Annotated in this window: 43 protein-coding genes (2 of these 43 running past the window's edge); 23 read left to right on the top strand and 20 right to left on the bottom strand. The window is 60.2% G+C overall.

Going from position 1 to position 57671, the window contains the following annotated elements:
* Positions 1-2340: the 5' portion of a type VI secretion system Vgr family protein gene (locus MKD49_RS23305; RefSeq protein WP_252697500.1), read on the bottom strand. Its footprint begins 396 nt before the window's first position; 2340 of the gene's 2736 nt are visible here — the first part of the coding sequence; the start codon lies at positions 2338-2340; its stop codon lies off the left edge, out of view.
* Between the two features lie 335 nt (positions 2341-2675).
* Here MKD49_RS23305 and MKD49_RS23300 point away from each other — a divergent pair, with 335 nt between their 5' ends.
* Positions 2676-4304, top strand: a complete 1629-nt coding sequence (locus tag MKD49_RS23300; protein WP_371925510.1) for an acyl-CoA synthetase — start codon at positions 2676-2678, stop codon at positions 4302-4304.
* A 6-nt stretch (positions 4305-4310) separates the two neighbouring features.
* On the opposite strand, the gene MKD49_RS23295 is transcribed toward MKD49_RS23300, so the two are convergent.
* Positions 4311-5588, bottom strand: coding sequence for a DUF445 domain-containing protein (locus MKD49_RS23295; protein ID WP_252697498.1), 1278 nt, complete (start codon positions 5586-5588; stop codon positions 4311-4313).
* Positions 5589-5846: 258 nt separating this feature from the next.
* Between MKD49_RS23295 and MKD49_RS23290 the strand changes: the two genes are divergently transcribed.
* A complete protein-coding gene (locus MKD49_RS23290; protein WP_121037375.1) occupies positions 5847-6107 on the top strand; it encodes a helix-turn-helix domain-containing protein in 261 nt (86 codons plus the stop codon).
* A gap of 194 nt (positions 6108-6301) precedes the next feature.
* On the opposite strand, the gene MKD49_RS23285 is transcribed toward MKD49_RS23290, so the two are convergent.
* Both MKD49_RS23285 and MKD49_RS23280 read right to left on the bottom strand, forming a co-directional pair.
* Positions 6302-7717 (bottom strand): heavy metal sensor histidine kinase, encoded by a 1416-nt coding sequence (locus MKD49_RS23285; RefSeq protein ID WP_252697497.1) that lies wholly within the window; start codon positions 7715-7717, stop codon positions 6302-6304.
* Positions 7714-8385 carry a heavy metal response regulator transcription factor gene (locus MKD49_RS23280; RefSeq protein WP_034331353.1) on the bottom strand — a complete coding sequence of 224 codons (672 nt, stop codon included), beginning with the start codon at positions 8383-8385 and terminating at the stop codon, positions 7714-7716. The genes MKD49_RS23285 and MKD49_RS23280 overlap by 4 nt, the downstream gene beginning before the upstream one ends.
* A gap of 218 nt (positions 8386-8603) precedes the next feature.
* Between MKD49_RS23280 and MKD49_RS23275 the strand changes: the two genes are divergently transcribed.
* On the top strand, positions 8604-8894 hold the full coding sequence (locus tag MKD49_RS23275; RefSeq protein ID WP_039784135.1) for a DUF4148 domain-containing protein: 291 nt from the start codon (positions 8604-8606) through the stop codon (positions 8892-8894).
* A gap of 22 nt (positions 8895-8916) precedes the next feature.
* On the opposite strand, the gene MKD49_RS23270 is transcribed toward MKD49_RS23275, so the two are convergent.
* The gene (locus tag MKD49_RS23270; RefSeq protein WP_252697496.1) at positions 8917-11250 is read right to left on the bottom strand and encodes a bifunctional diguanylate cyclase/phosphodiesterase; all 2334 of its coding nucleotides are present in this window, start codon (positions 11248-11250) and stop codon (positions 8917-8919) included.
* A 44-nt stretch (positions 11251-11294) separates the two neighbouring features.
* Entirely contained in the window at positions 11295-12155 is an 861-nt protein-coding gene (locus tag MKD49_RS23265; protein WP_252697495.1) for a hypothetical protein, read from the bottom strand.
* A 403-nt stretch (positions 12156-12558) separates the two neighbouring features.
* Between MKD49_RS23265 and MKD49_RS23260 the strand changes: the two genes are divergently transcribed.
* On the top strand, positions 12559-13281 hold the full coding sequence (locus MKD49_RS23260; protein ID WP_252697494.1) for a hypothetical protein: 723 nt from the start codon (positions 12559-12561) through the stop codon (positions 13279-13281).
* A 137-nt stretch (positions 13282-13418) separates the two neighbouring features.
* On the opposite strand, the gene rhuM is transcribed toward MKD49_RS23260, so the two are convergent.
* The 9 genes from rhuM to MKD49_RS23215 all read right to left on the bottom strand — a co-directional run bounded on the left by rhuM (position 13419) and on the right by MKD49_RS23215 (position 26754).
* The gene (rhuM, locus tag MKD49_RS23255; protein ID WP_252697553.1) at positions 13419-13628 is read right to left on the bottom strand and encodes a RhuM family protein; all 210 of its coding nucleotides are present in this window, start codon (positions 13626-13628) and stop codon (positions 13419-13421) included.
* A gap of 295 nt (positions 13629-13923) precedes the next feature.
* On the bottom strand, positions 13924-17895 hold the full coding sequence (locus tag MKD49_RS23250; protein WP_252697493.1) for a DUF4365 domain-containing protein: 3972 nt from the start codon (positions 17893-17895) through the stop codon (positions 13924-13926).
* 457 nt (positions 17896-18352) lie between these two features.
* Complete coding sequence (gene gyrB / locus MKD49_RS23245; RefSeq protein WP_121037393.1) at positions 18353-20851, bottom strand: DNA topoisomerase (ATP-hydrolyzing) subunit B; 2499 nt, start codon at positions 20849-20851, stop codon at positions 18353-18355.
* Between the two features lie 136 nt (positions 20852-20987).
* On the bottom strand, positions 20988-22094 hold the full coding sequence (gene dnaN / locus MKD49_RS23240) for a DNA polymerase III subunit beta (RefSeq protein ID WP_039782907.1): 1107 nt from the start codon (positions 22092-22094) through the stop codon (positions 20988-20990).
* Between the two features lie 137 nt (positions 22095-22231).
* On the bottom strand, positions 22232-22729 hold the full coding sequence (locus tag MKD49_RS23235; protein WP_252697492.1) for a hypothetical protein: 498 nt from the start codon (positions 22727-22729) through the stop codon (positions 22232-22234).
* A gap of 47 nt (positions 22730-22776) precedes the next feature.
* Positions 22777-24177, bottom strand: a complete 1401-nt coding sequence (gene dnaA / locus MKD49_RS23230) for a chromosomal replication initiator protein DnaA (protein WP_039782909.1) — start codon at positions 24175-24177, stop codon at positions 22777-22779.
* Positions 24178-24574: 397 nt separating this feature from the next.
* A complete protein-coding gene (locus MKD49_RS23225; RefSeq protein WP_039782910.1) occupies positions 24575-25342 on the bottom strand; it encodes a class II glutamine amidotransferase in 768 nt (255 codons plus the stop codon).
* A 220-nt stretch (positions 25343-25562) separates the two neighbouring features.
* Positions 25563-25880, bottom strand: a complete 318-nt coding sequence (locus MKD49_RS23220; RefSeq protein ID WP_252697491.1) for a hypothetical protein — start codon at positions 25878-25880, stop codon at positions 25563-25565.
* 640 nt (positions 25881-26520) lie between these two features.
* Positions 26521-26754 carry a hypothetical protein gene (locus MKD49_RS23215; RefSeq protein ID WP_034330420.1) on the bottom strand — a complete coding sequence of 78 codons (234 nt, stop codon included), beginning with the start codon at positions 26752-26754 and terminating at the stop codon, positions 26521-26523.
* Between the two features lie 168 nt (positions 26755-26922).
* On the opposite strand from MKD49_RS23215, the gene MKD49_RS23210 reads away from it, so the two are divergent.
* Complete coding sequence (locus MKD49_RS23210) at positions 26923-27882, top strand: LysR family transcriptional regulator (RefSeq protein WP_034330421.1); 960 nt, start codon at positions 26923-26925, stop codon at positions 27880-27882.
* A 129-nt stretch (positions 27883-28011) separates the two neighbouring features.
* Positions 28012-30048, top strand: a complete 2037-nt coding sequence (locus tag MKD49_RS23205; protein WP_252697490.1) for an AsmA family protein — start codon at positions 28012-28014, stop codon at positions 30046-30048.
* 829 nt (positions 30049-30877) lie between these two features.
* On the opposite strand, the gene MKD49_RS23200 is transcribed toward MKD49_RS23205, so the two are convergent.
* Positions 30878-31180, bottom strand: coding sequence for a 2Fe-2S iron-sulfur cluster-binding protein (locus tag MKD49_RS23200; RefSeq protein ID WP_252697489.1), 303 nt, complete (start codon positions 31178-31180; stop codon positions 30878-30880).
* Positions 31181-31628: 448 nt separating this feature from the next.
* Entirely contained in the window at positions 31629-32513 is an 885-nt protein-coding gene (locus tag MKD49_RS23195) for a LysR family transcriptional regulator (RefSeq protein ID WP_252697488.1), read from the bottom strand.
* Between the two features lie 293 nt (positions 32514-32806).
* Here MKD49_RS23195 and MKD49_RS23190 point away from each other — a divergent pair, with 293 nt between their 5' ends.
* The 14 genes from MKD49_RS23190 to MKD49_RS23125 all read left to right on the top strand — a co-directional run bounded on the left by MKD49_RS23190 (position 32807) and on the right by MKD49_RS23125 (position 48256).
* Positions 32807-34318 carry a CoA-acylating methylmalonate-semialdehyde dehydrogenase gene (locus tag MKD49_RS23190; RefSeq protein ID WP_252697487.1) on the top strand — a complete coding sequence of 504 codons (1512 nt, stop codon included), beginning with the start codon at positions 32807-32809 and terminating at the stop codon, positions 34316-34318.
* A gap of 80 nt (positions 34319-34398) precedes the next feature.
* Positions 34399-36018 (top strand): GMC family oxidoreductase, encoded by a 1620-nt coding sequence (locus MKD49_RS23185; RefSeq protein ID WP_252697486.1) that lies wholly within the window; start codon positions 34399-34401, stop codon positions 36016-36018.
* Between the two features lie 211 nt (positions 36019-36229).
* Positions 36230-37000: an ABC transporter ATP-binding protein gene (locus tag MKD49_RS23180; RefSeq protein WP_034335283.1), complete on the top strand. Its 771-nt coding sequence runs from the start codon at positions 36230-36232 to the stop codon at positions 36998-37000.
* Positions 37000-37758, top strand: coding sequence for an ABC transporter ATP-binding protein (locus MKD49_RS23175; RefSeq protein WP_371925508.1), 759 nt, complete (start codon positions 37000-37002; stop codon positions 37756-37758). The genes MKD49_RS23180 and MKD49_RS23175 overlap by 1 nt, the downstream gene beginning before the upstream one ends.
* Before the next feature lie 184 nt (positions 37759-37942).
* Complete coding sequence (locus MKD49_RS23170; protein ID WP_121037405.1) at positions 37943-39151, top strand: ABC transporter substrate-binding protein; 1209 nt, start codon at positions 37943-37945, stop codon at positions 39149-39151.
* A gap of 140 nt (positions 39152-39291) precedes the next feature.
* Positions 39292-40176, top strand: coding sequence for a branched-chain amino acid ABC transporter permease (locus tag MKD49_RS23165; RefSeq protein WP_034335261.1), 885 nt, complete (start codon positions 39292-39294; stop codon positions 40174-40176).
* Between the two features lie 12 nt (positions 40177-40188).
* On the top strand, positions 40189-41169 hold the full coding sequence (locus tag MKD49_RS23160; RefSeq protein WP_252697485.1) for a branched-chain amino acid ABC transporter permease: 981 nt from the start codon (positions 40189-40191) through the stop codon (positions 41167-41169).
* Between the two features lie 295 nt (positions 41170-41464).
* Entirely contained in the window at positions 41465-42226 is a 762-nt protein-coding gene (locus MKD49_RS23155; protein WP_039782929.1) for a TSUP family transporter, read from the top strand.
* Positions 42227-42532: 306 nt separating this feature from the next.
* Positions 42533-44461 (top strand): tRNA uridine-5-carboxymethylaminomethyl(34) synthesis enzyme MnmG, encoded by a 1929-nt coding sequence (gene mnmG, locus MKD49_RS23150; protein WP_121037409.1) that lies wholly within the window; start codon positions 42533-42535, stop codon positions 44459-44461.
* 52 nt (positions 44462-44513) lie between these two features.
* A complete protein-coding gene (gene rsmG, locus MKD49_RS23145) occupies positions 44514-45176 on the top strand; it encodes a 16S rRNA (guanine(527)-N(7))-methyltransferase RsmG (protein ID WP_121037413.1) in 663 nt (220 codons plus the stop codon).
* Positions 45176-45727, top strand: a complete 552-nt coding sequence (locus MKD49_RS23140) for a lipocalin family protein (protein ID WP_121037416.1) — start codon at positions 45176-45178, stop codon at positions 45725-45727. The genes rsmG and MKD49_RS23140 overlap by 1 nt, the downstream gene beginning before the upstream one ends.
* A gap of 69 nt (positions 45728-45796) precedes the next feature.
* On the top strand, positions 45797-46429 hold the full coding sequence (leuE, locus tag MKD49_RS23135; RefSeq protein WP_039789187.1) for a leucine efflux protein LeuE: 633 nt from the start codon (positions 45797-45799) through the stop codon (positions 46427-46429).
* 20 nt (positions 46430-46449) lie between these two features.
* The gene (locus MKD49_RS23130; RefSeq protein ID WP_039789186.1) at positions 46450-47220 is read left to right on the top strand and encodes a ParA family protein; all 771 of its coding nucleotides are present in this window, start codon (positions 46450-46452) and stop codon (positions 47218-47220) included.
* A gap of 124 nt (positions 47221-47344) precedes the next feature.
* Positions 47345-48256, top strand: coding sequence for a ParB/RepB/Spo0J family partition protein (locus MKD49_RS23125; RefSeq protein ID WP_252697484.1), 912 nt, complete (start codon positions 47345-47347; stop codon positions 48254-48256).
* An 88-nt stretch (positions 48257-48344) separates the two neighbouring features.
* Here MKD49_RS23125 and MKD49_RS23120 read toward each other — a convergent pair whose 3' ends face one another.
* Positions 48345-49901, bottom strand: coding sequence for a glucan biosynthesis protein G (locus MKD49_RS23120; RefSeq protein WP_134137740.1), 1557 nt, complete (start codon positions 49899-49901; stop codon positions 48345-48347).
* Positions 49902-50160: 259 nt separating this feature from the next.
* Here MKD49_RS23120 and bglX point away from each other — a divergent pair, with 259 nt between their 5' ends.
* Positions 50161-52515, top strand: coding sequence for a beta-glucosidase BglX (gene bglX / locus MKD49_RS23115; RefSeq protein WP_252697483.1), 2355 nt, complete (start codon positions 50161-50163; stop codon positions 52513-52515).
* Positions 52516-52626: 111 nt separating this feature from the next.
* Here the strand turns inward: bglX and MKD49_RS23110 are convergent, their stop codons facing one another.
* Positions 52627-54483: an ABC transporter ATP-binding protein gene (locus MKD49_RS23110; protein WP_121037421.1), complete on the bottom strand. Its 1857-nt coding sequence runs from the start codon at positions 54481-54483 to the stop codon at positions 52627-52629.
* Between the two features lie 371 nt (positions 54484-54854).
* On the opposite strand from MKD49_RS23110, the gene MKD49_RS23105 reads away from it, so the two are divergent.
* Positions 54855-55511, top strand: a complete 657-nt coding sequence (locus tag MKD49_RS23105) for an HD domain-containing protein (protein WP_252697482.1) — start codon at positions 54855-54857, stop codon at positions 55509-55511.
* Between the two features lie 71 nt (positions 55512-55582).
* Here MKD49_RS23105 and MKD49_RS23100 read toward each other — a convergent pair whose 3' ends face one another.
* Entirely contained in the window at positions 55583-57280 is a 1698-nt protein-coding gene (locus MKD49_RS23100) for a methyl-accepting chemotaxis protein (protein WP_252697481.1), read from the bottom strand.
* Between the two features lie 273 nt (positions 57281-57553).
* Here MKD49_RS23100 and MKD49_RS23095 point away from each other — a divergent pair, with 273 nt between their 5' ends.
* Positions 57554-57671, top strand: partial view of an ABC transporter ATP-binding protein/permease gene (locus MKD49_RS23095; protein ID WP_252697480.1) — the start only. Its footprint extends 1658 nt past the window's final position; only the first 118 of its 1776 coding nucleotides appear in the window; its start codon is at positions 57554-57556; its stop codon lies off the right edge, out of view.

Below are 57671 nucleotides of genomic sequence, written 5' to 3'. Positions count from 1 at the left end.
GGTGGCTTCGATGTCATCGCCGTGCGTCTGCAATTGCAGCTTGCCGCTGGCCGCGACCAGCCGCATCCCCAAGCGCTGCGCAAACACGCTGATACTCTCCGCCACCCGCACCAACAGCTTCTTGCCCGCAGAGAGCTGCGTATTGCCCACGCTGACCAGGTCGATTTCCTTCTGCGCACCAAGGACCACGCCCTCGTCACTGGTGATGGCCACACCGGCCGGTGCTGTCACGGCCACCACCGGCTCGCCGCCACCGCTGCCTTCGGCCTGCGTGTTGCTGCCGGTCTCCCAGGCATCGAGCCGCGTGCGCAACTCGCTCAAGGACTGCACTGCCGTCGGCCCGGCATGATGGGTCTCGGCCAGTTCCGCCAGTTCCTGCTGGACGTTCTGCAGCACGCGCAGCAGCCCCAGCATCTCGGTCCGATCCAGTTGCGCGCCGCTGGCCTGGCTGCGCCGGCTCGCGCTGATCAGCACACCCTGTCCTCCGCGCAGCGCCAGCGCCTGGTCCGTCCGCAACTCGGCCCCTTCGCCGCGCGCATCGCTGCGCCCCTCGGTGCGGGGATGCGTGAGCCAGCCCAGGTTCAGCTCGCTCTGTCCGTGTTGCGAAGCAAGCTGGGCGCTGATCTGGCGCGGGGTGTCGTCGAGCCGCAGCTGGTTGTAGCGCTGGCCCTGAATCTCCTTGCTGCGCACGCCCGCCAGGAAGCGGTTGCCGGGCAGGCTGCCGACGCCGCTGAAGGCAGGCGGCAGCGACAGGCCGTTGTACAACCGGCCGATCACGACAGGCTTGTCAGGATCGCCCCCGAGGAAATCGACGAGCACCTCGTCGCCCACGCGCGGCAGATTGATCGCGCCCCATTGCCGTCCGGCCCAATGACTGGCCACGCGTACCCAGGCGGAATCTCGTTCGCTGTCGCTGGCGCCGCCGGCGTGCTGGTGATCCTGCATGCGGGTCCCGTGAAAGCGCAGCTTGATGCGGCCCAGCGCGTCACAGTACAGTTCTTCGCCCGCCGGGCCGACTACGTGGGCATTCTGCAGACGCGGCCGGGGCAGATCCACGCGGGGATCAAAGGCCGGTACCAGCGGGATGCCACGCCGCACGCATGCGAAATGGTTCAGATAGCGCAGGCCTTGTTCGCGGCAACGGCGCTGCAGGCCGTCCAGTCCGGCGAATCCGCTTTCACGATGCGGCGCTGCGCGCTGCAGGCGCTCCTCCAGCGAGGCCGGCAGGTTGTTCTCGGCATGGAACTCCAGCCGGGTCACGACGAATTCGCGCTCATGCGGAGGATGACGTTCCAGCTCGGGATGCCCCGTGATATCAATCCACTCGCCCACACGCAGCGCACGCACCGTGGAATCGGCACCGAATTCCTTGCTCTCCAGCGCCAGCCGCTGCATGCGCGCCCTGGCAATCTGGTCAAGATCTTCACCATCGTCGGCAATGTGCGGGGCCTCGACCAGATAGTCATCCAGCAGCAGGGCAAAGCGGTCGCCCAGTTCGCCCTGCGCTGCCGGATTGTTCATATGCCGTTGTAGCGGCCCATCCTGCGCGTGATCCCAGGTATGGCGGCTGACACTGCCGGCCCGCAGGCGGCGCGTGGCCTGCCAGCGCAGGAGGCCGTCCTGCCTGCCCGGCGCATGATCGCGCTGCCAGGGAACGCTGCCCGCCGCGTTGCGCGGCAGCTGCATGGGATCGTCAAACAGTACCAGCACATGGCGCGGACAAGCAGCCTGGCCCGGCAGTGGCGGCTCGCCCGGACGGATGCACCAGCCGATGCCGCGCCGCTTCCACAGGCGGCGCAGGAAATCGGCATCGGATTCGTTGTGCTGCATGATGAATTCGCGTGCCGGGTAGCGTTCTCCGAGCAGCGACCAATCCACCTCCATGCTGCTGGCCAGCAAGGGGCTGCGTTGCCGCCATTCGCTGATGAGGATCTGCGTTACATCGGCCTCGCTGGCGTGCAGGAAGACGCGGGTGTTGATGCGCTGGCCCATCAGGCTCAGGGCATCGCGCAACAGCAGGCGATAGCTGCTCAGTTCGCCATCGATCTGCCCCGCATGGACCTCGGCGATGAAGCCGCAGATGGTGCGCAACAGACCCTGGTCCGTCACCAGCTGGATTTCTGCCGGCACCGCCATGAATTCCTTGAGCGGCAAGTCCTCGCGCGGCGAGAGACACAGCACCTCCACGTCGGTCGCGCCACACAGGGTCTCGCGGCCCGTCACCTGCTGTATCAGCAGCGCGTCCTGCAAGGCCGCGTGCGATTGCGGCAAGCGCAGCCGGAGGGCGCGGGCCTGTTGGGACCAAGGTTGGAGTAGCGCGAAAAACGTGCGGTCGGGCATGCGGACATCCTTGCTGGAAATGCCATCCGCGCGGCATCCCGGAACCAGGGCGATGCCAGCATCAAACGGCAGAAGGCGAGAGGAGAGCCATGCTAGAGGAGGGCTGCGCGCGCTTGGAGGAAGTGGCCGAGGTTGTCAGGCAAACTCGTCAGAGTTCGACCAGCCGCATTGCGCGGCTGCCATTTTGTTGTGCCATGCTGATCCGCCCCGGGGGCGCTATGATAGGCGGCGTGCCGGCATGACCGGCCATCCGGAGCCCGGCCCGATGCAGGCCTGGCCCACAGCCACCCGACAGGAGACAAGACGTGCCCCCAGACATCGCGCCACGCCCCGTGATCACCCCGGCCCACTACCGTGCCGATACCACCGCTGCCTACGACTGGCAGATCCCCGAGGTCTTCAACATCGCCCACGCCGCCTGCGACCGCTGGGCAGATGGCAGCGGTCGTCCCGCCATCATTGCCGAGGACGGCGATGGCAAAGTCACCACCTGGAGTTTCGACCAGCTCAAGATCCTGAGCGACCAGTTCGCCAATGTACTGAGCGAGGCCGGCATCCGGCGCGGCGACCGCATCGGGATCTACCTCTCGCAGCGCATCGAAACTGTCATCACTCACATCGCCGCCTACAAGCTGGGCGCAGTGACGGTGCCGCTGTTCTACCTGTTCGGCCCGGAAGCGATCGCCTATCGTCTCGACAACAGCGAAGCCGCCGCCCTGGTCACCGACGCATCGGGCATGGACAAGGTCCATCTCGCCGGAGAACTGCCGGCACTGAAAGTGGTGTTCTGCGTGGAGCAGTCCGACATCGTGCTGCCGCAGACTACCGATTTCTGGGACCGCCTGCATGCGGCCTCGCCCACGTTCGAACCGGTCACGACGCTGGCCGATGATCCGGCCATGATCATCTATACCTCCGGCACCACCGGCAAGGCCAAGGGTGCACTGCATGCACAGCGCGTCCTGCTGGGCCATCTGCCGGGCGTGGAAGTCTCGCACGACAGCTTCCCGCAGCCCGGTGACCGCTTCTGGACGCCCGCCGACTGGGCCTGGATCGGCGGCCTGCTGGATGTCCTGCTGCCGTCGCTGTATCACGGCGTGGCGGTGGTAGCGCGCCGTCTGGAAAAATTCGATGCGTCCACCGTCTTCGGATTGCTGGCGCGGCATGGCATCCGCAACGTGTTTTTCCCGCCGACCGCGTTGAAGATGCTGCGCGGCACGCCGGATCCACGTGCGCAATGGGATTTTGCGCTGCGCAGCGTGGCCAGCGGTGGTGAGACGCTGGGCGATGACCTGATCGCCTGGGGCCGCAGCGCGCTGGGCGTGACCATCAACGAGTTCTACGGCCAGACCGAATGCAACCTCGTCGTATCATCCTCGTCGCGGCTCTACCCCAGTGCCTCGGGCAGCATGGGACGCGCGGTGCCAGGGCACGATGTGCAGATCGTCGATGAAGAGGGTGCCGTCCTGCCGCGCGGCGAAGTCGGCAATATCGCCATCCGTGCGCCGGATCCGGTGATGTTCCTGCGCTACTGGCGCAATGATGAAGCGACGCGCGAAAAATTCGCCGGCGATTTCCTGCTCACAGGAGACCTGGGCAACATGGACGAAGCCGGCTACATCCGCTACCTGGGCCGCAATGATGACGTCATCACCAGTGCCGGCTATCGCATCGGCCCCGCTCCGATCGAGGAATGCCTGATGCGCCATCCGGCAGTGCGGATCGCGGCCGTGGTCGGCGTGAAAGATGCCCTGCGTACGGAGGTAGTGAAGGCTTTTGTCGTGCTGCAGGAAGGACATGCCCTGGACGCTGCACTGGTGGCGGCCCTGCAGCAGCATGTCCGTTCACAGCTGGCGGCGCATGAATATCCGCGCGAAATTGCCTTTGTCGATGCGCTGCCGACCACGGCCACCGGGAAGATCATGCGCAAGGCCTTGAAGGAGCGTGCCGAGCAATCCTCCTGAGGCCGCTCAAACCCCGTGCACCAGCCACTGCATCAGCCACGACAAGCCGAACAGCAGCGCGCCGATCAGTCCCCCGACCAGCGTGCCGTTGATGCGGATGTACTGCAGGTCGCGGCCGATATTGAGTTCGATCTGGCGTGACAGCTCGGCCGTGTCCCACTGCTTGATGGTGTCGCTGATGTGGCGCGTGAGCAGCTGGGCCACGTCGGGACTGAGGCTGGCGATGGCCTGTTCCAGATGGGCGTTGAGCGAGGCGCGCAGTTCGGCATCTTCCTGCAGGGCGCGCCGGATCCACTGCGTGGCTGCGCCGGCCTGGGCGTGCAGGGCCGAATCGGGACGCGCCAGGTCTTGCCGCAGCCACTGGCGCAGGCTGTCCCACAGGCTACCCACATAGGCGTTGACGGCCTCGCCCTGCAAGATCTCGCGCTTGATCTCCTCCGCCCGCTCGCGCAGGGCCGGGTCTTCCTTCAGGCGCGTCACGAAGCCGGCCAGCTGGCGATCAAAGGCCTGGCGCAGCGAGTGCTGCGGATCCTCGGCGATGCCGGTGAGCAGCTTGTCCAGAATGTCGGCCAGGGTATCGGCGGACTTCTCGCCAATCCAGTTCGAGGGCAGCAATTTTTCAATTTTGGGATATTCGCGCTGCAGCCATTCCACCATGCGTTCGGCGATGAACGCACGCGTCTGTTCGCGGTTGAGCAGCTCGGCCAGAGCCACGATGGCGCGGTCCAGCAGCTGCTGGTGACGGCCATCCAGCGTCAGCGTATCCAGAATGCTGGCCAGCGAGCGTGACAGGTCCAGCTTGCCCAGCGCGGTCTGCAGAGCTTCTCGTACAAAGGCCTGGATGCGGCGGTCATCGGTGAGCGTGAGCACGCCACCGACCGCCTGCGCCATGTAGCCGCCCAGGCGCGCGGCATTCTCGGGCGCAGCCATCCAGGCCGAGAGTCGCTGCGCCGGATCATGGCGGCGCACCAGTCCGGCCAGCGACTGCGGACTCAGGAATTTCTCTTCCACGAAGACGGCGAGGTTGTCGGCGATGCGCTCCTTGTTGCGCGGGATGATGGCCGTATGGCGCGCCAGGAAGGGCAGGGGAACGCGGCGAAACAGGGCCGTGACCGCAAACCAGTCGGCCAGTGCGCCCACCATGGCGGCCTCGGCCATGGCACGCAGCAACGCGCTCCAGGTGGAGGGCGCTGCCAGCGAGGCGGCTACGAACAGCGCTGCCGAGCCCAGCAGACAACCCAGGGCTAGACGCTTGGTACGGCGCAAGGCTTGTTGTTTATCCATGGCAGAGAGTGAGAAATTTCCGGCGGCATGCTCGCAGCATGAGACGAGGAGTCAAAACAAGGCGGGAAGTTCTGAAAAATTTCGAATCGCCACTAGAACAATTTCGAAAAATACGCGCTGAAACTAGGATCGGAATCTCGATAAATTTCGATTATTCACCAAGACATTCGAGGGTATAAGTGATTGTCACCGATAGTTTGTGCGTTTGTAATTGTAGCTAATCGACCGTCACCCCTAGCCGCATTGATCCTTGCGCTCATGAAAAAATCAGAGACTCCACAGAGCGCCCGCGTCATCTTCGGACAGAACGTCCGCAGGGTGCGCCGGCTTAAAGAGATGTCACAAGAAGAGCTGGCCTTCCGCGCTGACATCAGTCGCACCTACCTGAGCGAAGTCGAGCGCGGGGAAAGGAATATTTCCGTCGACAACATGGAGGCCCTGGCCCTCGCGCTGGAGATGGAATTGCCCGATCTCATGCGGACCAGCCTGATTTCGCTGCCCAGTGAGGATTCGCGCTGAACCCCCGGCATCCCGGCTTGAAGCTGCATGGCGCGTGCGCGCCATGTTTGCTTTCTGCTGCGCTTTTCGACTCTTGTTGACCGTCTTCTTGCAAGGTTTGTTGTTCGTTTTGTTGTTCGTTTTTCTGCACGTTCATCTGTACATCGCTCTGCACGTTTCCCGGTACAGTGCTCGCGCGCTGTTCGCCACCTGTGTCACGCTTTGTCCGGCACGTTTACCGCAGCTTCGGGGAAGCGCAAAGTGAACACGGTACGTCGTCCCGGTTCGCTGCTTGCGCTGGCTTGTCCGCCGTGCAGCGCCATGATGGTCCGCACGATGGCCAGGCCCAAGCCACTGGAACCGCTGGCGCTGCTGCGCGAAGGGTCGGCACGGTAGAAACGGTCGAAGATGCGTTCGATCTGATCCGGCGGGATCCCCGGCCCGGGGTTGGCCACCCCGATCAGGGTCGCGCCCGCCACCACGGTGGCCTCCAGGCTGATGATGCCCTGCGGCGGTGTATAGCGGATGGCATTGGCGACCAGGTTGCCCACTGCACGACGCAGCAGGGTGGCATCGGCGTGCAGGATGCCGCTGCCGGCCACCGCGATGCGTACCTGCGCCTCTTCGGCGATGCCCTCGAAATAGTCGGCGATGCGGTTGAGTTCCTCGGCCACGTCCAGCGGCTGGATCTGCAACACCACATGGGCGTTGTCGGCGCGGGCCAGGAACAGCATGCTCTCCATCATGCGCGAGAGGCGTTCGTATTCCTCGATGTTGGAACTGAGCAGGGCCTGGTATTCATCCAGGCTGCGCGGCTTGCCCAGCGCCACCTGGGTCTGCACCATCAGGTTGTTGAGCGGGGTGCGCACGTCATGCGCAAGATCGGCGGAGAACTGGCTCAGCTGCTGGAAGCTGCGATGCAGACGGTCCAGCATGTCGTTGAACGATTGTACGATCTCGTGCAGTTCACGCGGCGCGGCCTGCAGATCGAGCCGGGTATCGAGCTTGTTGGCCGAGATGGCGCGCGTCTGTGCCGCCATCATGCGCAGCGGACGCAAGCCGCTGCGCACGAGGAAGTAACTCAAGAGCGTTGCGAGCACGGTGCCGATGGCCGCCGCCCACCACACATCGGCGCGATAGTCCGCCAGCAGCAGCATGCGATCCGAGGCCGTACGCACCACCAGCACGATGGCCTTTTCGCCCGAGCGAGTGACCGGCATGCTGGCAATGTAGCGCGCGCGCAGGTCGCCCATGCGCAAGGCCTCGATGTGGTCCCAGCTGCGGATCTTGACGGTGGACAGGTCCACATCCGGCGAGGTGCGCGTGGGGTCATGGCTTTCCAGCAGGGTGCTGCCATCGGCGCGGGCGATGCGCACCAGCAGCTGGTCATGACCGGAGAGGGTGTCCAGCACCAGGTGGCGGCGAGCGAGGATGTCCTCCAGTGACGCCGCATGCTCGACCAGGTGATTGATGGAGCGGCACTTGCCGGCCAGCTCTTCATCGTCGCGCGCCTCCAGCTGCATGTGCAGCGAGTGCGACAGATAGCTGCCGACGGCCGTGAACAGCACCAGTGCCAGCAATCCGAACAGCACCACCAGCCGCAGGCTCATCGACGCGGTAGCTCGTCTCACCGCCGCACCTCGAACACGTAACCCATGCCCCACACGGTGTGCAGCAACTTCTGGTCAAATCCTTCATCCAGTTTGGCGCGGAGGCGGCGCACGGCCACATCCACCACGTTGGTATCGCTGTCGAAATTCATATCCCATACTTGCGAGGCAATCTGCGGACGCGACAGCACCTCGCCCGGACGGCGGATCAGCATGTGCAGCAGGGCAAACTCCTTGGCGGTGAGATCGATGCGCTGTCCGGCGCGCGTGACCTTGCGGCGGATCACATCCACCACCACATCCTCGTACTCGATCAGATCGGCCTCGCGGCTCGGCCCCCGCCGCAGCAGGGTGCGCACGCGCGCCAGCAGTTCGGTGAAGGCGAAGGGCTTGACCAGATAATCGTCGGCACCCAGCTCCAGGCCTTTGACGCGGTCTTCGACTTCGTCGCGGGCGGTGAGGAAGAGCACCGGCGTGTCATGCGTGCGGCGCAGTTCGCGCAGGATATCCCAGCCGTTCATGCCGGGCAGCATCACGTCCAGGATGATCAGCTTGTAGTCCAGCGTGCGCGCATTGTGCAGGCCGTCCACACCGGTCTGCACCCAGTCCACCACGAAGCCGGACTCGGTCAGGCCGCGACGCAGGTACTCGCCCGATTTGGGCTCGTCCTCTACCAACAAGATGTGCATGATCGGAATTCCTGACGGACAAGTCCGTATTGTGACGCAGCCGGATGCGGCATTCATTACAAATGTGTAATGACTGGGCAATGTTTCTGTACGGACCCCCTCCCTAGAATCCATCCCAACGACTCGCCAGCCAAGCACGGCGATCGCGCCATCCCTGGCGGCGCACATCCTGTGCAACACCAGGGATCTTGTGAAAACGCACTCAAAGGAATCTGATCATGAAAACCTCGCACCTCGTCCTCGGCGCACTGGCCACCGCCTTTTCCCTGTCGGCCTTCGCTCAATCGACCGTGACCACGGAAGCCGCACGCGATCAGGCCAACCTGAACGCCCGGAGCAACTATCCGGTGGTGCAATTCCAGGGCAGCAAGACGCGCGCCGATGTCGTCGCCGAGCTGCAAGCCGCACGCCTGGGCGAACCGATGCAGAACACCGGCACCAAGCCTTCGGTCTCCGACAGCAGCACCCAGGGCCAGGCGCTCGACACCTCGCTCTACAGCGGCGCGTGATTGCACCTGCCCGGGCCTCTGCTCAGGACGCGCGCTGCCGGCCCTCCAGCAGCGCCGTGAACTGTTCTCCCGGCATGGGCCGGCCGTACCAATAGCCTTGATACAGCGTGCAGCCCTGCGCATGCAGCAGGTCACGCTGTTCCATCGTCTCCACCCCTTCGGCGATGATGGACAGCCCCAGGCTCTGGCCCAGCATGATGATGCTGCGGATGATGCTGGCCGTGGCTGCATCGTCCTGCATCCTGCGCACGAAGCTCTGGTCGATCTTGAGCTGGTCGATGGGGAAGCGTCCCAGGTAGGACAGGGACGAATACCCGGTCCCGAAATCATCCAGCGAAATCGAGACCTCATGCAACTTGAGGTCATTCATTTTTTCGATGACCTCATCGATTTTGTCGATCATCATGCTTTCGGTCAGTTCCACCTTCACCGCCTTGGAGCTGATGCGGTGCTGGCGAATGGTTTCGTGGAAGCGCGCCACGAAGTGGTCCACCTTGAATTCCTGCGCCGACACATTGACCGCCACCACCAGCTCCCTGGCCAGTCCTTCGCGCTGCCAGGATTCGAGATCGCGGCAGATGGCTTCCAGCACCTGGTGGCCGATCTCTTCCATCAATCCCAATTCTTCGGCCACCGGAATGAACAGCGCCGGCGGCACCATGCCCTTGAGCGGATGCTTCCAGCGCACCAGCGCCTCAGCCCCGACCACCTTGCCCTCAAAGGTAACCTGCGGCTGGTAATGCACCACGAACTGATGCTGCGCCACCGCCGTGCGCAATTCCACTTCCAGTGCGCTGCGCTGGCTGGCCAGGGCCTGCATGGCCGGATCGAAGAAGCGGAACACATTGCGGCCTGCGGCCAGTGACTGCACCATGGCCAACTTGGCCTGCATCACCGCTTCCTCGGCCGATTGCACGTCACCGCGCAGGATGTTGATGCCGATGTTGAGAGAGTAAGGGAAGCTCACGGTGGTGCCGTGCGGTTCGGCCAGCGCGGCGATGAGGCGGTGTGCGAGCGTTTCGCAGAAGCGGATGCCTTCGGCCAGTTCGCTCACCGGCAGATCGCATCCCAGCGCAAATCGTTCGCCATCGAGCCGCGCCAGCGTCTGGTCGGCGGCGACACAGGCCCCCAGACGTCGCGCACATTCCTTGAAGAGCCGGTCTGCATCATCGGCCTTGACCAGGCCGTGCGAGAGGTCGGCGCGATGCATTTCCATGTAGAACACCACCAGCGGCAGGCCGTGTGCCTGCTGCCGTCCCAGGCCACGGCGCAGGCGATCGAGGAACAGCTTCTTGTTGGGCAGATCGGTGACAGGATCATAGAAGGCCAGGCGGTCGATGCGGCTCTCGGCTTCCAACCGTTCGGAGACATCGATGATGACCCAGATCTGGTCGTTCTGACCCGTGCCATCGATGAGCGAGGTATGCAGTTCGGCCGGGAAGCTGCGGCCATCGGCACGCTTGAGCAATACGATCTCGCCGGTCGCGCCATGCGGGCGCAGCAGGGTCTGGTTGATGTAGAGGCTTTGCTGCTGCGCATCCTCGAAGATCTGCGCACTGGCCAGCGTGGTGAGTCCCGCGCCATTGAGCGCAAGCATGGACTGCGCAGCATCATTGGCGAAGGCGATCCGTCCATCGCGCACGAACAGCACGCCCGCCGGGATATTGCCCAGGATCGCCGCCTGCTCATCGAAGAGGGTTTTGAGACTGGTCTGCATGGCTTCCATGCGGTGAGCGAGGAGGCCGATCTCATCCTTTTGCGTGAGTGCGATACGGGTATCGAAGTGCCCGCGTTCGATGCGGCCGGCCGCGACGGTCAGCTTGCGGATGGGCGCCAGGATACGGCGATAGACCAGGAGGCCGATGATGAGCAGCGCCACCACTGCCTGCGCCAGCAGCACGCGCGTCTGGAAGCGCTTGTCTGCGGCGAGCTTGCGCTGCAGCTGGGCATCGGACACCACCACCTGCACGCTGCCCAGCGTGACCATGCGGTCCGGCTGCTGCATGGTCAGCGGCAGGGTACGCGTGAGCAGGCTGCCTGCGCGGCGCAGCGGTTCTTCCTTGCGCACGAGGACACGCTCCTCGGGGTCGCGCACTTCCACAGAGACCACCTGGGTATCGAGCATGCTTCCTTGCAGCAGAGCCATCATGTCGTTCTGGTCGAGGCTCCAGACCGGCAGCACCAGGCTGTGGGCGAGGGTCTGGCTTTTCTCATCGACCAGGGTGGTCATTTCCTGGCTGATCTGCTGCTCGCGCGTGCCGTTGAGGATGGTCAGCGCCACCACGACCGGCAGGCTCATGGCCACCAGCATGGCACAGGCGATGTAGAGGCCGAGGCTGGTGGTCTTCTTGATCATGGCGGGCCGTGCGGGTCAGAAGGTGGATGGAAGGGCGGCGTGGACTATTTGAACCAGTCCATTTTGTAAGTCTCGATGGCCTGGCGTTCGATGGGGGTGAGCCTGTCGTTGTACAACTCGATCACGCGCGGATGCGTGCCGCGCATGGACTGGCGCACTTGCCGGGTGGAACTGTGTTTCTGGATCAGGTCCAGCAGGGCGCCATTGCGATGGATTTTTTTCAGGCCCTCCAGCAAGGCATCGCGGATATCGTCGCGCCCCGGGGAGGTGTAGAAGAAGAGGTCGGTCGGGTAGTACAGCACCAGGTCGGGAACGATGGCGAGCTGGTGCGCGGAGTCGTAAGCTTCCAGTTCGCTGGTGGCTTCGAAGATGGAGCGGTTGTAGAAGTCGAAGCGGCCGGCCTTGAGCATCTCGAACAGGTTCAGGTAGTTGCTTTGCGCCACCTTGAGCTGGTTGGCCTGCATGATGCTGGTATCGACCCAGCCGATGCCGGAGCCGATGGTGAACGCGCGCAGGTCGTCCAGGGTACGGATGGACCGGGCGCGTTCGAAGCTTTCGCGGTTGGCCAGCAACACACGATAGCCGCCGCCGCCGAGATAAATGGGGAAGGGGATGGGTTCTAGGGTGCGGGTCATGCCGCTGCCGGCGGAGGTCGTGACGAGATTGCAATACTGCCCGGCCTGGATCAGCTGCACGTAGCGCTGGTCGGAGGTGGCGACATTGGCGACTTGGCAGCCCTTGATGGAGAAGGGGCGGCCGCTGGCACGCATGGCCAGTTCGAGGACGGCCTTGCGGTAGTTGATCAGGGGGTTGTCCTCATGGAGATCGGCGAGCTTGATCTCGATGACTTGCGCATTGGCGGCAGGCGATTGGGCGCGGGCGGAGGCGGCGCAGAGCAGACTCATCGCCAGGACGAGCAAGACCGCGACTACGCTTCGGGCGCTCGACTTGTCTCTACTCATGGCGGTGGGGAGCTCGAATTGTTCAGATGATGTTATGCAAGCGGGGAGGGAATCGCAAGGATTTGTGTGCAAGGGTATGGGGTTTTGTGGTGTGCTTGCACAGAAGTTGGAAAATGGGCGGGGAAGCAGGGTGGGTGCGGGTTTGAAGCGTGAGGATGTGGGATTTTTGGGGAGCGTAATAAGGGGGGGTTGAACGTCATTTGATGCGGCGCTTTCTGAGCTGAGGTGGATGTATTGGTATTTCCATGTAATGCGCAGCGGCTTCTTGAGCATTACAATCTCACTCGATACACCGGCTCGACCAAGGGGGGTTGAGCGAGCATTTCCCCATCTCACAAAAACGATAATGAATAAAATTCTGATATTTTTGGTAACGCTCCTGCTCAACACTTCGGTCTTCGCCGCGACATCTCCCATCGTGGAGCAACTCAATCTGGAAGAAGCGAAATGGCATAAGGGCTTTGTTTTCTCCACTGCGGGCGATGCCAAAACGCCAGCAGAACTGATTGACGTGCTGAACTGGCTCAGGAGTCGTGCAGAGAGCCCCGATATGCCGGATGCGCGTTACGCGGTGTTTTATTCTTTCATGCTGCGCCGGACGAATGATCCCGGTGCGATTGACGCCATCAACCTGTTCGCCATCATCGGTTATTTCTCTTTGCAGATCGACAGCGCACGCTGCGCCAATCGCAATGAATCCATCATGATCGCGCGTCAATGGTATGACGCAGTACGTCCGCAATTGCAGGGATTGAAAAATGTTTCCCTTCAGATGCGCCAACGCTATCTGATGCTGGCACACGGCTACCTGCTGACCTACATGGCGAGAACCGAACCCAAGCTAGTGCAGTCGTCCGCCTGGATGTGTTACCACCTGCCCAGCTATCTGAACAAGATTCGGAACTTGCCCGATACCGTGATGGACACCACGCAAGTCAACAATAACAAGCTCATTGTATATATGAGCAATCCTACGATCATGCCGGAACTGGCTGATCCAACCCTGTTTAATACTCGTTCGGAAAGCATCATGAAAGATCTGGAAAAGATGGTGATGAAGGACTCCTGAAGTAACAGCAAGGAGCGCAGGCAGGACGACAGTGTCCAAGTCATGCTGGCGACAGGAGGGGGATCAAACTCTTCCACATAGATCGGAGCTCATCGACACGCGCCGTGTCGGTCGTAGCAGATGGTTCTTGGCCAAGGTCACATCGCCCTTGCGGACTCTTCCGCTCTTCCAGGACGTGAGTGCCAAGTTGAGTGGGTCAGCACGGACGCGTTCAACCATCTCGTCAAAGAAACTTCAGCGCTCACTCCCTTCAGGCGCTCGTCATCCATGACGAAGCCCTTGATCAGATTTTGCTTGAGGTGGGTGGTGGCCCACTTGCGGAACTGGGTGCCGCCTGGCTGGTTCACCCGGTAGCCAATGGCCACGATCAAGTCGAGGTGTAGAGCTTGACCGTTCGGCGGACCTGGCTGCTGCTCTCGGCTTGAACTATTAAGTCATCTTTAACAGTTCGAACTTCCGGCCCCCCGTCATCCAGCCGGTTTTTGATATGGATTTTGATGTTCGGGGTGGAGGCCTGAAAGAGCTCAACCAGTTCGACCTGGCTCAGCCAGACTGTGCCATCCTCAGTGCCCAGGAAGAACTGCGCCGAACCGTCGTCCGTGGCCTAGCAGTCAAACTTAACGTCTTTTGGGCTCGTTACTCTCAACTCATCCTGAGGTTTTGTTTAACGGTCGAGCTATATGCATCAAGGAAAACCTGATGATAGTGAGTCCCAGGTGTCATTCCTTTCAAGAATTTTGTCTTCAGAGTTTGTTCATCTTCCAGCCGGAGAAAGTGGTCTGATTTAGCTGATGCGCTTGCGAGTTCCCTCAAGGCATCATCCTCTAATTTTTCATCCATCTTCTCTCCGTATCCGAAGGCAATCGCTTCCAAAAATGCGTCAACCAAGACTTTCATTTGAATCGGCATGTTCTCGCTCGTCGCATCACCGAGGTAAATGGCAGTCTGTGATACCGCTTGAATTAATGATCCAGTTCTATTCAATTTCGAGTCCGTTCTTAATATGGTCTTAGTCGTCCAGGAAATTAGATACGCCGCTAGCTGATACGACTTGAATCCGTATTGATTCACAAGCATTGCTGCTATTGAGGCCATATGCTGTAAGAGCCCCTTATAGGGCAGAGAGAGATCCCAAAGGGCATCCGAAATACGACGAAAATCTGAATCGCCGGACAGCATTGCGATAGACGATCGTACGTCTTTCATTACATGAAATTGATTCGGTAATGCAGCTATAAAATACCTTGCCTGCACCACCAGATGTACTTTCCATTTGCATAGCAACGCGATTTTCTGAGCTGCCTCCTTTTCGGTCATTAAGCCTTTTTCTTCCATAATTGAAAGAAAATCCAAGGTACAAATTGATGGCTGATACTGCACCGGAATTTCGCAATATATTCGTTGCAGGCAATCGTCAGAGAAAAGAAGATATTTTCCGGATTTGGTCAGAGCCTTTATTTCGTACGTATCCGGATTACGCTCGGCATATGGCTCTTCATCATCTATCAATGATGACGGCTGTTCAATTGATTCGAAATTGTCTCTTATGAAGTCACGGAGCTGCTCAATACGTTTTCGAAATACTGTTCCTGTCATTGGACGGACGAGTTCCGCGATTAGAGCAATTGTCTCTTGAGATATGGCGACTTTTTGGAAAAGTTGGACGAGCTTTCTTAGTAAGTCCAGATCCTGAAGGACTAGCAGCGACGTTAGATCAAGCAGTGGAATGCGCCCTTTAATTGCATCCCATTTCGTCGGAATGAAATCATTAGTTACCATCGACAAATGATATTGTTTCTCCGTCGTACGTGACCGCTTCGCTGTTTCCCAGAGGAACGGGATATCTGGAATATTTTGAAGAACCTGCCTCGGCCTCCATGCGTATGGCACAGGAATCTCGCCCGTACGCATCTGGTTTTCCATTTTGCGGAAGAAGTTCTTTTGCTCGGCTGTTACGCCGATTAGCTTTTCGATGGAGGATAAGATCGCATGTGGGTCTCCGCCGTCTGGAATTTCTCCCCGTCTAAAAATCTTCGAACTTGGAAAGTCCGCGAAGAATCTCTCAAAGCGCGTATGTATCTCCGACCGCTGTTCCTCTGTGAGGAGATCCGTGACAGCAGGCATCACTAGGAACCACTTCAGCAGAAATGATCCTTCTTCACTCTCTTCCCTCTGGTTCACTTTTTGTCCAAACGCCCATAGAACTTCTAACACGCGCGGCTGCAACGGATCTTGATAATAGAGAAGATTGAATAAGAGCTGGAGACACTGGAGATGCCTTGATCTCTCGGTGTCGCGCGTAAGTATTTTCTCGACTAGAACAATTGCTTGATCAATAAATCCGCTACGTCCGACAATGTTGAGATATGCATTTAGTGCGTATGGATCCTCTTCTCCCTCTTCAATTAACTGTTGAAGTAGATCTCTTGCTTCAACTGTCTTTCCAAGGCGATCAAGCGCAAATGCCTTAATTCCTTTGAAGCGGCTGTGGCTCTCATTCTGCTCAAGCGCCCTTGTCGCAATCTGCAAAACCGTCTCCCAAGCACCTAGCGTGGAGTAGGCCTGAGCAAGCTGCAAGCGACAATCGATAGGAAGACGTTTCTCAGTCTCGATCTTCGCTGCAATCTCGCAGATTTCTGCTGCATCATTTTTGTCAGTTGAATCTAATTCTTGCATGAGATGCATACCCAGAAAGGCGGGCTGCGCTAATCGCTGATAGTCCTCTCGTAGCCGATTAATCGCGCTCGGCTTTGATGATGGATGTTTTGTTACCGAATAATCGAACTGATATGCAGCGTAGTCCTCGGCCAGTTCTGGTGTAGTAGAAAGAATGTTTATCCATTCTTTTGCCACTTCAACCTTAAGAATTTTTTCCGCTGCGGAAGCCCCCATTATCATTGCAGGTCCAAATAGCGGATGTGATTTTTCAAGCAAATCCAGCTTTGCAGAGAGAAGATCAATGTAGTCGGAATACTTATTCGCGCTGTACAGGAGTAGTAATCTCCTCAGTATCTGCGTACTGCTTTCTGGCAAGCGTCCATTTGCCGATAGTGCGGTTTGGTAATCATGAGCGAGCCCGGCGACGATCTCCAACGCAGAATTCAGGTCGACAGAATTTCTTGCTTTCGCCGCCTCTTTCAATAAGGGAAGTGCCTCACGCTGCTTTCCAAGGAAGCAGCTGATCGAACACCATAAATCAGAAATGAAGTCTGTATTGGGCGGCCAATTCTCTTGACGATATCGCTCTATAAGCAAGAGCGTATCGCCCCAAGCTGATTTAAGAACGGAAATATCTGTGTCTAGAGTTCCCATGACTGGATAGACGTCATCGGGATTTGCCCAACCTTTGTAGTTTGTTCCGATATAAAACCGTGCGCGGGCACGAAGCAGCAGGAGGATATATCTGTCTCGATCTTTCAAAGGTGACTGTCCAAGTCCTTCATTGCTTATAGCAAGAGCCTCTTCAAAATCGGAACGCATCAGGTTCACTGTTGCAGCTGCCGCGTGACGTCCCTCAGTCATCGTTTCTGCAACAGCCAGTGCATCGTCGTATTTTTTCTCCGCGGCGAGCAGCCGAACCTTCACCGCAAGGATGCATGGTGAATTTCCGGTCAGCATGGCCAATATGGACGAGAAATCATGGGCATCATTTGGGCTTTCGCTTAGCCGGAGCTGCATTTCCGCCCAAGCAGCCAGATATTTAGCCGCCCGTGGTGCTAATTCATGCGCTTTCCAATAGTGCTTGGCTGCTTCTTCATGATGATCTCTAAAAGAGAGAATTTTCCCATGAAGGAACAATAACTCGGCTTCGTCTAGCGTACTCAGTTGATCTGTATGCCTGTTGGCGCGAGCCAATAGATCAGCGGCTTCTACTAGACGACCGGCACGCACTGCAACTTCTGCTTCAGAAAGAAACCATGATCTAGTTCCGACTTTTGGCTCCGGCCAAACAGTGTCTGACGGCTCAACAAGACTATCCAGGAAATCAACCGAACGCCGCTGCAAGGCAAATGGAATTTGCTCCGTTAGCGCGCGCTGTGCTGCTTGATCCAGTTCTGGATGTTTCTTTTCGACGATCTCGTTGAGCGCTTTTCCAAGTAAAGTAATTCGATTCTTTGCTGAGATTTCGGAAATAAGATTCGTCTCATTCTCGAGTATTTGGTGGACCGGGATTCGAATCGTAACGGTTGCTTGATCTGGTATTTCACCGCTATTTTCATCTCTCACACGTCTGATTTCATCTTCAATCCAGACGTAATAAAGCGGGCAGTCCTTTGGGCGGGGAGCAACCCCTACATCAGCTAGGACGAGGAGTATTGGCTCTGACGTGTTGGCGTAGAGGCGCAATGTAGTAGCCTTGAGCTGGAAAGAGATGAATTCGCCGGTCGTATTTCGCGCGGGAGATGTTGTACCTTTTAACTGCCCTTTAATGGTCCATTTGACCTCGGCGTTCTCTGGAATTTGAATCGTAAAGTCGTAACCGAAGTCAGTGTCGCCATCCATCGACACAAGTAACCATTCGGTTGGTCGATTGGCCTGAAAACACTGATTTGCCATTTGGCCGATTTTTTGACTATCGCTCACCTTTGGGTACTGTTGCTCATGACCAGCCACGTCTGCTCCCCTCGATTGTCGTGTCACCACGGTCTGTTAATGCAGTTTTAACTACAGCATACCGTTTTGAGAACATTTTTTTCCAGCGCAGTGCAAGGCGACGCCGATAAAAGGATAGACAGCCCTTAACGCACCATTGCCAATTTGCTTTCTAAGCGACCATATTGTTTCACCGGCCCCCAAATGCAAAAGCCAACCCGAAGGTTGGCTTTTGCATTTATCGTGGCACAGGTTTTCACTCATCCGACGATTTAGCAACCACTTAAGATGGCTGCTACCATCGGTCATTCAATCCATCGTCTGAAAGTATCAATCTGCTTTAGAATGGGTCGAATCTAAGTAAACAGCCAAGCGATTGAGGTTGGTTTTTTAAGCAGGATGTTTTCATTAAGTCTGAAAATAATTTTTCACTTTTGTGAGAAATTCTTCTGCTTCTATGAAAACCTACAACAGCGAATCAAACGTCAATATTCCCCGCCTGCAACGCATTCGATTCAATAAACGCCCGACGCGGCTCCACATCATCGCCCATCAAGGTCATGAAGATCTGATCCGCAGCAATCGCATCCTCGATCTGCACCTTCAGCAAACGGCGCACGGTCGGATCCATGGTGGTTTCCCACAGCTGCTCAGGATTCATCTCGCCCAGGCCTTTGTAACGCTGCTTGTTCACGCCGCGCTCGGCCTCATCACGCAGCCACGACATGGCCTGGCGGAATTCAGTGATGACCGATTCCTTGCGCTTCTCGCCCTGGCCGCGTGCCACGATGGCACCCTTGCCGATGAGTCCCTTGAAGGTCTCGGCCGCCGTCGACAGCTGCTGGTAATCCGGGCCGCTCACGAAGTCCGCATCGATCACGGTCGCCTTGATGTTGCCATGCTGGCGACGATGGATATGCAGCGCCACCTTCTCGCTATGCTCATCCACGCGCGCCTGCACGTCGATGTTGATGTCGTTGATGGCCTTCTTCAGTTCTTCCGCGGTAGCGGTGGCCTGCTCGATGTTGTCCATCTTCAGGGCCACGCCGCCGGTCATGATGGCGTTCAGCGCCGATTCATCGATGGCGCGCGACAGGCGCATGATGATCGCGTTGGCCGTGTTGTACTGGCGTGCCAGTTCCACCAGCGCCTCGCCGCTGATCGGCGCAGCACCTTCAGAAGGCTTGATCTCGGCATCGTTCAGGGCGATCTGCATCATGTACTGCGCTTCCTCGAAGTCGTCCTTCAGGTAGCGCTCGTCCTTGCCCGCCTTGACCTTGTACAGCGGCGGCTGGGCGATGTAGATGTGGCCGCGTTCGACCAGCGCCGGCATCTGACGATAGAAGAGCGTCAGCAGCAGCGTGCGGATGTGGGCGCCGTCGACGTCCGCATCGGTCATGATGATGATGCGGTGGTAACGCAGCTTGTCCGGATTGAATTCGTCAGCACCGATGCTGGTGCCCAGGGTGGCGATGAGCGTCGTGATCTGCTCGGAAGAAAGCATCTTCTCGAAGCGCGCCTTCTCCACGTTCAGCACCTTGCCGCGCAGCGGCAGGATGGCCTGGAACTTGCGATCACGCCCTTGCTTGGCCGAGCCGCCTGCGGAGTCACCCTCGACGATGTACAGCTCGCACAGCGCCGGGTCGCGTTCCTGGCAATCAGCCAGCTTGGAAGACAAACCCAAACCATCCATCACACCCTTGCGGCGCGTCAGTTCGCGCGCCTTGCGCGCAGCCTCCCGGGCGCGCGCGGCTTCGACGATCTTGCCGCAGATGATCTTGGCATCGTTCGGCTTCTCGGCCAGGAAGTCGGTCAGGGTCTTGGCGACGATTTCTTCCACCGGGCCGCGCACTTCGCTGGAGACCAGCTTGTCCTTGGTCTGCGAGCTGAACTTCGGTTCCGGTACCTTCACCGACAGCACGCAGGTCAGGCCTTCGCGCATGTCGTCGCCGGAGATCTCGACCTTGGCCTTCTTGGCGAGATCGTTTTCTTCGATGTACTTGTTGATGACGCGGGTCATGGCCGCACGCAGGCCGGTCAGGTGGGTGCCGCCATCACGCTGCGGGATGTTGTTGGTGAAGCAGAGCACCTGCTCGTTGAAGGCATCGTTCCATTGCATCGACACGTCCACCGACACCAGCGTACCCTGGTCGGATTGCTTCTCGCCGGTGGCCTGGAAAATGGTCGGGTTCAGGATGCTCTTGTTCTTGTTGATGTATTCCACGAAGCCGCGCGTGCCGCCTTCGAAGGCGAAGTCCTCTTCCTTGCCGGTACGCTGGTCGGTCAGCTTGATATGAACGCCATTGTTCAGGAAGGACAATTCGCGGATACGCTTGGCCAGGATCTCGTAGTGGAATTCGACGTGGGTGAAGATTTCTTCGTCGGCCCAGAAGTGGACTTCGGTGCCGCGCTTGTCGGATTCACCCACGACCTTGATCGGCGACACCTGCACGCCATCCACCATCTCCAGTTCGCGGTTCTGCACGATGCCCTTGGCGAATTCCATCGCGTGGACCTTGCCGTCGCGGCGGATGGTCAGCTTCAGCTTCTTCGACAGGGCATTCACGCAGGACACGCCCACGCCGTGCAGGCCGCCGGAGACCTTGTAAGAGTTCTGGTCGAACTTGCCGCCGGCGTGCAGTTCGGTCATCACGATCTCGGCCGCCGAACGCTTGGGTTCGTGCTTGTCGTCCATCTTGAGGCCGGTGGGGATGCCGCGGCCGTTGTCGGTGATCGAGATGGAGTTGTCGGCGTGGATGGTGACGTGGATCTCGCTGCAGTAGCCGGCCAGAGCTTCGTCGATCGAGTTGTCCAGCACTTCGAACACCAGGTGGTGCAGGCCGGTGCCGTCAGAGGTGTCGCCAATGTACATGCCGGGACGCTTGCGCACCGCCTCCAGGCCTTCCAGGATCTGGATGGAAGAAGCGCCATAGCTTTGTTGCGCGGAATTGGTGTTGTCTGCGGGGCTGGAGGACATGGTTACCTTCTGAAAATGCTAGCCAAACGACTAGGGAGCTGCAAAAAACGGAATTCTGGGGATGAATCTTTGGAATTCTTAAAAGCAACCGAGGGGCCGTCTGGGACGGCCCCTCGTGCGCGTGGAGCGGGTTTGCTCAGATCCGCATCGGCATGACGACGTACTTGAAGTCGGCGTTGTCAGGGATGGTGATCAGGGCCGACGAGTTGGCATCGCCCAGGGCGATGTTGACGTAGTCGTTCTTGAGGTTGTTGAGCACGTCCAGCAGATAGCTGACGTTGAAACCGATGTCGACGGTGTCGCCGCCGTAGTCGATTTCCAGTTCTTCGACCGCTTCTTCCTGGTCGGCATTGGTGGAGCTGATCTTCAGGCTGCCAGGGGCGATCACCCAGCGCACGCCCTTGAACTTGTCGCTGGTCATGATGGCCGCGCGTTGCAGCGAGCGCAGCAGCTGGTCACGGCTGATGGTGAAGCTGTTCTTGTAGCCCTTGGGCACCACGCGGGTGTAGTCGGGGAACTTGCCTTCGACCAGCTTGGAAATCAGCTCGATGTCGGCAAAGGTCAGCTTGACCTGGTTGTTGGCGATCTGCAGCTGCACTTCATCATCGCTGTCGTCGAGCAGGCGTTGCAGCTCGATGATGGTCTTGCGCGGGATGATGACTTCCTGGCGCGGGAAGTCCTGCTCGGTCTCGACCTGGCAGAAGGCCAGGCGGTGGCCGTCGGTGGCGACCGCAATGACGTTCTTGCCTTCCACTACCAGCAACAGGCCGTTCAGGTAGTAGCGGATGTCCTGCTGGGCCATGGCGAAGTGAACCATGTTGAACAGGTGCTTCAGGGTCTTCTGCGGCAGGTTGACCTGGGCGTTGTAGTGCTCGGCCTGGGCCACCGTCGGGAATTCTTCGGCGGCCAGCGTCTGCAGGGCAAAGCGGGACTTGCCGGATTGCACGGTCAGACGCTTGTTGGAGAGGGAGACCGACACTTCGCCGGAATCCGGCAGAGCGCGCAGGATGTCGAGCAGCTTGCGGGCCGCGACCGTGGTGGCCGTGGACTCGCTACCCGAACCGACGTCGGCGTGCGTGGTGATCTGCACTTCGATGTCGGTGGACAGGAAAGACACCTTCTCGCCGTCCTTGCGAATGAGAATATTGGCCAGAATCGGCAATGTGTGCCGACGCTCGACAATACCACTCACGATCTGCAGAGGACGCAGGAGCGTGTCTCGTTGGGTTTTAACCAATTGCATAGTCAGTTTGTCCTTGCTAATAGTGGTTTAAAGGGCGCCGTTGGCCGGCGTTCAGTCATGCCCATGTCGCGCGTGTTCCTCCTCTGGTGAAAAACAGCTGCTGCCTGCAGTGCAACCTGCCTCACGCACTGCTGAACTCACTTCCTGAAATACGCAACGCTCCTGCTTGTGCATGACCGGCCGCTGCCGGTCCGATACCCGTTCCCGAAGAGCTGGTGATACAGCGACCCGGCATTGTCCATCTGCGCCTGACAAACCCGGGCAGCCAGAACCACTTGGCTATACGTTTGGAACATTTGAATACTTTTACCGGAACTTGCCGGGGTTTTATTCGATGTTTCCGTGATACTTCGCGGATTTCCTGCTCCAAGGCCGGCCCTTGCGTCCGCCTGCGAAATAACGCCTTCCATTGTACCAATCATCCCCTCTTCAGAGTAGTGCGGCAGGGGGCAGGCGAGGGCGTTGGAAGGGAAAAAAGGATGGGCAACAGGCCGTGTTGTCTTTTCTTTCATATGCCGCCGAAGGCGGCTTTTTTCAATTATCCACAGGGGATTTTGGCGAAATACACCTGCGCTCTTCCGCCATGCCCTGTGGAAAAGAAATGCCGCCCGGTTCACGCTGGAAGCGGGCGGCATGTCGATTTATCCACAGGTGTTTTGGCGCCTGTGGCGTGTTGAGCGGATCAACCCTTCAGGGTCTGTTCCAGCACGTGCAGCTCGTGGTTGCATTCCGGGCTCTTGGCGCGGTCGGCGGCGATCTTGCGCACCGCGTGCAGCACGGTGGTGTGGTCGCGCCCGCCAAAGAGGTCGCCGATTTCCGGCAGGCTCTTCTGGGTCAGCTCCTTGGCCAGGTACATGGCGATCTGGCGCGGACGGGCGATGTTGGCCGGGCGCTTCTTGGAATACATGTCCGCGACCTTGATGTTGAAGAAATCGGCCACGGTCTTCTGGATGTTTTCCACCGAGATCTGGCGGTTCTGCACCGAGAGCAGGTCTTTCAGGGCTTCCTTGACCACGTCGATGGTGATGTCCTTGCCGTGGAAACGGGAGTAGGCCAGGATCTTGCGCAGCGCGCCTTCGAGCTCGCGCACGTTGGAGCGCAGGTGCTTGGCCACGAAGAAGGCGACATCGTCGGACAGCACCACGTCTTCGGCGGAAGCTTTCTTCATCAAAATCGCCACCCGCATCTCCAGCTCGGGCGGCTCGATGGCCACCGTCAGGCCGGAGTCGAAGCGGGAGATCAGGCGGTCATCCATGCCGCTGATTTCCTTGGGATAGGTATCACTGGTGATGATGATCTGCTTCTTGGCCGCAATCAGGGCTTCGAAGGCGTAGAAGAATTCTTCCTGGGTGCGGCTCTTGCCACCGAAGAATTGAATATCGTCGATCAGCAGCAGGTCCAGCGAGTGGTAGTAGCGCTTGAAATCGTCAAAGCCCTTGCGCTGGTAGGCCGTCACCACGTCGCGCACGTATTGCTCGGCGTGGATGTAGCGGATCTTGGCGCCGGGGTTATCCACAAGCACCTGGTTGCCGATGGCGTGGATGATGTGGGTTTTACCCAGACCCACGCCGCCGTACAGGAACAGCGGGTTGTAGGACGTGCCGGGGTTGTTGGCCACCTGGGTGGCCGCTGCGCGCGCCAGCTGGTTGGCCTTACCGGTCACCAGGTTGTCGAAGGTCAGCACCGGGTTGATGCGCGACTGTTCCTGACGCGGGGCGACCGCGCGCACCGGCTGGGCCGGTTCCGGATCCAGGTGCAGCTGCTCGTGGTTGGGCAAACCCAGGCCGCTGGCGCCACCGCCATTGGCTTGCGCATTGGCGGCCGGGCGGCGGCCCTGGTTGCCGCGCGGGTCCAGCACGAACTGCACTTCGGTGGGCGCGTCCCAGAACTCGCAGGCCAGCGCCGTGATGCGGTTGGCGAACTGCGTCTTGACCCAGTCCAGCTTGAAGCGGTTGGGCGCGGCGATGCGAAGCAGCCCGTCCTCGAAGTCGAGCGGGACCAGCGGCTTGATCCAGGCGCTGTATTGCTGAGGCGTCAGCTCCTGCTCAAGTTTGTGGGAGCAGGCCTGCCAGAAGTTTTCCATGAAGCTTTCTTGTCGGATGATTGCGGCGCCCGACTGCCGCGTCCAAAGGACGGGCCTGTGGACGAAGTCGTCCGGGCGCGAAACGAGGGACGCATTTTACTCCGGTAAACTTAAGTTATCCACAGGCGAACCGGCAAAAAACCCTGAAAAACTTCATCTATCCACAGGCTGCGCAGCAGCCGTCTTCATGGCATTCACGCAAAGGCGCTTGAGGGGCGGGTGATAGGGGGACAGAGTAACGCGCTTGTGGACAAGACAAGCTCATCTTTGGGGACGAGGTTTTTTGTAACAGCCTGTGCAAAACCGGAAATCGGGACGAATTCTGTCCCCGATTTCCCCTGTGGGCAACATGAACTGAAGGAAAAAACCGGCTGTGGATAAAACAAAAAGGCCGGCCTCAGTCGACCACGGCACCATCGACAAAGACCTTCATTTCACCAGTCTGATATTGGGTCCAGACTTCATTGTCGGTCAGCGGCTGGGTGACGATCACGGCCACCCGGTCATTGGTGGTGGTGACTTCGGAAAAGTCGACCGAGAGGTCCTCGTCGGACAGCTTGGCCTTGGCAAAGGGATGCTGGCGGACGATGTAATAGAGATTCGTGGAGCAGTGGGTATAAAGCGCCGAGCCATCCGAGAGCAGCATGTTGAAGGTGCCATGGCTGGCGATGCCGTCGACGATCTCGCGCAGCGCCACGCGCAGGTCGGCCAGCAAGGGCAGGGTGTCGCCGAAGCGCTTGCGCATCTCCTGCAGGATGAAGCAGAAGGCCAGTTCACTATCGGTGGTACCGACCGGCCGGAAAGGGCCGTCCAGCGTGGGGGTGAAGTTTTTCAGGTCACCATTGTGGGCAAATACCCAATAGCGGCCCCACAGCTCGCGCACGAAGGGATGGCAGTTGGCCAGCGTGACGCGGCCTTGCGTGGCCTTGCGGATATGAGCGATGACATGCTGCGACTTGATCGGATAGCGCTTGATCAGCTCGGCCACCGGCGACTCCACGGCGGCCTGGTGATCCACGAAGGTGCGCACCCCGGAGCCCTCGAAGAAGGCGATCCCCCAGCCATCGCGATGATGATCGGTCAGCCCGCCACGGGTGGCAAAGCCGGTGAAGCTGAAGACGATATCGGTGGGGGTGTTGCAGTTCATTCCGAGAAGCTGGCACATGATGTCTTGCGGTGAGGCTGTGATGATAGTCAGATGAACAAGTTATCACGATTGCCGCCGGCCATGACGCGGGCTGTGGACAAAAAAAAGCCCCGCGAGCTTGCGCTGGCGGGGCTAATCCTTCCTAAAGAGGGAGGAGGAGACACAGTACGACCTACAAAACTTCTACTACACGACCAGAAGCCGGTGGGCCTCGAACTACGGTCAGGCGGGGACTGGATCAGTCACGCGCGGCCATGTTGCGCAGTTCGGCGGCAAAACTCGGTTGGGACAGGCTGTATTCATTGGCCATGCGGTTCAGCATCATCTTGCCGCTGAACTTGTGCGCCAGGATGCGTTGCTCCAGCGACTTGCGCGGCTTGACCAGCAGCACCGCGGCTTGCGCCAGTCCCAGGATCAGCGGCTTGAACACCATCGCCAGGGTCACCAGTGCCCCCAGACCCAGCGCCGGACGGACATAAGCCGCGATCAAACCAAAGAAGGACTGCGCGAAGGGCAGGGCTGCTTCTGCGGGAAAGGCCAGGTTCAGGAAGGACATGATATTTCTACCTCTGATAATCAGGCCGCGACACGATTGCGCGGCATTCAAGTTCACTGTTGTTGCGTCGCAGTATGATGGTTGGGCCCCTGTATGACTACTTTAGAGTTCTCATATCAGTTATAGCGTTTGTGAATAAAGCGGTTCCAGCGCCCCCAATGCTTCATATCGTCCTGGAACCCGCTTCAAGCGGGAGACAAGCCGGTCATGGGCCGCCGATGCAGTCGCTTCGGCACACCTTTCTTGACGGAACCGATGCGGATTTACAACGCCGTTTGACGCCAAGCCCGTACGCGCTGAATATCTGGCATGGGGAAATCGGGCTAAACGCTCACATCCGGCCATCCGGAAATGAAGCCTGCAAAGGCAGGAAGCCCGCCGGAGGGGCTCGTAGCCGACCCACGAAAAAAAACCCCACAGGCTGAGCCTGCGGGGTTAATCCTTCCTAAAGAGGGAGGAGGAGACAACGGATCGGTGTCCTGACGCGTTGATCGAATCAGCGTCAACATAAGCGCCGTACGCGCCGGGAACTACCGAAATCCTTCACTACCGGCATCGGCCGCTCGGGGCTGATGCCAAGGTCACGCAGAAGTCATGCGCGACCGGTAAAACTTGAATCTGGTGAAGCAGAAACCTTCGATTAACCGCGCGAAGCGATGAAGCGCAGTTCAGCAGCCAGGTTCGGCTGGGTGGCTTCGAACTTGTCGGCCATGCGGTTCAGCTGGCGGGCACCGGTAGCGCGATCCTGTTCGGCGGCGACCAGAGCAACGGCTTGCAGCTCGTGGGCCTTGACGAAGTGGATGAAGATGTTGCGCATGACGGCGGCGAACTTGCTCTTGAAGGTGCTGTTGGTGCTTTGTGCGATGGTTGCCATGATTCGATCCTTGACGTTGTGTGTTATGTTGCATTGCAGTGTAGTGAACTCACATTTGTTTGCCCACTTTCCGTTTCGGATATCAGTTATATAATCTGTGAATAATCTTTCTGCCGGCGATCACCGGCGTCCATACTGCCTCTCCTTACCGCCGCAAAGGCCCGCCCTATGAGCTTTCTCACCCTGGACCTGAACCTGTTGCGCGTATTCGACGCCGTCATGACCGAGCAGAACCTCACGCGCGCCGCCAATTTGCTGGCCATGACGCAGCCGGCTGTCTCCAATGCGCTACGCCGCCTGCGCGACACCCTCAACGATGACCTGGTGATCCGCACCGCCCACGGCGTCAAGCCCACGCCGCGCGCTGAAGAACTGTGGCCGACCGTGCGCCGGGCGCTGTCCGAGCTGGAAGCGGTGATTGCGCCGGAAAGCTTCGACATCTCGCGTGCCCAGAACACCTTCCGCATGGCCATGGTGGATGCCACGGCCGCGCTGTGGCTGCCTTCGCTGGTGCGCACCATCATGCGCGACGCCCCGCGCATCAAGATCCGCATGATGCCGCTGACCACCCGCGACCCGCGCGCCATGCTGCTGCGCGGGGACATCGACCTGGCCGTCGGCTTCTTCCCCGGCGTGACCGCGCAGCTGGCCGATGGCCAAGGCATGGCCAAGAGCCAGATCAGCCATGCGCGGCTCTACACCGGGCAGTACGTCTGCGTGATGCACAAGAACCACCCGCTGGCCGGGCAGCCGCTGACGCTGGATAGCTACTGCAGCGCCGATCACCTGCTGGTGAGCCTGTCCGGCAAACCCCATGCCGTCATCGATGACGTGCTGGCGGGCATGAACCGCGAGCGCAAGATCCTGTTGACGGTGAACCAGTTCTTCACGGCCGGGCGCATCGTGGCCAGCTCCGAGCTCATCACCGTGCTGCCGCGTCACCTGGTAGCGGCCACCGGCATGGCCGAGGCGCTGGTGGTGAAGGAATTGCCCTTCCAGACCCCGGAAGAGCACGTGGACATGCTCTGGCATGAACGGGACGCCCGCAATCCCGCCCACAAGTGGCTGCGTGCGCACTTGTCTGCAACAACCCATGACGAATTCGGTCGTATCAACATGAAGCGCTGATGCAGCGCGTGCGGACAACGGCTTTCCCGATCTGACTCATCCACAGGCATCCAGGAGACAGGCGCCCGGAAAGCCCCCGTCCGCGTGCATCGGTGCCTGTTGATAACCCCAACCAGGGAAGCCGACCCGATGCCGCGCCTGACCAGAATCCTCCTTTGGCTGCTTGCCAGCCTCGTCCTCGTGATCGCCGCCGCGGTCATTTTCATTCTTACCTTCGACTGGAACCGGGCCAAGCCCTGGATCAATACCCGCGTCTCGGCCGCCACCGGGCGCGAATTCTCCATCGACGGCAATCTCTCCCTGCACTGGCAACGGCCTGAGCCGACCACGCCGCCGGCCGGCTTCTGGGCGCGCTGGGTGCCGTGGCCGCGCTTGCAGGCGGAGAATCTGCGCCTGGGCAATCCGGCAGCGTTCGCGTCCTCAGGCCAGATGGCGACAGTGCGACAAGTCACTTTCACGCTCAATCCCTTGCCGCTGCTTGTGCACAAGATTTCCCTGCCGTCGCTGGAAGTGCAGGATCCTTCAGTTTCTCTGCTGCGCAACCGCGAGGCTGTGAACAACTGGACCTTCAAGACCGATAGCAGCACTCCATCGGCCTGGCAGCTGCAGCTGGGCCGCATCAGCCTCCGCCAGGGCAAGCTGGCCCTCAACGACGCTGTGCAAAAGATCAACATCAAGGCCGACATCGACACCCTCGATCCCGACAAGGAAAAGGTCTATGGCTTGGGCTGGAAGCTGACCGGCAGTTTCAACGGCGCGCCGGTTGCAGGTGAAGGCAAGGCCGGCGGCGTGCTGTCATTGCAGGACCAGCAGCAACCGTATCCGCTGCAAGCCCAGGTGAAGGTCGGCAAGACCGCCATCGGCGTGCGCGGCACCCTGACCAAGCCGGCCGAACTGGCCGCGCTGGACCTGCGGCTGTCGATTGCCGGGGCCAGCATGGGCAATCTCTATCCCCTGACCGGCGTGCTGCTGCCGGAAACGCCGCCCTTCGCCACCGAGGGCCGCCTGATCGGCAAGATCTCCCCGGATCGCAGCGAGTGGCATTACCAGGACTTCAGCGGCAAGGTCGGCGACAGCGATCTCAACGGCAGCCTGGACTACCTGACCGGGGGCGCACGCCCGCAACTGACCGGAGCGCTGACCTCCAACGTGCTGCGCTTTGATGATCTGGCGCCACTGATCGGTGCCGACTCCAATGCGGAGAAAGCCCAGCGCGGTGCCGAGGAGCGCCAGCCCGGCGACAAGGTGTTGCCGGTCAAGACCTTCAGTACCGATGCCTGGGGCGCACTGGATGCGGATGTGCGCTTCACCGGCAAAAGCATCACGCGCCAGCAGGGACTGCCCATCAGCGACCTGCAGGCGCATCTGATCCTCAAGGACAAGGTGCTGACGCTCGATCCCCTCAATTTCGGCGTGGCCGGCGGTAACCTGACCTCCACCATCCGGCTGGATGGGCAGGCGGCACGCATGAAGTCCGAGATGAAGCTTTCTGCACGCAAGCTGAAGATTCAGAAACTCTATCCCCAGCTCGATGCCTCGCGCACCAGCTTTGGCGAGATCAACGGCGATGCGAGGCTCAGCGCGACGGGCAATTCGGTCGCCGCCATGCTGGGCTCGGCCAATGGCGAAGTGAAGACTTTGGTCAACCAAGGGGCGATCAGCAAATTCCTGCTGGAAGCGGCGGGCCTGAACGTGGGCAACGTGGTCATCAGCAAGCTGTTTGGCGACAAGGAGGTCAGGCTCAATTGCCTGGCCGGCGACTTGCCGGTGCGCGATGGCGTCATGAATGTGAAGACCCTGCTGCTGGACACCGAAGACGCCCTGATCGTGGTCGATGGCAGCATCGACATGAAGCACGAACAGCTGGACCTGAACGTCCATCCACGCAGCAAGGGCTTGCGCATCATCTCGCTGCGCTCGCCGCTGTACGTGAAGGGCAGCTTCAAGAATCCGGATGTCGGCGTGAACAAGGGTGTGCTGGCACTGCGTGCTGGCGGTGCGGTGGCGCTCGGCCTGCTGGCACCGGTAACGGCCATTCTGCCCCTCATCAATATCGATGGTGATCAGAAGGCCGAATGTGGCCAGCTGCTGGAGGAAGTGAAGAAGGCGCCGCAGGCCCCGCCACCGGGAAAATCCCTGCCGTTGAAGTCGACGCCTAAAAAATAGGCAGCCTCAAAACACCATGAAAAAAGCCGGCGGGCCAGGGGATAACTTTCCTGGCCCGCTGGCTTTTTGTGTAATTTCGGATGAGTCGCGATGCGCCTTGGCTGCTGTTGGCTTTTTTCACCTGTGGGCAAATTTCCCGAAATCCCCCTTCCTGCCCCCTGTTTCCCCCATGCCAAGGACTTAAATCGGGGTCGAATTGCCTGAAATCGGTGACATCCCGAAATTCCCTGCCTTCACGACGCGAATCCATCAATTTCCGCTCAGCCTGTGGATAAAGTTCTGAATAACTTTTTCATCGTTTGGGGAAAAGTCAAAAAGTTATCCAAAGGCGGATTTTTATCCAAGATCGGTTATGACTTCATACAGACCTTGCCCAAGGCGTTGTCCTTTTCGTAAACAGCTGATTTTTCACACGTAAACAAGGTTATCCACAACGCAAGACTGACGTTAACCATCACTACTAATTTTATAAACAGCTTAGATTTAAAGCCTAAGCGCGCGAGCTTTCGCACGCGACGCGGCTTGGTTTGCAGGCCATCAGGACCGCTACCGGCTGTGGGTAAAACAAAAGTGTTCGTGGATCAAGGCGCTTGTCGACCAGGAAAAGCTTGCTGTGCGGGTGTTTTTACAGCTGATCGTCGGCAACGGCATTGAATGGCGTCCTGGGCGACGCCGTCAGAGAGAACGCAGGGTGCAGAGCGCTGTGGAAAAGAAATCCTGCCAGCGGCCTTCGCGCCGCCTTGGGCGGCTTTTTTTATCCACAGGGAGAGGTGATCGGGGTTTGTCGGCTAAAAATCGACCGGTTCCGGGGACCGCTGTGGATAAAACATCAAGCCTTCAGGTCGACGGCGGCTGGAACGTCGAGCACCAGGTCACTTCGGGCCTCGGCCACGCAAGGCAGGATCCAGCCTTCGGCCTTTTCTTCTCGCGTCAGGCCGGGCCATTCGATCTGATAAGCGATCTCGCCTGTGAACAATTTGCACATGCAAGTCCGGCAAGTGCCATTCCGGCAGGAATTCGGCAGCCGGATGCCGGCGCGCAAGCCTGATTGCAACACCGAGAGTCCGGCAACTTGTTCAAATTGCAAACCCGAAGGCTGAATTGCGATCAGGAAAGGTTTTTTGGAGTCCATGCCGTAATTTTGCGGGGTTTGGGGGTGCCTGTGGATAAGTCTCTGCATATCCACTGGGCGTTTTGGGTATATCTCGCCGATTTATCCACGGCCGAATTTTTGTCCAGAATCTGTGCCTCGATAATGCAGAAGCTTACCAAGCGTTTATCAGAAAGCTAAAGTCTTGATTTTTTTCGTGTAAACCGAGTTATCCACAGTTTTTGGCGACGTTAACTACTACTACTACTTATATATATCCACATCTGAATTAAAGAACCGAAAGCGCGTGCGCAGTGGACGTCTTTCCAAAAAATCGGCTTTCAACCCCAAAAACCGCACCAAAAGGCCTTGGCAAGCTCCTGATACGGATGAAAAGTCCTTTAGGTTCGGCAGGAAGAAGGAGATTTCTGAAAGATATTGCTTTAATGCAAGCAATTGAGATGTCAATGCGGCAACTTTCTAGTCGCGCTCAGTTCTGCCAGACTTGTTGCAGCAGTTGGAAAACCGCCTTGATCGCTGCTTCATGTTGTCGTTTTTCCAATGCAATGAAGCTGAGTTCAGTCGACAGTTCGACCGCATCTGCAATGACCAAGCCATGCGCGTGAGCCTGGTTGAGCGCGATCGATTCGCGCGCCAAGGACAATCCCACCCCCGATTTCACCAGATCCAGCATCGATGATTCCTGGTCAACCAAGGCTACAGTCTGTGGTTTTATCTGATGTTGAGCGAAGATCTTGCTTAATAGACGATGATGTGCGGATTCTGGCGGCGTCCAGATCCACGGCAACCGCGCCAGTTCCTTCCATCCCTTGCCCGAGACGCGGTTCTTCCAGCCCGCGGGCGCGATGACGTTGTAGCTGAACGAGGTCAGCGTCATCGCATGAAAACCTTTGCCGGGGTCACCCAGGAAGAATCCCACGTCCAGATGGCCAGCCCGGACTTCATTGAGGACCGATCCCGACATGTGATGCGCCAGCTGAGTCGACAATTGCGGATGGCGCTCGACCAGCAACTTCAGGAAAGCGCCTAGCCGGATGAACTCCGGATCCAGGATCGTGCCGATGGCCAATGTCCCGGACACGATATTTTCACTCGATCGCAAGTCGGTCGCGTGCCGCCGTAAAGCCTGGACATCGGACAGGACGCGCTCGGCCAGCGGCAACAAAGTGTTGCCCTCGGCGGTGAGGACCATGCCGGATGCACTCCGATTGAACAATGCGATGCCAAGACTTTCCTGCAAGGCCTTGATCTGCAAACTCACTGCGGGTTGGGTGAGATACAGTTTTTCAGCGGCCCGGGTCAGGTTACCCTCATGGGCGACTGCGATAAATGCGCGTAACTGGGTCAGATCCATCGTCTTCTCCCGCAATTGATCCTTCTTCTTCACGATCCTGGATGTGGATAAACCCGTGGATATCCCTGTGACCAGGCTGTGAGGATCTTGTGGGTAGCGTGTGTACAAGAAAGTCCAGATTATAAGCAATCTTTATATTGCTCTTGATAATTCCTCATTGGATGTCCGGCGGGTGGGCGACTATTCTTGCTCATCCATGCCATGGGTCCGTCGGGGTGACGGACTGGCCAGATTGCAGGAGGGAGCAGGAGACAGCGCCTTCCACCTTCATTGAAAACACCAAAGGAAACCTTATGAGCCTCCCGCACATCGATCACTTCATCAATGGCCAGATTTCCCGCTCCGAGAGCGGCCGCAGCCAGGATGTCTTCAATCCGGCCACCGGTGCTGCCACCGCCAAGGTGTCGCTGGCCTCGGTGCAGGAAGTCAATGCGGCCGTGGCAGCCGCCAGTGCGGCTGCGCCGGCCTGGGCCGAGACGGCTCCCTTGAAGCGGGCGCGGGTGCTGTTCAAGTTCAAGGAGCTGATCGAGCAGAACCACGATGCGCTGGCCAAGGCCATCACCCTGGAGCACGGCAAGGTGTTTTCGGATGCGAAAGGGGAGGTCACGCGTGGCCTGGAGATCGTCGAATTCGCCACCGGCATCCCGCAATTGCTCAAGACCCAGTTCACCGACAACATCGGCGGCGGCATCGACAATTGGAACCTGCGCCAGCCGCTGGGCGTGACGGCCGGTATCACGCCGTTCAACTTCCCGGTGATGGTGCCGCTGTGGATGGCGCCGATCGCCATTGCGACCGGCAACAGCTTCGTGCTCAAGCCCTCCGAGCGCGATCCTTCCCCTTCGCTGATGCTGGCTGAACTGTTCAAGCGCGCCGGCCTGCCGGATGGCGTCTTCAACGTGGTCCAGGGCGACAAGGTGGCCGTGGATGCGCTGCTGGAGCATCCGGACGTGCAGGCAGTGTCCTTCGTCGGTTCCACCCCGATTGCCGAATACATCTACCGCAAGGCCACCGAGCGTGCGGGCACCTTCCCGCTGCGTGCACAGGCCCTGGGCGGTGCCAAAAACCACCTGGTGGTGATGCCCGACGCCAACCTGGAACAAGCCGTCGATGCCCTGATCGGTGCGGCCTATGGGTCGGCCGGCGAGCGCTGCATGGCGATCTCGGTGGCGGTGGCCGTGGGCAGCGTGGCCGACAAGCTGGTGGACGCGCTGATCCCGCGCGTGAAAGCGCTCAAGGTCAAGAACGGCATGGAAGACGACGCCGAGATGGGCCCGCTGGTCACCGCCGCCCACAAGGCCAAGGTGGAGGGTTACATCCAGAGCGGCGTGGATGCCGGTGCCAAGCTGCTGGTCGATGGCCGCGGCCTGAAGGTGACGGGCCATGAGGAAGGATTCTTCATCGGCGGCACGCTCTTCGACAATGTCACGACCGAGATGAAGATCTACCAGGAAGAAATCTTCGGTCCGGTACTGTGCGTGGTGCGCGTTCCGGACTTCGCGTCGGCTGTGCAACTGATCAACGCGCATGAGTACGGCAATGGCGTCTCGCTCTTTACGGCCGACGGCAATACCGCGCATGAATTCTCGCGCCGCATCCAGGTCGGCATGGTGGGCATCAACGTGCCCATCCCGGTGCCGATGGCCTGGCATTCCTTCGGCGGCTGGAAGCGCTCGCTCTTCGGCGATACCCATGCCTATGGCGAAGAGGGCATTCGCTTCTATACGCGCTACAAGTCCATCATGCAGCGCTGGTCGGCCACCATCGGCAAGGGGGCTGAGTTCACCATGCCGGTGGCGAAGTAAGCAGGGCGCCGGCCGCCTCTTGCCGTGGCAGGGGGCGGCGGCAGACGACAAGATCACAAGAACAAGCCAGCGGAGACACCATGCAATCGGCAGGGCAATACGACTACATCATCATTGGTGCCGGCACCGCCGGCTGCGTCATGGCCAACCGGCTTTCGCGCCAGACTGGCAAGAAGGTACTGCTGCTGGAAGCGGGGGCCAAGGACGACTACATCTGGATTCACATCCCGGTCGGCTATCTCTACTGCATCAACAATCCACGCACTGACTGGATGTTCCGCACCGAGGCCGATCCGGGCCTCAACGGCCGCAGTCTGATCTACCCGCGCGGCAAGGTGCTGGGCGGCTGCTCTTCCATCAACGGCATGATCTACATGCGTGGCCAGGCGCGTGATTACGATCACTGGGCCGAAGTCACGGGGGACGACAGCTGGCGCTGGCAGAACGTCCTTCCGCTGTTCAAGAAGAGCGAGGACTATCACCTCGGTGCCAGCCAGTTCCACGGTGCCGGCGGTGAATGGCGCGTGGAGAAACAGCGTTTGCGCTGGGACATCCTGGATGCGTTCCGCGATGCGGCCGCCGAGAATGGCATCCCCAAGGTCGAGGACTTCAACTGCGGCGATAACGAGGGCTCTGGCTACTTCGACGTCAACCAGAAGCGCGGCGTGCGCTGGAACGCTTCCAAGGCCTTCCTGCGGCCTGCCATGAAGGATGGCAACCTCACCATCATGACCGGCTCCCACGTGAGCCGCCTGCGCATGGAGCAGGGCGAGCAGGGGCCGGTGTGTACCGGTGTCGAATTCACCGGCGGGGGCAGTGCCTGGTTTGCCGAAGCGAAGGAGACCATCCTCTGTGCCGGTGCCATCGGTTCGCCGCACATTCTGCAGATGTCGGGCATCGCTGATCCGGTCCTGTTGCAGCAGCACCAGATCCCCGTGGTGCACGCGCTGCCGGGCGTGGGCGAGAACCTGCAGGATCACCTGCAGATGCGCATGGTCTTCAAGGTCGATGGTGCCAGGACCCTCAACGCCATGGCGTCCACGCTGGTCGGCAAGATGAAGATCGGACTGGAATACCTGCTCATGCAAAGCGGCCCGATGTCGATGGCCCCCTCGCAGCTGGGTGCCTTTGCCAAGTCCGATGCGCAGCAGGCCAGCGCCAACTTGCAGTATCACGTGCAACCGCTGTCGCTGGAAAAATTCGGCGACCCGCTGCACGCCTTCCCGGCCTTCACCGCCAGCGTGTGCAACCTGCGTCCGACCTCGCGCGGCCATGTACGCCTGGGCTCGACCGATCACGCACTGGCCCCGCGCATCACCACCAACTATCTCTCCACCGAAGAAGACCTCAAGGTCGCCGCCAACGCCCTGCGCCTGACCCGCCGCATCGCGGCCTCACCCGCACTCTCGCGTTATCGCCCGGAGGAATACAAGCCCGGCACACAGTATGAAAGTGAAGCCGATTTGTATCGCGCCGCCGGTGAAGTGGGCACCACCATCTTCCATCCGGTCGGTACCTGCCGCATGGGGCGCAGCGATGATGCCATGGCCGTGGTCGATGCCCAATGCCGGGTGCGTGGCGTGTCAGGATTGAGTGTGGCCGATGCCTCCGTGATGCCCTCCATCACCTCCGGCAACACCAATTCCCCGACTGTCATGATCGCCGAGAAAGTCGCGTCCAGCCTGCTTTCCCGGGCATAAGACGGCAATTCTCAGGCGCTGGACCATACGGTACTTATACGTATTGTATGAATGGTACGAACCGGCTACTATGCGCCAAATATTAAAACTAGCTTCTCGATTCGCCAGGTAAACAAAGCGGTTCCTGAATCCAAAAGATTCAGTGTTCTGCAGCAGGCAGGCCTTGACGACCGGATCCACCGGCGCGGGCATCAAAGGGAAAGAAGAGACCATGACAGACGTCATTCTGGAGACACGAAACCTGACGAAGGAATTCAAGGGTTTCACGGCAGTAAGCGCGGTCAACCTGCAAATTGAGCGCGGTCACATTCATGCCTTGATCGGCCCCAACGGTGCCGGCAAGACGACTTGCTTCAACCTCTTGACCAAGTTCCTGGTCCCGACCTCGGGCCAGATCCTGTTCAACGGCAAAGACATCACCATGGATGCGCCTGCGCAGATCGCGCGCCAGGGCATCATTCGTTCCTTCCAGATTTCTGCTGTTTTCCCGCACATGAGCGTGCTGGAAAACGTGCGCATCGGCTTGCAGCGCAAGCTCGGTACGTCCTTCCATTTCTGGAAGAACGGCGAGAGCCTGAAGCAGCTCGATGAACGCGCCATGCAGCTGCTGGAAGAAGTGGACCTGACCAGTTTTGCCCGCACCACCACGGTGGACCTCCCGTACGGCCGCAAGCGCGCCCTGGAGATCGCCACCACCCTGGCCATGGAGCCGGAACTGATGCTGCTGGACGAACCGACCCAGGGCATGGGCCACGAAGACGTGGATCGCGTCACCGCCCTGATCAAGAAGGTCTCGGCCGGCCGCACCATCCTGATGGTGGAGCACAACATGAGCGTGATCTCCGGCATCTGCGACCGCATCAGCGTGCTGCAACGCGGCGCGCTGCTGGCCGAAGGCAGCTATGAAGAAGTCTCGCGCAATCCGCAGGTGATGGAAGCCTACATGGGCAGCACCTCGGCCGAACTGCAAGGGGCTCACTGATGAGTACCGCCACCATGAATGCTGCTGCCATGACGACGTCTTCTTCTTCCGCGCCGCTGGTGCTGCAGATCAGTGATCTGCAATCCTGGTACGGCGAATCGCACATCCTGCACAACGTCAACCTCAACGTCCACCAGGGCGAAGTGGTGACGCTGCTGGGCCGCAACGGCGCCGGCCGCACCACGACGCTGCGTTCCATCATGGGTCTGGTCGGTACCCGCAAGGGCTCGATCAAGATCAACGGCCAGGAAACCATCAACCTGGCCACCCACAAGATCGCCCACTACGGCGTGGGGTACTGCCCGGAAGAGCGGGGCATCTTCTCCTCGCTCTCGGCCGAAGAAAACCTGATGCTGCCGCCCTTCGTCTCCAAGACCGACAAGGGCATGTCCATCGACGAGATCTACGAGATGTTCCCCAACCTGAAGGAACGTCGCAACAGCCAGGGCACGCGCCTGTCCGGTGGTGAACAGCAGATGCTGGCCGTGGCCCGCATCCTGCGCACCGGTGCCCGCCTGCTGCTGCTCGACGAGATCTCCGAAGGCCTGGCGCCGGTCATCGTGCAGGCCCTGGCCCGCATGATCACCACGCTCAAGGCCAAGGGCTACACCATCGTCATGGTCGAGCAGAACTTCCGCTTCGCCGCGCCGCTGGCGGATCGCTTCTATGTGATGGAACACGGCCAGATCGTCGAATCCTTCGCTTCCTCCCAGCTGGAAGCGAAGATGCAGACCCTGAACGAACTGCTCGGCGTTTAAGCATCGCGTCCCGGCAATGCACTGCGCTGCCGGGACCGGCTTCCAGATTTTTCCGGTATCACCAGCTTCACGACTAGAAGTACTGCCAACAAGTACGTCCGCGGGGTGAGCGATCCTCTCCCCGTTCCACCAAGTTGTCTCGCATCGAAATCATCAAGCGGGCTTCATAACAGAGGAGATGAAAATGAAACTCAAGGCAATGGCACTGGCCGTTACCGCAGCAGCTGCGGCATTCGCGACCGCGCCGGCTTCGGCACAGATCTCGGGGGATGTGATCAAGATCGGTTTCATTACCGATATCTCGGGCGTGTATTCGGACATCGACGGCCAGGGTGGCGCGGAAGCCATCAAGATGGCCATCGCCGACATGGGCGGTTCCATCAACGGCAAGAAGATCGAACTGGTCGTGGCCGACCACCAGAACAAGGCCGACGTGGCCGCCAGCAAGGCCCGTGAATGGTTCGACCAGCAGGGCGTGGATGTGCTGATCGGTGGCACCAACTCCGGCACCGCCCTGGCCAGCGCCAAGGTCGCAGCCGAAAAGAAGAAGGTGTATTTCTCGGTCGGTGCCGGCACGGCCCGTCTGACCAATGAAGAGTGCTCGCCCTACACCGTGCACTACGCCTACGACACCGTGGCCCTGGCCAAGGGCACTGGTTCGGCGGTGGTGAAGCAGGGCGGCAAGAGCTGGTTCTTCCTGACTGCTGACTATGCCTTCGGCCACTCGCTGGAATCCGATACCGCCAACGTCGTGAAGGCCTCCGGCGGCACCGTGGTGGGCTCGGTCAAGCACCCGCTGGGCGCTTCCGACTTCTCCTCCTTCCTGCTGCAGGCACAGAGCTCCAAGGCCCAGATCATCGGCCTGGCCAACGCCGGTGGCGACTTCATCAACTCGGTGAAGGCCGCCAACGAGTTTGGCATCACCAAGACGGCCAAGCTGGCGGGTCTGCTGGTGTTCATCAACGACGTGCACTCGCTGACCCTGAAGAACACCGAAGGCCTGTACCTGACCGACAGCTGGTACTGGGATGCCAACGAGGAAACCCGTGCCTTCGCCAAGCGCTACTTCGCCGTGCGCAAGAAAATGCCGTCTTCCCTGCAGGCCGGCGATTACTCGGCCGCGCTGCAGTACCTGAAGATCGTCAAGGAAATCGGTACCGATGATTCCGACAAGGTCATGGCTGCGCTGCGCAAGGCCAAGTTCAACGACCTGTACCAGAAGAACGGCTACCTGCGCGCCGACGGCCGCGTGGTGCACGACATGTACCTGTATCAGGTGAAGGCCCAGGCGGATTCGAAGTATCCGTGGGACTACTACAAGCTGGTGCAGACCATTCCGGCAGAGCAGGCATGGACCACCAAGGCCGAATCCAAGTGCGCGGCCTGGAAGTGATCCTTTCGCATCGAGCTGCACGCATCAAGCAGTAAGGCCATCGCACAGCCAGCAAAATCTGTCATTTCTGTTCACGCGGGGATGGCAGATTTTTGCTGTAAGCGGTGGCGTTCTTCACCCATCTGGATGAACGGGTTTTTATGGAACTATTCGGCATACCCCTGCAAGCCTTGTTGAGCCAGCTGCTGCTGGGCCTGGTCAACGGCTCCTTCTACGCCATGCTCTCGCTGGGCCTGGCGGTGATCTTCGGCTTGCTCAACGTGATCAACTTCGCGCACGGCACGCTCTACATGCTGGGCGCTTTCCTGGCCTGGATGGGCCTGACCTATCTGGGACTCAATTACTGGGTCATGCTCATCGTGGCACCGATCCTGGTGGGCCTGTTCGGCATCGTGATCGAGAAGACCATGCTGCGCTGGCTCTACAAGCTGGACCACCTCTACGGGCTGCTGCTGACCTTCGGCATCACGCTCATGATCGAGGGCATCTTCCGCTCCATCTATGGCGTCTCGGGCCAGCCGTATTCGGTGCCTGACCTGCTGCAGGGTGCGACCAACCTCGGCTTCATGGTGTTGCCCAACTATCGTGCCTGGGTCGTGGTGGCCTCGCTGGTGATCTGCTTTGCCACCTGGTTCGTGATCGAGAAGACGCGCCTGGGTGCCTACCTGCGCGCCGGTACCGAGAACCCCAAGCTGGTGGAAGCCTTCGGTATCAACGTGCCCCTGATGGTGACCCTGACCTACGGCTTCGGCGTGGCCCTGGCGGCCTTCGCCGGCGTGCTGGCCGCGCCCGTGATCCAGGTCTCGCCGCTGATGGGTTCCAACCTGATCATTACCGTCTTCGCGGTGGTGGTCATCGGCGGCATGGGCTCCATCCTCGGTTCGATCATCACCGGCCTGGTGCTGGGCCTGATCGAGGGCCTGACCCGGGTGTTCTACCCGGAGCTGTCGGCCACCGTGGTCTTCATCATCATGGCCATCGTCCTGATGGTCCGTCCGGCCGGCCTGTTCGGCAAAGAGAAATAATCGGAGACCGGCATGAACAAGAAAATCGGAATTGCTGTTTTACTAATATTGTTGTTGGCGGCACCGTTCGGCATCTACCCTGTGTTCCTGATGAAGATGCTGTGCTTTGCGCTGTTCGCCTGCGCCTTCAACCTGCTGATCGGCTACACCGGCCTGTTGTCCTTCGGCCATGCGGCTTTCCTCGGCTGGGCCGGCTACATGTGCGGCCAGTCGCTGAAGGTGTGGGGTTTGCCGACTGAACTGGGACTGATCATCGGTACCCTGACCGGTGCTCTGATCGGCCTGGTGATGGGGTTGCTGGCGATTCGCCGCCAGGGCATCTACTTCACCATGATCACCCTGGCGCTGGCGCAGATGCTGTTCTTCGTGGCCTTGCAGGCACCGTTCACCGGTGGCGAGGATGGTTTGCAGGGCGTGCCGCGCGGCAAGCTGCTGGGCGTGATCGACCTGGGCAGCGACATGACCCTTTACTACGTCGTGCTGGCGATCGCGGTGGCAGGCTTTGCGCTGATCGTGCGGACCATCCATTCCCCGTTTGGCCAGGTGCTCAAGGCCATCAAGGAGAACGAACCGCGTGCCATCTCGCTGGGCTATGACGTGGCGCGCTACAAGCTGCTGGCCTTCGTGCTGTCGGCCGGCTTGTCGGGTCTGGCGGGTGCCACCAAGACGCTGGTGCTGGGCTTCGAGACGCTGACTGACGTGCACTGGAGCATGTCCGGCCTGGTGGTCTTGATGACCCTTGTCGGTGGCCTGGGCACCATCGTCGGTCCCATCGTCGGTGCGATCATCATCATCATGCTGGAGAACAAGCTGGGGGATATCGGTGCCTGGCTGGCCAACGTGACCAGCATCGACTGGTTCAATACCCTGGGAGATTCGGTGACGATTGTGACCGGCTTCATCTTCATCGTCTGCGTGCTGGCTTTCCGAAAAGGCATCGTGGGCGAGATCCTGGCCTTGGCCGGGAAGGGACAGGCCAAGGGAACACACTAGCTATTCGACGAAGCTTAAAACTTCATCTGCCGCCGGCAAGTCACCTGAGGGTGATTTCCCGGCGGTAATTTTTTGCTTCATGACGGGCCAGCCAGAACAGCAGGGATGTGTTCCGCAACAGTGCCCAAAGCGTCATCTCTGTGGCTGATGCCAGCCGGGGCAGGGCGGTAGAATGTGGCCCGCCTGATCCATTCTTCATTTCACCGTTTATCCATCCCCCTCATCCCATGTTCAGCCCTGTTTCATCCTCCGATTTTGCAGTTCATTTCTTCACGTCGACCGGGGAGGGCAAGTGATGCTGGATTATGTAGTGTTGTGTGGCGCGGCCTTCGTTGCCGGCTTGATCGATGCCGTGGTGGGAGGAGGCGGACTGGTGTTGGTGCCGACGCTGTTCTCAGTCTTTCCCAATACTGCTCCGGCGACTTTGCTGGGGACGAACAAGGTGGCCGGCGTGATGGGCACGAGTGCTGCTGCCATCAACTTCGCGCGCAAGGTCGCGGTCCGGTGGAGCACCGTGACACCAGCCGCGATGGCAGCCTTTGCTTTTTCCTTCTTTGGGGCCTATGTCGTCACCCATATCCCGACCGACCTGATTCGCAAGGCCTTGCCCTTCGTCCTGATCGCCGTTGCACTCTACACGTTGAAGAAGAAGGACTTCGGCACTACCCATGCGCCCACGCTGAGCGGCACCCGGGAAATCATCTACGCCGCGCTGATCGGTGGGGCAGTGGGCTTTTATGACGGCGTGTTCGGTCCAGGTACGGGCAGCTTCCTGGTATTCCTGTTCGTGCGCGTTTTCAGCTATGACTTCCTGTCAGCCTCGGCCGTCTCCAAGTTCGTCAATATTGCGACCAACCTGGCGGCCTTGTGCTGGTTCGGGTACAGCGGCCACGTCATCTGGCAATTGGGTTTGCTGATGGCCGTGTTCAACATCGGTGGCTCGTTGGTGGGCACACGACTGGCGATGAAGCATGGCAGCGTCTTTGTCCGCAAGTTATTCCTGGTCGTTGTGGGGGCATTGATCCTGAAGTCGGGTTACGACGCCTTCCTCAAATAGAGCAAAAAACTTCACCGGGTGTTTCACGTGAAACATCCGACCCCCGACCCAAAAGACGGAGCGCGATGCTCCGTTTTTTTATTCATATTCCTGCTTCAGCCACAAAATCCAGCGCGCTGTTTCACGTGAAACAATCCCCATCGATGTTTCATTGATCAGCCAAGACTATCGAATCGGTCGGCCGATAGTGTCTGGCAGGGCAGGGAAGTGCGGTAAACCAACAGCTACCGACCCCACCTCGGACCCCGCCAGATAAAAGGTCTTATAATCTCGCCTCTGTTCTCACCTCTACGCGAGGCCCGCATCATGCTATTCCCCACACAATTTGACGTCATCGTCGTTGGCGGCGGTCACGCCGGCACCGAAGCTGCACTGGCCGCAGCACGCATGGGCCAGAAAACCCTGCTCCTGACGCACAACATCGAAACCCTGGGCCAGATGTCCTGCAATCCCTCCATCGGCGGGATCGGCAAGGGCCATCTGGTCAAGGAAGTCGATGCCATGGGTGGGGCGATGGCGATTGCCACCGACGAGGCGGGCATCCAGTTCCGCATCCTGAATTCCTCCAAGGGCCCGGCCGTGCGTGCCACCCGCGCCCAGGCCGACCGTATCCTGTACAAGGCGGCGATCCGCTCGCGCCTCGAAAACCAGCCCAACCTGTGGCTGTTCCAGCAGGCCGTGGATGACCTGATGCTGGAAGGCGACCGCGTCGTCGGTGCCATTACCCAGGCCGGTATCCGCTTTGCCGGCCACGCCGTGGTGCTGACCGCCGGTACTTTCCTGGACGGGAAGATCCACGTTGGCCTGAACAATTATTCCGGTGGCCGTGCCGGTGATCCGCCTGCGGTCTCGCTGTCGGCGCGCCTGAAGGAATTGAAGCTGCCGCAGGGCCGCTTGAAGACCGGTACCCCGCCGCGCATCGATGGCCGCAGCATCAACCTGGCGATCCTGGAAGAGCAGCCTGGTGATCTCGATCCGGTACCGGTGTTCTCCGTCATGGGCAATGCCGCCATGCACCCGCGCCAGATGCCGTGCTGGATCACCCATACCAACAGCCGCACCCACGACATCATCCGTGGCGGGCTGGATCGCAGCCCGATGTACACCGGCGTCATCGAAGGTGTGGGCCCGCGTTACTGCCCCTCCATCGAAGACAAGATCCATCGCTTCGCCAGCAAGGATTCGCACCAGATCTACCTGGAACCCGAGGGCCTGACCACCCACGAGTTCTACCCCAATGGCATCTCCACCAGCCTGCCATTCGACGTGCAGCTGGAACTGGTGCGCTCGATGAAGGGCATGGAAAACGCCCACATCCTGCGTCCCGGCTATGCCATCGAATATGACTATTACGATCCGCGCGGCCTGAAGTCTTCGCTGGAAACCCGCCAGGTCCAGGGCCTGTTCTTCGCCGGCCAGATCAACGGCACCACCGGATATGAAGAAGCGGCCGCCCAGGGCATGCTGGCCGGCATCAACGCCGCCCTGCAGACCCAGGGCCGTGAAGCCTGGACCCCGCGCCGCGATGAAGCCTACCTCGGCGTGCTGGTCGACGACCTGGTCACCCAAGGCGTGCAGGAGCCGTACCGCATGTTCACCAGCCGCGCCGAATACCGCCTTTCGCTGCGCGAAGACAATGCCGACCTGCGCCTGACCGAAATCGGCCGCGAACTCGGCTGCGTCGGCGATGCGCAATGGGAAGCCTTCGAGCGCAAGCGCGAAGCCGTTTCACGTGAAATGGAACGCCTGAAGTCGACCTGGGTGAACCCGCGCATCCTGGCCGCAGCGGAAGCCGAGCGCGTGCTGGGCAAGGCCATCGAGCGCGAATACAACCTGCTGGACCTGCTGCGCCGTCCCAACGTGACTTATGACAGCCTCATGGGCCTGACCGGCACCGAAGGCCAGGCGCTGGCCGGCCCCGGCATCGAAGAGGGCCCGGTGCGTGAACAGGTCGAGATCCAGGTCAAGTACGCCGGTTACATCGCGCGCCAGGCCAACGAGATCAGCCGTCAGGATCACAATGAAAACCTGAAGCTGCCGGCCGACCTCGACTACATGGACGTCAAGGCACTCTCCATCGAAGTGCGCCAGAAGCTCAACAAGCATCGCCCGGAAACCCTGGGCCAGGCTTCCCGCATTTCCGGCGTGACCCCGGCGGCGCTGTCACTGCTGCTGGTGCACCTGAAGAAGGGTGGCCTGAAACAGGCTACTGGCGCTGACAACCAGGCGGCGTGAAGAAAAATACCGGACACCCGTCCCGAACCAGATCAATACCAAGGCATCACGGATGAGCAACACTGCAGACCTGAACAATCTGACCCGCACCCTGAAGGAAGGCGCCCAGGCCATGGGCCTGGCGCTCTCCGCTGCCCAGATCGACAAGCTGATGGCATACCAGGCTCTGCTGGCCAAGTGGAACAAGGTCTACAACCTGACGGCCTTGCGCGATCCGGCGCAGATGGTGACGCACCACTTGCTGGATTCGCTCTCGGCAGTGTCGGCCTTCGCGGGTGCCCAGCGTGTGCTGGATGTGGGTGCCGGTGGCGGCCTGCCGGGCATCGTGCTGGCCATCTGGGCGGCCGAGGCGCAGCCGCAGATGCAGATTACCCTGGTCGATACGGTTTCGAAGAAAACCGCTTTCCTCAATCAGGTGAAGGCCCAATTGCATCTGGGCAATGTGACGGTGCTGCATGCGCGGGTCGAGCAGTTGCCTGTCGAGCAACAATACGATGTCATCACTTCACGTGCTTTTGCGGAACTGAAGGACTTCGTCACATGGTCGAACCACCTCCTGCAACAAGGTGGCAAGTACATCGCGCTCAAGGGCGTGCTGCCGCAAGAGGAAATCGACCGGTTGCCGGCGGGGTGGAAGGTGCAGCAAGTGCAGCCCCTGCAGGTACCGGGCCTGGATGCCGAACGGCATCTCATCTTCATGGAAAGAACGACCTGATGAACAAACTTAAACTGGCCCTGGTGGCCACCATGGTCTCGATGGCAGCCTATGGCGGCCTGGGCATGGCATCCGCCTCTGCTCAGGAGGTCAAGACGGTCCCTTCGGTGGACCTGAAGCGTTACGCCGGCAAGTGGTACGAAATCGCCAAGATTCCCAACAGCTTCCAGAAAAAATGCATTTCCGGCACCAGCGCAGAGTATTCCGCGCGCGATGATGGCATGATCGATGTCGTCAACCGCTGCAAGACGGCCGATGGCACGGAGGAAGCCAAGGGCGTGGCGCGGGTGGTCCCGGGCAGCAACAACAGCAAGCTGGAAGTGCGCTTTGCGCCGGCCTGGCTGTCCTGGATCCCGATGGTGTGGGGTGACTACTGGATCATGGACCTGGACGATCAATACACCCTGGCCACCGTGGGCAGCCCCTCGCGCGAATACCTGTGGATCCTCTCGCGCACGCCCACCATCAGTGACGAGCAATACGAGAACGCACTCAACAACGCCACCAAGCAAGGGTTCGATACCGCGCGGGTGGTCAAGAGCAAGCCGTAACACGGTACCTCACATCAGGCCAGCGGCCCGGGCAGCAACCCGGGCCGCTCACATTCAAGGAGACCCACCATGCAGGCGATCTTTCATTCCCTCGGCATCACCGACATCTGGCAACTGATTGCGGCCACCATGGTGTTCCTGCTCCTGCCTGGTCCCGGTACCTTCTGCGTGCTCACCTGCGCGGCCAAGGGCGGCTTGCGCGGCGGCTTCATGGCGCAGGCGGGTCTCATGCTGGGCGACATCGTGCTGATGTTCCTGGCCGCAGCCGGCGTGGCGGCTCTGCTGCATGCCAATCCCTTGCTGTTCCATGGCCTGCAATACCTGGGCGCGGCCTATCTGGCCTACCTGGGCGGACGTCTCCTGTTTGCAAGAGGCGAGGGCGGTGGTACAGTCGTACCCTTTTCCAATGCCGCAGATTTCCGGCGCGGCTTTTTGGTCACCTTGTTCAACCCGAAAGCCATCGTGTTCTACATGGCCTTCTTCCCGCTGTTCCTGGATCCGGCCACGCAGCAAGGCGCGCTGACCTTCTTCACGATGGGCGCAGTCATCAGCAGCTGCACCCTCCTGTATGGCAGCTTGCTGGTCATCGTCGGCAATGCCGCCGCGCGCCGCATGGCCCGCAATCGCACCATCGCCAAGCTGGCCTCACGGGCAGCCGGCGTGTTCCTGATCGGTTTCGGCATCAAGTTGACCACGCAATAACGCACTCATAAGAACGAACTATGGCAAAAATATTTTGTGTCGCCAACCAGAAAGGTGGCGTAGGCAAGACCACTACCGCAGTCAATCTCGCGGCTGGACTGGCACAACTGAACCAGCGCGTATTGCTGGCCGACCTCGATCCGCAGGGCAATGCCACCATGGGGGCGGGGATCAACAAGTCGACGCTGGAAGGCTCGATCTATGAAGTGCTGCTGGGCATGTCCGACATCCGCGCCGTGCGCAAGCGTTCCGAAGCCGGGGGCTTCGACGTGCTGCCCGCCAACCGCGAACTGGCCGGTGCCGAAGTGGAAATGGTGGAGCTGGAACAGCGCGAAGCGCGCCTGAAGATCGCCTTCGCCGCCGTCGCCGAGGACTATGACTTCATCCTCATCGACTGCCCGCCTGCGCTGTCGATGCTGACCCTGAACGGGCTGTGCTCGGCGCATGGCGTCATCATCCCGATGCAGTGCGAGTACTACGCGCTCGAAGGCTTGTCGGACCTGGTCAACACCATCAAGAAGGTGCACGCCAAGCTGAACCCGGAGCTGAAAGTCATTGGCCTGTTGCGCGTGATGTTCGATCCGCGCATGACGTTGTCGCAGCAGGTCTCGGACCAACTGGAACAGCACTTCGGCGACAAGGTCTTCAAGACCGTCATCCCGCGCAATGTGCGACTGGCTGAAGCGCCTTCGTATGGTTTGCCGGGGGTGACCTTCGATCCTTCGTCCAAGGGCGCACAGGCTTACATCGCCTTCGGCGCGGAAATGGTTGAACGCATCAAGACGCTGTAATTCAGGCGCTGATCACAGCGCGAATTCAGGCGTGAATTCATACGCGAATTGACGCTTGAATTCACGCTCCAATGGCAGCACCTCCCAACGCCGTAATCACGCATCGTTTTCATCAGGCAATCGCATGGCAACTCTACCGAAAAAATCCAAGGGTCTGGGACGCGGACTGGACGCGCTTCTCGGCGGCTCCTCCGACATCACTGAAGAAGCCCAGGCGCAAGCTGCGCAGGGCTTGCCCACGGTGATGGCCGTGACCGAACTGCAGGCCGGCAAGTATCAGCCGCGTACCCGCATGGATGAAGGCGCGCTCAATGAACTGGCGGCCTCGATCAAGGAACAGGGTTTGCTGCAGCCCATCCTGATCCGCGCCATCGGCCAGAAGAACGGGAAAGATACCTACGAGATCATCGCCGGCGAACGCCGCTTCCGCGCGGCCAAGATCGCCGGGCTGAGCGAGGTGCCGGTGCTGGTCAAGAATGTGGACGACCAGACCACGGCCGCCATGGCCCTGATCGAAAACATGCAGCGCGAGGATTTGAATCCCCTGGAAGAAGCCCAGGGCATCCATCGCCTCATCACCGATTTCGCCTTCACCCACGAGCAGGCGGCACTGGCCGTGGGACGTTCGCGCAGTGCGGTCTCCAACCTGCTGCGCCTGTTGAACCTGGCCAAGCCGGTGCAGACCATGCTCATGGCCGGCGACATCGACATGGGCCATGCCCGTGCGCTGCTGGCCGTCGATTCGGCGACCCAGATCCAGCTGGCCAACCAGATCGTGGCCAAGCGCATGTCGGTGCGCGATGCCGAGAAGCTGGTCACCCGCGCCAGCGCCGAGCAGGCCGCCAAGCCGCGCGAAGCCAAGGACAAGTCGCGCGATATCGCGCGCCTGGAAGAAGAACTCTCGGACCTGCTGGCCACCCAGGTCAGCATCAAGACCGGTGCCCGCAACAAGGGCCAGTTGATCATCAACTTCAACGACCTCGATGCGCTCGATGGTGTCATCGCGCGCCTGCGCGGGGAGTCGGTGGAGAGCTGATCGCATCATCTTTCCGCATCAAAGCAAAAGGGGCTGCTCCATTCGGAACAGCCCCTTTTTTGATTGATATAAATAATTTACGGCGACATCAGAAAGTCCGCTGCACATCCGAACGCGGCGGCAGCTGATAGCTCCAGGTCTCGGTGAGCGGCTTGCCGTTGGCCGTGAGCGCTGCGCGCAATTCGACCGCCTGCGCCACGTTGCGAATCTTCACCCGCAGCGTCAGGCGCCAGCCATTGATGGCCGGATTGGGCTGCAGCTGGGCATCGATCAGTTCGCCATTGTTGGAAACATTCACCTGCGGCTGTACCGCCGTCCCTGCGGGCAGGGAACCCAGCGGCCCACCGGTGAAGTCCACCAGCAAGGCCGTGGTGCCATCAAAGGCGCGGATCAGGTTGGCTTGCGTGAGTTCGCCATCGGTATGGAAGGTCTGCTTCACCCAGCCCACTTCATTGTTGAGGATGGCGGGTTCATCCATGGTCCAGTGGATGCGATAGTCATAAGCCAGCGGCGTGCCGCGTGCGGGTTGTTGCGCAGGCACCCAGTAGGCCACGATGTTGTCATTGGTCTCGTCGGCGGTCGGGATTTCAACCAGTTGTACGGCACCCTTGCCCCAGTCGCCCTTGGGTTCGATCCAGGCCGAGGGACGCAGGTCGTAGCGGTCCTTCAGGTCTTCATAGGAAGAGAATTCGCGGCCACGCTGCAGGAGGCCAAAGCCGCGCGGATTGGTGACCTCGAAGGAACTCACTTCCACGTTCTGCGGATCGTTCAGCGGACGCCACAGCCACTCGCCATTGCCCGTATGGATCGCCAGGCCATTGGAATCATGAATGGCCGGACGGAAGTTGCGGCGCGAGGATTGCTGGTTCGGTCCGAACAGGAACATGCTGGTCAGCGGCGCAATGCCCAGACGGCCCACCTCGGCGCGCAGGAACACGCGGGCCTGCACATCGAGCAGGGCATCCTTGCCGGGCGTGAGCGTGAACTTGTAGGCGCCGGTCGCACGCGGCGAATCCAGCAGCGCGTAGAAGGTCAGCTGCTTTTCGCCCGGGGCCGGACGCTGTATCCAGAACTCGGTGAAATGCGGGAATTCTTCGCCGCTCATCATGGCGGTATCGATCGCCAGTCCACGTGCCGAGAGTCCGTACACCTGTCCCTTGCCGATCACGCGGAAGTAGCTCGCGCCCAGCACGCTCATGACTTCGTCTTCCTTGTCATCGCGATTGAGGGGATAGACCACGCGGAAGCCCGCATAGCCCAGGTGTGCCGTGCTGTCCTTGGCCAGCGCCAGGTCACCGAAGTTGAAGCGGTCGGTGCTGTAGCCCACGTCCTGCACGCGGCCATCGATGATTTCGTGGATGGCTACGGGGGCATTGAATTGCATGCCCTGGTGATAGAAGGCCAGCTTGAAGGGCGTCTTCTGGTCGCGCCATTCGAACTTCTCGCTCTTGGGCTGGATCTTCATGTAATCGGCGAACTGCATCGCCGCGAAGGTCGGCGAGAGATTGCTCACCGGTTTCTGATAGGGCTTGGCGGCCAGTTCCTTCGCGCGTGCCACCGCCTGGTTGAGGTCGAAGCCCTGCGCGCTCTGTGCCTGTACCGAGGCCGTCAGCAGGGATGCCGCGAGTACCAGGCCCTGCAGCAGGGGCCATTTCAATCCATGTCTGATCAATGCATTTCTCCATGAAGAAGCGGCGCGCGGACGTTGGAACCTGGGTCGCCGCCATGCGCCTGCGTGTCCCGCAGGCATCAAAACAGAATAATATAGCGAACCGTCCGGCTGGCTAAGCATCAAACAACGCAAGCAATAATTGCTCCCGCCGCTCCGGCTGCTGTCCCGCTTGTGCAGGTCACAGAGTAGAGGGCAGACTGCCGCCAAAGTTTAAAAAAGAGAGAGGAAACCCGTGTCCCACAAGCTTACCGAGCGGCAAGCCGCGTCCGCGCGCCGTCCCCGCCTGGCCCTGGCCATGACCCTGTGCGCGCTGGCCTGCAGCGCCGCGCTCACCGGCCCGGCCGCCCACGCGCAAGCCAATCCCGCCTTGCTCGGCGACAAGACTGCCTTCATCGACGACCTGCTGCGCCAGATGACGCTGGAAGAAAAGATCGGGCAGTTGCGCCTGATCAGCATCGGTCCTGACATGCCCGCCAAGAAACTGGCCGAGGAACTGGCCGCCGGGCGCGTGGGGGGCACCTTCAATTCCGTGACCCGTCCCGAGAATCGTCCTTTGCAGGACGGCGCCATGCGCTCGCGGCTGAAGATCCCGATGTTCTTCGCCTATGACGTCATCCATGGCCACCGCACCACCTTCCCCATCGGCCTGGGGCTGGCCTCCAGCTGGGACATGGACATCGTCGGACGCGCCATGCGCATCTCCGCCGAGGAAGCCGCAGCCGACAGCATCGACATGACCTTTGCACCCATGGTCGACATCAGCCGCGATCCGCGCTGGGGCCGCACGTCTGAAGGCTTTGGTGAAGATCCTTACCTGGTCTCGCGCATTGCCGAGGTCTCGGTGCGCGCCCTGCAGGGCGACACCAAGCCCATCGCCGCCAATCGCGTCATGGCCAGCGTGAAGCATTTTGCGCTGTACGGTGCGGTCGAAGGCGGACGTGACTACAACGTCGTCAACATGGATCCGCAGCGCATGTACAACGACTACTTGCCGCCGTATCGCGCTGCCATCGATGCAGGCGCGGGAGCGGTCATGGTCGCGCTCAATTCCATCAACGGCGCACCGGCCACCTCCAACACCTGGCTGCTGCAGGACCTGTTGCGCAAGGATTGGGGCTTCAAGGGCCTGACCGTATCTGACCACGGTGCCATCACCGAACTGGTCAATCATGGCGTGGCACAGAACGATGCCGAAGCCGCGCGCCTGTCCATGAAGGCCGGCACCGACATGAGCATGGCCGACCAGGTCTACATCAAGCAATTGCCGGAGCTGGTGCGCTCGGGCAAGGTCTCTCAGCAGGAACTGGACAACGCCGTGCGCGACATCCTCGGAGCCAAGTACGACCTGGGCCTGTTCAAGGATCCGTATGTGCGCATCGGCCGTGCGGCCGATGATCCGGCCGACGTCTATGCCGACAGCCGCCTGCATCGCCGCGATGCGCGCGAAGTGGCGCAGCAGTCCATGGTGCTGCTGGAGAACCGCAACGCTGCGCTGCCGCTGAAGAAGAACGCACGCATCGCGCTCGTCGGCCCGCTGGCTGATTCGCACATCGACATGCTGGGCAGCTGGTCCGCCGCCGGCAAGGACAAGCAGACCATCACGCTGCGCCAAGGTTTGCAGGCGGCGATGGGAGGGCAGGGCAAGCTGGTCTACGCACGCGGTGCCAACATCACCGAGGACAAGCACATCGTCGATTACCTCAACTTCCTGAACTGGGATGATCCGGAAGTGGTGCAGGACAAGCGCAGCCCCAAGGCCATGATCGATGAGGCCGTCAAGGCGGCGCGCAATGCGGAGGTGATCGTGGCCGCCGTGGGCGAATCGCGTGGCATGTCGCATGAATCTTCCAGCCGTACTTCGCTGTCGCTGCCGCAGAGCCAGCTGGATCTGCTCAAGGCATTGAAGGCCACCGGCAAGCCGCTGGTGCTGGTGCTGATGAATGGCCGTCCGCTGGATCTGAACTGGGCGCGCGAGAATGCCGCGGCGATTCTGGAAACCTGGTACACCGGTACCGAGGGCGGCAATGCGATTGCCGACCTGCTCTTCGGTGACGTCAATCCTTCCGGCAAGCTGCCCATCACCTTCCCGCGTTCGGTTGGCCAGATCCCGAGTTACTACAACCATCCGCGCGTGGGCCGTCCCTATACCGAAGGCAAGCCGGGCAACTACACCTCGCAGTACTTCGATGAACCCAATGGCCTGCTGTATCCGTTCGGATACGGTCTGAGCTATACCGAGTTCAAGCTCTCCGAAGTGCGCCTGTCGCAGCCGACCATGACGGCGGATGGCAAGGTGCAGGCCAGCGTGACGGTGAAGAACACGGGCCGCCGTGCGGGTGCGACTGTAGTGCAGTTGTACATCCGCGATGTGGCCGCGTCAGTGGTGCGTCCGGTCAAGGAGTTGAAGGATTTCCGCAAGGTGATGCTGCAGCCGGGTGAAGAGAAAGAGGTGCAGTTCAGCATCGACCGCAAGGCACTGTCCTTCTACAACGCCAAGCTGCAATACGTGGCCGAGCCGGGCGAATTCCAGGTGCAGATCGGGCTGGACTCCAAGGACGTGAAAACGGCATCGTTCAATCTGCAATAAAGCCGGACAGAAAAGAAAAATGGGCGCACTCGACAGTGCGCCCATTTTTTTTGCAGCAGCCAAAAATGATCTAAATCATTTATAAAAATCAGGCGTTACGCCTTTGCGGCATCACGCCATCACGGCTGCATCCTCTTCCTCCTCACCGAGGAAGCCGCCACTCTGATGCGACCACAAGCGCGCATACAAACCACCGGCGGCCAGCAATTCAGCGTGCGTGCCTTGCTCCACGATACGGCCCTGGTCCAGCACGATGAGCCTGTCCATCGCCGCAATGGTCGAGAGGCGGTGCGCAATGGCCACCACGGTCTTGCCTTCCATGAGCTTGTAGAGCGAGGTCTGGATGGCTGCTTCCACTTCTGAATCGAGCGCACTGGTGGCTTCGTCCAGCAGCAGGATCGGCGCATCCTTCAACATTACGCGGGCAATGGCGATACGCTGGCGCTGGCCACCGGAAAGCTTCACGCCGCGCTCGCCCACGTGGGCGTCGTAACCGGTGCGGCCCTTGGCATCGGCCAGGGTGCCGATGAAGTCATGCGCCTCGGCCCGTTCAGCGGCGTGGATCATCTCGGCATCGCTGGCATCGGGACGGCCATAGGTGATGTTCTCCCGCACCGAGCGATGCAGCAGGGAAGTATCCTGCGTGACCATGCCGATCTGCGCGCGCAGGCTGTCCTGCGTGACGTGGGCGATGTCCTGGCCATCGATGGTGATGCGGCCGCCCTCGATATCGTAGAAGCGCAGCAGCAGGTTGACGATGGTCGATTTGCCTGCACCGGAGCGACCCACCAGGCCGATCTTTTCGCCGGGGCGAATCACCAGGTCCAGCTTGTCCACCACCGGGCGCGGGGCCGAGCCGCCATAGCTGAAGCTGACGCCCTCAAAGCGCAGTTCGCCCTGGCTGACCTTGATCGGTTTTGCATCGGCGGCATCCTTGACCTCGTGCGCACGCGCCAGGGTATTGATGCCATCCTGCACGGTACCCACGTGTTCGAACAGCGAGGACATTTCCCACATCACCCAGTGCGCGATGCCGTTCAGGCGCAGCGCCATTGCCGTGCTGGCTGCCACCGCACCGACACCGACCTTGCCCTGGGTCCAGAGATACAGCGAGACCCCGGTAGCACCGATGATGAGCACCATGTTCAGGATGTGATTGACCACCTCGAAGCCCGACACCAGACGCATCTGGCGATTGACCGTGGTGAGGAATTCGCGCATGGCGCTGCGGGCGTAATCGGCCTCGCGCCCGGCATGCGAGAACAGCTTCACGGTGGCGATGTTGGTATAGGCATCGGTGATGCGCCCGGTCATCAGCGAGCGCGCATCGGCCTGGTTGCGTGCCACTGCCGACAGGCGCGGCACGAAGTAGCGCAAGGCCACCGCGAAGGCCGCCAGCCAGATGAAGAAGGGGGCCAGCATCCACATGTCGAAGCTGCCGACCACACCGATCAGGGTCGCGAAGTAGATGGCGATGAAGACCAGGATGTCGCCCACGATCATGCAGAAGTCGCGCACCGCCAGCGCGCTTTGCATGACCTTGGTGGCGACACGTCCGGCGAACTCGTTCTGATAGAAACTCATGCTCTGGCTCAACATGAGGCGATGGAAATTCCAGCGCAGCAGCATGGGGAAATTGCCTGCCAGGGTCTGGTGCTTGTACATGGTCTGCAGCGCGATCAGCAGCGGACTGGCCGCCAGGATCACCACCAGCCACACCAGGGTATGGCCTTCCTGCGCCCACAGCTGCGCCGGCTCGATCTTGGACAGCCAGTCGACGATGCGGCCGAGCGCAGCAAAGAGCAGTGCCTCGAAGATGCCGATGATGGCCGTCGTCAAGGTCATGGCGGCGATGTAGGGCCGCACGCCCTTGGTACAGAACCAGATGAAGCGCATGAAGCCGCGCGGCGGCGGCATCGGCTGCGACTCGGGGTAGGGGTGGACCAGTTTTTCAAACCAGCTGAACATCAGGGAACTCCAAAAATCGGATCAGGGCCGACGGCGGTGCGACAGGCAGACTGCCAGCGAGGCAGCCACCAGCGTAGCGGCGCGGTCGGGCGTTGTTACTGTGGCGTACCGGAAGGGAATGTTGCGCGTGGCGGTACGCCGTTCATGCGCGGCGGGCAGATCGCTGCGGCAGCAGGGCCGCTATCGTGATCCCGGGGCAGGCCGCGAAATTGATGGAAGCCGCATCATCTCACATGCGACCGGCTTGCGTGTAGCAGAGCCCTGGGAAAACACTTGTCGGAAAATCGGAATGGTGAACCCGGCCGCATTTTCCGGTCCCTGTGATTGATCTGCGATACTGATGAATTGTCACCCTTGTATCTGTTTGAATCATGAATCTTTCCCAGGTTGCCGCCGCCTTCCGCCCCTTCGACACGCTGGCCGCGCAATTGTTGCCGCAGGTCGAGGATGACGCCGGCGATGGCTCGCATGACCTCTCGCATCTCTTGCGCGTATGGAACAACGCCCGCCGCCTGCAGGCCGAGGAGGGCGGCGACCTGCGCATTCTGCTGGCGGCCGTCATCCTGCATGACTGCGTGCGGGTGGAAAAGAATTCGCCGCTGCGCAGCCAGGCGTCCACGCTCTCTGCCCAACGCGCACAGGAGATTTTGCTGTCACTGGGATGGACGCGGGAGGAGGCACAGCGCGTGGCCCATGCCGTGCAGGCCCACAGCTATTCGGCGCAGATCACGCCGCTGACGCTGGAGGCGAAGATCGTGCAGGATGCCGACCGGCTGGACGCCATCGGGGCCATCGGCGTGGCGCGCTGTTTCTATGTGGCGGGGAGGATGGGATCGAGCCTCTATGAAGCGCTCGATCCGCAGGCGCAGCAACGGCCGCTGCAGGATACGCGCTATGCGCTGGATCATTTCCCGGCCAAGCTGTTCCGCTTGCAGGAAGGATTCCAGACGGCTGCCGGTGCCGCCATGGCGCAGGCGCGTCAGGAGAAGATGCGTGGGTTTGTGGAGCAATTCCTGGGCGAGCTGTAATGTAGAGCCTCGCCCTTGTGCAGTCAGCCTGCTTGCGCCGTGCGACGAATCACGCTGACTGCTGCTTTGAATCACGCAGCCTTGCGCACCACTTCCAGCTTGGGCACCACGCGCAGCGGGACCTGCACGGTGTTGAGCACGGGCGCGGGTGCCGGGGCTGCCACCAGTCCTGCTGCATCAGGCGCATCCAGCTGGAACACACCGACTGCCCGTGTCAGGTTCACGGCCTGCTCCTGCAGCGTGGCCACGGCGGCCGTGGCTTCTTCCACCAGGGCTGCATTGTGCTGGGTCACCTGATCCATCAGCGCGATGGCCTTGTTGACTTCCTCGATACCCAGGCTCTGCTCGTGGCTGGCGGCCGAGATTTCACCCATCACATCGGTGACCTGCTGCACGCTGGCCACGATCTGCTCCATGGTCTCGCCGGCGCGTTCCACCAGGCGGGTACCGGTGTCCACATTGCCGACCGAGGTATCGATCAACTGCTTGATCTCCTTGGCGGCGGCGGCACTGCGCTGGGCCAGGTTGCGCACTTCGGTGGCCACCACCGCAAAACCGCGTCCCTGTTCGCCGGCACGGGCCGCTTCCACGGCGGCATTCAAGGCCAGGATGTTGGTCTGGAAAGCGATGCTGTCGATCACGCCGATGATGTCGACGATCTTGCGCGAGGAGCTGTTGATGGCCGCCATGGTATCGACCACTTCTTCCACGATGGCACCGCCCTGTTTGGCGATGTCGGAGGCGTTGCGGGCCAGTTGATTGGCTTCGCGGGCGTGGCCGTCATTCTGCTTCACGGTGGCGGTGAGCTGCTCCATGGCCGAGGCGGTTTCTTCCAGCGAGGCGGCCTGGTCTTCGGTTCGCGCCGAGAGGTCGCTGTTGCCGGCGGCGATCTGGGCGCTGATGGTGGCCACGCCGGTGGCGGCATCGCGCACATGGGTCACGGTATTGCGCAGGTTGCCGCTCATCTCGGAGAGCGCCGCCATGATGCTCTGGCGCTTGCCGCCGTCGCCACGGGTTGCGGCAGCGGCGTGATACAGCTCGCCGCGATCCACCGCCAGTGCCAGCTGCTTGACCTCATCGGGTTCCGCACCCAGCGCACCCCGGATGCTGCGGGTGATCAGCGTGGCCAGCACGGCACCGGCCACCAGCGCGGCTCCCAGCAGCACCAGGATGAAGGCCTGGAAGCCGTGGGCGGTGCTGCGGGCCTTGGCGGATTCGATCTGGCTCATGCGTTCTTCCAGGTCGATGAAGTGATTGATGGCGGCCAGCCATTCGACGAAGGCCGGTTTTACCTGGGTCAGCAGCAGCTGGCGTGCGCCGTCGACATCGCCGGCAGTGCGCAGGGCGATGGCCTTGGCGGCCAGCGGCATGGTGCGGGCTTCGACCGCCTTGATGCGTTCCAGGCTGGCACGTTCATCCGCATTGACCTTCATGGTGGAGAAGACCGTATCGAGCGGCCGGGCCGATTGCTGGTAGTCGGCATCGAGCTTGTTGATCAGGGCAATCACGTCCTTGACCTCGGCGTCGCCCACCAGCGTCAGGTCACGCAGGGCAATGGCGCGGTCGTGCACGCTGCCACGGAAATTGATGGCATAGCGCTGCTTGACGCTGTTGTCCTCGCTCACCGTGGCCAGGCTGCCTTCGATGGCATTGACCTTGGAAATGCTGGCCACCGTCAGCACCAGCATCATCGCCAGCACCAGTGCAAAGCTCAGTGCCAGTTGGGCCGCCACGCTGAGCGAGCGGCGCTTGGGGGGAAGGGTCTGCATGGAATTCTCCGAAAGAGGGGCCGCTGGCCATGCACGCTGCTGCCAAGAGCAGCATTGATGCACGGCAATATCGGCGAAGACCGCAGTCTAGCCTTGTTCACGGGCGCGCGGGATTGATTGTTTCGATGCATTCCATAGCCGTTAATGCTCAATTGCAAAAGCATTAAGCGCTCCTTAATGCTTTCCAGGGCCTTCCTGATGCAGCTTTAAGCCTGAGTTAAGTCTTTTGCGGCAAGCTGGGCAGCAAAGAAGACAACATCCACAGGATTCGCCATGACCGAACAAACACCGGCCCGCCAGGCCAGCCACGCCAATCGCGCGACCCGCGCGGAGATCTGGCGCCTCATCAAGCCCTTCTGGGTTTCCGAAGAAAAGTGGAAGGCCTGGGCCC

The organism is Herbaspirillum sp. WGmk3 (assembly GCF_023952535.1).
Classification (GTDB): domain Bacteria; phylum Pseudomonadota; class Gammaproteobacteria; order Burkholderiales; family Burkholderiaceae_D; genus Herbaspirillum; species Herbaspirillum huttiense.
Note: the sequence above shows the minus strand (reverse complement) of the source record. Positions and strands in the feature narration are given on the sequence as shown.

What these genes read in the sequence shown, in the direction of transcription:
- MKD49_RS23295 (WP_252697498.1), bottom strand. Translation starts at nt 5,588, where the DNA reads ATGGATAAACAACAAGCCTTGCGCCGTACCAAGCGTCTAGCCCTGGGT.
- MKD49_RS23290 (WP_121037375.1), top strand. Translation starts at nt 5,847, where the DNA reads ATGAAAAAATCAGAGACTCCACAGAGCGCCCGCGTCATCTTCGGACAG.
- MKD49_RS23280 (WP_034331353.1), bottom strand. Translation starts at nt 8,385, where the DNA reads ATGCACATCTTGTTGGTAGAGGACGAGCCCAAATCGGGCGAGTACCTG.
- MKD49_RS23275 (WP_039784135.1), top strand. Translation starts at nt 8,604, where the DNA reads ATGAAAACCTCGCACCTCGTCCTCGGCGCACTGGCCACCGCCTTTTCC.
- MKD49_RS23270 (WP_252697496.1), bottom strand. Translation starts at nt 11,250, where the DNA reads ATGATCAAGAAGACCACCAGCCTCGGCCTCTACATCGCCTGTGCCATG.
- MKD49_RS23265 (WP_252697495.1), bottom strand. Translation starts at nt 12,155, where the DNA reads ATGAGTCTGCTCTGCGCCGCCTCCGCCCGCGCCCAATCGCCTGCCGCC.
- MKD49_RS23260 (WP_252697494.1), top strand. Translation starts at nt 12,559, where the DNA reads ATGAATAAAATTCTGATATTTTTGGTAACGCTCCTGCTCAACACTTCG.
- gyrB (WP_121037393.1), bottom strand. Translation starts at nt 20,851, where the DNA reads ATGTCCTCCAGCCCCGCAGACAACACCAATTCCGCGCAACAAAGCTAT.
- dnaN (WP_039782907.1), bottom strand. Translation starts at nt 22,094, where the DNA reads ATGCAATTGGTTAAAACCCAACGAGACACGCTCCTGCGTCCTCTGCAG.
- MKD49_RS23235 (WP_252697492.1), bottom strand. Translation starts at nt 22,729, where the DNA reads ATGCCGCCCGCTTCCAGCGTGAACCGGGCGGCATTTCTTTTCCACAGG.
- dnaA (WP_039782909.1), bottom strand. Translation starts at nt 24,177, where the DNA reads ATGGAAAACTTCTGGCAGGCCTGCTCCCACAAACTTGAGCAGGAGCTG.
- MKD49_RS23225 (WP_039782910.1), bottom strand. Translation starts at nt 25,342, where the DNA reads ATGTGCCAGCTTCTCGGAATGAACTGCAACACCCCCACCGATATCGTC.
- MKD49_RS23220 (WP_252697491.1), bottom strand. Translation starts at nt 25,880, where the DNA reads ATGTCCTTCCTGAACCTGGCCTTTCCCGCAGAAGCAGCCCTGCCCTTC.
- MKD49_RS23215 (WP_034330420.1), bottom strand. Translation starts at nt 26,754, where the DNA reads ATGGCAACCATCGCACAAAGCACCAACAGCACCTTCAAGAGCAAGTTC.
- MKD49_RS23210 (WP_034330421.1), top strand. Translation starts at nt 26,923, where the DNA reads ATGAGCTTTCTCACCCTGGACCTGAACCTGTTGCGCGTATTCGACGCC.
- MKD49_RS23205 (WP_252697490.1), top strand. Translation starts at nt 28,012, where the DNA reads ATGCCGCGCCTGACCAGAATCCTCCTTTGGCTGCTTGCCAGCCTCGTC.
- MKD49_RS23200 (WP_252697489.1), bottom strand. Translation starts at nt 31,180, where the DNA reads ATGGACTCCAAAAAACCTTTCCTGATCGCAATTCAGCCTTCGGGTTTG.
- MKD49_RS23195 (WP_252697488.1), bottom strand. Translation starts at nt 32,513, where the DNA reads ATGGATCTGACCCAGTTACGCGCATTTATCGCAGTCGCCCATGAGGGT.
- MKD49_RS23190 (WP_252697487.1), top strand. Translation starts at nt 32,807, where the DNA reads ATGAGCCTCCCGCACATCGATCACTTCATCAATGGCCAGATTTCCCGC.
- MKD49_RS23185 (WP_252697486.1), top strand. Translation starts at nt 34,399, where the DNA reads ATGCAATCGGCAGGGCAATACGACTACATCATCATTGGTGCCGGCACC.
- MKD49_RS23180 (WP_034335283.1), top strand. Translation starts at nt 36,230, where the DNA reads ATGACAGACGTCATTCTGGAGACACGAAACCTGACGAAGGAATTCAAG.
- MKD49_RS23175 (WP_371925508.1), top strand. Translation starts at nt 37,000, where the DNA reads ATGAGTACCGCCACCATGAATGCTGCTGCCATGACGACGTCTTCTTCT.
- MKD49_RS23170 (WP_121037405.1), top strand. Translation starts at nt 37,943, where the DNA reads ATGAAACTCAAGGCAATGGCACTGGCCGTTACCGCAGCAGCTGCGGCA.
- MKD49_RS23165 (WP_034335261.1), top strand. Translation starts at nt 39,292, where the DNA reads ATGGAACTATTCGGCATACCCCTGCAAGCCTTGTTGAGCCAGCTGCTG.
- MKD49_RS23160 (WP_252697485.1), top strand. Translation starts at nt 40,189, where the DNA reads ATGAACAAGAAAATCGGAATTGCTGTTTTACTAATATTGTTGTTGGCG.
- MKD49_RS23155 (WP_039782929.1), top strand. Translation starts at nt 41,465, where the DNA reads ATGCTGGATTATGTAGTGTTGTGTGGCGCGGCCTTCGTTGCCGGCTTG.
- mnmG (WP_121037409.1), top strand. Translation starts at nt 42,533, where the DNA reads ATGCTATTCCCCACACAATTTGACGTCATCGTCGTTGGCGGCGGTCAC.
- rsmG (WP_121037413.1), top strand. Translation starts at nt 44,514, where the DNA reads ATGAGCAACACTGCAGACCTGAACAATCTGACCCGCACCCTGAAGGAA.
- MKD49_RS23140 (WP_121037416.1), top strand. Translation starts at nt 45,176, where the DNA reads ATGAACAAACTTAAACTGGCCCTGGTGGCCACCATGGTCTCGATGGCA.
- leuE (WP_039789187.1), top strand. Translation starts at nt 45,797, where the DNA reads ATGCAGGCGATCTTTCATTCCCTCGGCATCACCGACATCTGGCAACTG.
- MKD49_RS23130 (WP_039789186.1), top strand. Translation starts at nt 46,450, where the DNA reads ATGGCAAAAATATTTTGTGTCGCCAACCAGAAAGGTGGCGTAGGCAAG.
- MKD49_RS23125 (WP_252697484.1), top strand. Translation starts at nt 47,345, where the DNA reads ATGGCAACTCTACCGAAAAAATCCAAGGGTCTGGGACGCGGACTGGAC.
- MKD49_RS23110 (WP_121037421.1), bottom strand. Translation starts at nt 54,483, where the DNA reads ATGTTCAGCTGGTTTGAAAAACTGGTCCACCCCTACCCCGAGTCGCAG.
- MKD49_RS23105 (WP_252697482.1), top strand. Translation starts at nt 54,855, where the DNA reads ATGAATCTTTCCCAGGTTGCCGCCGCCTTCCGCCCCTTCGACACGCTG.
- MKD49_RS23100 (WP_252697481.1), bottom strand. Translation starts at nt 57,280, where the DNA reads ATGCAGACCCTTCCCCCCAAGCGCCGCTCGCTCAGCGTGGCGGCCCAA.